The 56228-nt window shown below is 51.8% G+C and carries 62 protein-coding genes (1 of these 62 running past the window's edge); 52 read left to right on the top strand and 10 right to left on the bottom strand.

Annotated features, from left to right (window positions below; genetic code table 11):
- From CGZ75_RS08960 to CGZ75_RS08945, 4 genes are all read left to right on the top strand, one after another.
- Positions 1-464, top strand: the 3' portion of a protein-coding gene (locus CGZ75_RS08960; protein WP_089523853.1) for an Hsp20/alpha crystallin family protein. It extends 28 nt beyond the left edge of the window; only the last 464 of its 492 coding nucleotides appear in the window; the start codon falls outside the window, past its left edge; the stop codon is at positions 462-464.
- A 151-nt stretch (positions 465-615) separates the two neighbouring features.
- Positions 616-816 carry a hypothetical protein gene (locus CGZ75_RS08955; protein WP_089523852.1) on the top strand — a complete coding sequence of 67 codons (201 nt, stop codon included), beginning with the start codon at positions 616-618 and terminating at the stop codon, positions 814-816.
- Positions 817-946: 130 nt separating this feature from the next.
- Complete coding sequence (locus tag CGZ75_RS08950) at positions 947-1168, top strand: hypothetical protein (RefSeq protein ID WP_089523851.1); 222 nt, start codon at positions 947-949, stop codon at positions 1166-1168.
- Between the two features lie 125 nt (positions 1169-1293).
- Entirely contained in the window at positions 1294-3246 is a 1953-nt protein-coding gene (locus tag CGZ75_RS08945) for a stalk domain-containing protein (RefSeq protein ID WP_089523850.1), read from the top strand.
- 55 nt (positions 3247-3301) lie between these two features.
- On the opposite strand, the gene CGZ75_RS08940 is transcribed toward CGZ75_RS08945, so the two are convergent.
- Positions 3302-4417, bottom strand: a complete 1116-nt coding sequence (locus CGZ75_RS08940; RefSeq protein WP_089523849.1) for a Gfo/Idh/MocA family protein — start codon at positions 4415-4417, stop codon at positions 3302-3304.
- A gap of 24 nt (positions 4418-4441) precedes the next feature.
- A complete protein-coding gene (locus tag CGZ75_RS08935) occupies positions 4442-5437 on the bottom strand; it encodes a Gfo/Idh/MocA family protein (RefSeq protein WP_089523848.1) in 996 nt (331 codons plus the stop codon).
- A 235-nt stretch (positions 5438-5672) separates the two neighbouring features.
- Here CGZ75_RS08935 and yidD point away from each other — a divergent pair, with 235 nt between their 5' ends.
- From yidD to CGZ75_RS08915, 3 genes are all read left to right on the top strand, one after another.
- Positions 5673-5888, top strand: coding sequence for a membrane protein insertion efficiency factor YidD (yidD, locus tag CGZ75_RS08930; protein WP_090777460.1), 216 nt, complete (start codon positions 5673-5675; stop codon positions 5886-5888).
- A gap of 408 nt (positions 5889-6296) precedes the next feature.
- Positions 6297-8306 carry a methionine--tRNA ligase gene (gene metG / locus CGZ75_RS08920; protein WP_089523845.1) on the top strand — a complete coding sequence of 670 codons (2010 nt, stop codon included), beginning with the start codon at positions 6297-6299 and terminating at the stop codon, positions 8304-8306.
- Positions 8307-8349: 43 nt separating this feature from the next.
- Entirely contained in the window at positions 8350-9060 is a 711-nt protein-coding gene (locus tag CGZ75_RS08915; RefSeq protein WP_089523844.1) for a cytochrome c biogenesis CcdA family protein, read from the top strand.
- Positions 9061-9067: 7 nt separating this feature from the next.
- On the opposite strand, the gene splB is transcribed toward CGZ75_RS08915, so the two are convergent.
- The gene (splB, locus tag CGZ75_RS08910) at positions 9068-10126 is read right to left on the bottom strand and encodes a spore photoproduct lyase (RefSeq protein ID WP_089523843.1); all 1059 of its coding nucleotides are present in this window, start codon (positions 10124-10126) and stop codon (positions 9068-9070) included.
- Between the two features lie 192 nt (positions 10127-10318).
- Here splB and mntR point away from each other — a divergent pair, with 192 nt between their 5' ends.
- Positions 10319-10744 (top strand): transcriptional regulator MntR, encoded by a 426-nt coding sequence (gene mntR / locus CGZ75_RS08905; protein ID WP_089523842.1) that lies wholly within the window; start codon positions 10319-10321, stop codon positions 10742-10744.
- Positions 10745-10875: 131 nt separating this feature from the next.
- Here the strand turns inward: mntR and CGZ75_RS08900 are convergent, their stop codons facing one another.
- Both CGZ75_RS08900 and CGZ75_RS08895 read right to left on the bottom strand, forming a co-directional pair.
- Complete coding sequence (locus CGZ75_RS08900) at positions 10876-11184, bottom strand: hypothetical protein (RefSeq protein ID WP_089523841.1); 309 nt, start codon at positions 11182-11184, stop codon at positions 10876-10878.
- 39 nt (positions 11185-11223) lie between these two features.
- Positions 11224-12168 carry a DUF1385 domain-containing protein gene (locus CGZ75_RS08895; RefSeq protein ID WP_176444815.1) on the bottom strand — a complete coding sequence of 315 codons (945 nt, stop codon included), beginning with the start codon at positions 12166-12168 and terminating at the stop codon, positions 11224-11226.
- Positions 12169-12394: 226 nt separating this feature from the next.
- On the opposite strand from CGZ75_RS08895, the gene CGZ75_RS08890 reads away from it, so the two are divergent.
- From CGZ75_RS08890 to spoIVB, 30 genes are all read left to right on the top strand, one after another.
- Positions 12395-12922, top strand: coding sequence for a YqhR family membrane protein (locus CGZ75_RS08890; RefSeq protein ID WP_089523840.1), 528 nt, complete (start codon positions 12395-12397; stop codon positions 12920-12922).
- Positions 12923-13090: 168 nt separating this feature from the next.
- A complete protein-coding gene (aroQ, locus tag CGZ75_RS08885) occupies positions 13091-13540 on the top strand; it encodes a type II 3-dehydroquinate dehydratase (protein WP_089523839.1) in 450 nt (149 codons plus the stop codon).
- Positions 13541-13592: 52 nt separating this feature from the next.
- On the top strand, positions 13593-14663 hold the full coding sequence (locus CGZ75_RS08880; RefSeq protein ID WP_089523838.1) for a M24 family metallopeptidase: 1071 nt from the start codon (positions 13593-13595) through the stop codon (positions 14661-14663).
- A gap of 24 nt (positions 14664-14687) precedes the next feature.
- On the top strand, positions 14688-15245 hold the full coding sequence (gene efp / locus CGZ75_RS08875; protein ID WP_089523837.1) for an elongation factor P: 558 nt from the start codon (positions 14688-14690) through the stop codon (positions 15243-15245).
- Between the two features lie 182 nt (positions 15246-15427).
- The gene (locus tag CGZ75_RS08870) at positions 15428-16681 is read left to right on the top strand and encodes an aspartate kinase (protein ID WP_089523836.1); all 1254 of its coding nucleotides are present in this window, start codon (positions 15428-15430) and stop codon (positions 16679-16681) included.
- 328 nt (positions 16682-17009) lie between these two features.
- Positions 17010-17276: a YqhV family protein gene (locus CGZ75_RS08865; protein ID WP_089523835.1), complete on the top strand. Its 267-nt coding sequence runs from the start codon at positions 17010-17012 to the stop codon at positions 17274-17276.
- Between the two features lie 99 nt (positions 17277-17375).
- A complete protein-coding gene (spoIIIAA, locus tag CGZ75_RS08860; protein ID WP_089523834.1) occupies positions 17376-18383 on the top strand; it encodes a stage III sporulation protein AA in 1008 nt (335 codons plus the stop codon).
- Complete coding sequence (spoIIIAB, locus tag CGZ75_RS08855) at positions 18380-18898, top strand: stage III sporulation protein SpoIIIAB (protein WP_089523833.1); 519 nt, start codon at positions 18380-18382, stop codon at positions 18896-18898. The genes spoIIIAA and spoIIIAB overlap by 4 nt, the downstream gene beginning before the upstream one ends.
- Positions 18899-18911: 13 nt before the next feature.
- Positions 18912-19115: a stage III sporulation protein AC gene (gene spoIIIAC / locus CGZ75_RS08850; protein WP_028599864.1), complete on the top strand. Its 204-nt coding sequence runs from the start codon at positions 18912-18914 to the stop codon at positions 19113-19115.
- Positions 19116-19139: 24 nt separating this feature from the next.
- Positions 19140-19535 carry a stage III sporulation protein AD gene (spoIIIAD, locus tag CGZ75_RS08845; protein ID WP_089523832.1) on the top strand — a complete coding sequence of 132 codons (396 nt, stop codon included), beginning with the start codon at positions 19140-19142 and terminating at the stop codon, positions 19533-19535.
- Positions 19536-19587: 52 nt separating this feature from the next.
- Entirely contained in the window at positions 19588-20778 is a 1191-nt protein-coding gene (spoIIIAE, locus tag CGZ75_RS08840; protein WP_176444814.1) for a stage III sporulation protein AE, read from the top strand.
- A gap of 43 nt (positions 20779-20821) precedes the next feature.
- A complete protein-coding gene (gene spoIIIAF, locus CGZ75_RS08835) occupies positions 20822-21601 on the top strand; it encodes a stage III sporulation protein AF (protein ID WP_176444735.1) in 780 nt (259 codons plus the stop codon).
- A gap of 16 nt (positions 21602-21617) precedes the next feature.
- A complete protein-coding gene (spoIIIAG, locus tag CGZ75_RS08830; protein ID WP_089523830.1) occupies positions 21618-22256 on the top strand; it encodes a stage III sporulation protein AG in 639 nt (212 codons plus the stop codon).
- A 78-nt stretch (positions 22257-22334) separates the two neighbouring features.
- Positions 22335-23105, top strand: coding sequence for a SpoIIIAH-like family protein (locus CGZ75_RS08825; RefSeq protein ID WP_089523829.1), 771 nt, complete (start codon positions 22335-22337; stop codon positions 23103-23105).
- 262 nt (positions 23106-23367) lie between these two features.
- On the top strand, positions 23368-23859 hold the full coding sequence (gene accB / locus CGZ75_RS08820; RefSeq protein ID WP_089524624.1) for an acetyl-CoA carboxylase biotin carboxyl carrier protein: 492 nt from the start codon (positions 23368-23370) through the stop codon (positions 23857-23859).
- A 31-nt stretch (positions 23860-23890) separates the two neighbouring features.
- Positions 23891-25267, top strand: a complete 1377-nt coding sequence (gene accC / locus CGZ75_RS08815) for an acetyl-CoA carboxylase biotin carboxylase subunit (protein WP_089523828.1) — start codon at positions 23891-23893, stop codon at positions 25265-25267.
- A gap of 111 nt (positions 25268-25378) precedes the next feature.
- The gene (locus tag CGZ75_RS08810; RefSeq protein ID WP_089523827.1) at positions 25379-25786 is read left to right on the top strand and encodes an Asp23/Gls24 family envelope stress response protein; all 408 of its coding nucleotides are present in this window, start codon (positions 25379-25381) and stop codon (positions 25784-25786) included.
- An 84-nt stretch (positions 25787-25870) separates the two neighbouring features.
- The gene (gene amaP / locus CGZ75_RS08805; protein ID WP_089523826.1) at positions 25871-26431 is read left to right on the top strand and encodes an alkaline shock response membrane anchor protein AmaP; all 561 of its coding nucleotides are present in this window, start codon (positions 25871-25873) and stop codon (positions 26429-26431) included.
- Positions 26432-26444: 13 nt separating this feature from the next.
- Complete coding sequence (locus CGZ75_RS08800; protein ID WP_089523825.1) at positions 26445-26675, top strand: DUF2273 domain-containing protein; 231 nt, start codon at positions 26445-26447, stop codon at positions 26673-26675.
- A gap of 136 nt (positions 26676-26811) precedes the next feature.
- Positions 26812-27258, top strand: coding sequence for a transcription antitermination factor NusB (nusB, locus tag CGZ75_RS08795; protein WP_089523824.1), 447 nt, complete (start codon positions 26812-26814; stop codon positions 27256-27258).
- Positions 27259-27299: 41 nt separating this feature from the next.
- Positions 27300-28154 carry a bifunctional methylenetetrahydrofolate dehydrogenase/methenyltetrahydrofolate cyclohydrolase FolD gene (folD, locus tag CGZ75_RS08790; RefSeq protein WP_089523823.1) on the top strand — a complete coding sequence of 285 codons (855 nt, stop codon included), beginning with the start codon at positions 27300-27302 and terminating at the stop codon, positions 28152-28154.
- 4 nt (positions 28155-28158) lie between these two features.
- Positions 28159-29517, top strand: coding sequence for an exodeoxyribonuclease VII large subunit (gene xseA / locus CGZ75_RS08785; RefSeq protein WP_089523822.1), 1359 nt, complete (start codon positions 28159-28161; stop codon positions 29515-29517).
- Positions 29514-29777: an exodeoxyribonuclease VII small subunit gene (gene xseB / locus CGZ75_RS08780; RefSeq protein WP_089523821.1), complete on the top strand. Its 264-nt coding sequence runs from the start codon at positions 29514-29516 to the stop codon at positions 29775-29777. Before xseA ends, xseB begins: the two co-directional genes overlap by 4 nt.
- An 11-nt stretch (positions 29778-29788) precedes the next feature.
- Entirely contained in the window at positions 29789-30685 is an 897-nt protein-coding gene (locus CGZ75_RS08775; RefSeq protein ID WP_089524623.1) for a polyprenyl synthetase family protein, read from the top strand.
- Between the two features lie 102 nt (positions 30686-30787).
- Positions 30788-32683, top strand: a complete 1896-nt coding sequence (dxs, locus tag CGZ75_RS08770) for a 1-deoxy-D-xylulose-5-phosphate synthase (protein WP_089523820.1) — start codon at positions 30788-30790, stop codon at positions 32681-32683.
- A 67-nt stretch (positions 32684-32750) separates the two neighbouring features.
- On the top strand, positions 32751-33578 hold the full coding sequence (locus CGZ75_RS08765) for a TlyA family RNA methyltransferase (protein WP_089523819.1): 828 nt from the start codon (positions 32751-32753) through the stop codon (positions 33576-33578).
- Between the two features lie 147 nt (positions 33579-33725).
- Positions 33726-34193, top strand: coding sequence for a hypothetical protein (locus CGZ75_RS08760; RefSeq protein WP_245850747.1), 468 nt, complete (start codon positions 33726-33728; stop codon positions 34191-34193).
- Between the two features lie 3 nt (positions 34194-34196).
- Complete coding sequence (gene ahrC, locus CGZ75_RS08755; RefSeq protein WP_089523818.1) at positions 34197-34646, top strand: transcriptional regulator AhrC/ArgR; 450 nt, start codon at positions 34197-34199, stop codon at positions 34644-34646.
- A gap of 34 nt (positions 34647-34680) precedes the next feature.
- Positions 34681-36381 (top strand): DNA repair protein RecN, encoded by a 1701-nt coding sequence (gene recN, locus CGZ75_RS08750; protein ID WP_089523817.1) that lies wholly within the window; start codon positions 34681-34683, stop codon positions 36379-36381.
- Between the two features lie 117 nt (positions 36382-36498).
- A complete protein-coding gene (gene spoIVB, locus CGZ75_RS08745) occupies positions 36499-37824 on the top strand; it encodes a SpoIVB peptidase (RefSeq protein WP_089523816.1) in 1326 nt (441 codons plus the stop codon).
- A gap of 321 nt (positions 37825-38145) precedes the next feature.
- Here the strand turns inward: spoIVB and CGZ75_RS08740 are convergent, their stop codons facing one another.
- Positions 38146-39297 carry an IS4 family transposase gene (locus tag CGZ75_RS08740; protein ID WP_089523815.1) on the bottom strand — a complete coding sequence of 384 codons (1152 nt, stop codon included), beginning with the start codon at positions 39295-39297 and terminating at the stop codon, positions 38146-38148.
- A gap of 178 nt (positions 39298-39475) precedes the next feature.
- On the opposite strand from CGZ75_RS08740, the gene spo0A reads away from it, so the two are divergent.
- The 4 genes from spo0A to CGZ75_RS08715 all read left to right on the top strand — a co-directional run bounded on the left by spo0A (position 39476) and on the right by CGZ75_RS08715 (position 43514).
- A complete protein-coding gene (spo0A, locus tag CGZ75_RS08735) occupies positions 39476-40297 on the top strand; it encodes a sporulation transcription factor Spo0A (RefSeq protein ID WP_089523814.1) in 822 nt (273 codons plus the stop codon).
- 640 nt (positions 40298-40937) lie between these two features.
- Positions 40938-41798 carry a cache domain-containing protein gene (locus tag CGZ75_RS08725; protein ID WP_281255109.1) on the top strand — a complete coding sequence of 287 codons (861 nt, stop codon included), beginning with the start codon at positions 40938-40940 and terminating at the stop codon, positions 41796-41798.
- Positions 41758-42942 carry a hypothetical protein gene (locus CGZ75_RS08720; protein ID WP_089523811.1) on the top strand — a complete coding sequence of 395 codons (1185 nt, stop codon included), beginning with the start codon at positions 41758-41760 and terminating at the stop codon, positions 42940-42942. Before CGZ75_RS08725 ends, CGZ75_RS08720 begins: the two co-directional genes overlap by 41 nt.
- 146 nt (positions 42943-43088) lie before the next feature.
- Positions 43089-43514: a hypothetical protein gene (locus CGZ75_RS08715; protein ID WP_089523810.1), complete on the top strand. Its 426-nt coding sequence runs from the start codon at positions 43089-43091 to the stop codon at positions 43512-43514.
- A gap of 629 nt (positions 43515-44143) precedes the next feature.
- Here the strand turns inward: CGZ75_RS08715 and CGZ75_RS08710 are convergent.
- Positions 44144-44428, bottom strand: coding sequence for a DUF2627 family protein (locus CGZ75_RS08710; RefSeq protein ID WP_089523809.1), 285 nt, complete (start codon positions 44426-44428; stop codon positions 44144-44146).
- A 216-nt stretch (positions 44429-44644) separates the two neighbouring features.
- On the opposite strand from CGZ75_RS08710, the gene lpdA reads away from it, so the two are divergent.
- The 5 genes from lpdA (at position 44645) to lipB (ending at position 50399) form a co-directional block, all read left to right on the top strand.
- Entirely contained in the window at positions 44645-46072 is a 1428-nt protein-coding gene (lpdA, locus tag CGZ75_RS08705) for a dihydrolipoyl dehydrogenase (RefSeq protein WP_089523808.1), read from the top strand.
- 101 nt (positions 46073-46173) lie between these two features.
- Positions 46174-47196, top strand: coding sequence for a thiamine pyrophosphate-dependent dehydrogenase E1 component subunit alpha (locus tag CGZ75_RS08700; RefSeq protein WP_089523807.1), 1023 nt, complete (start codon positions 46174-46176; stop codon positions 47194-47196).
- A 2-nt stretch (positions 47197-47198) separates the two neighbouring features.
- Positions 47199-48182, top strand: a complete 984-nt coding sequence (locus CGZ75_RS08695) for an alpha-ketoacid dehydrogenase subunit beta (protein ID WP_089523806.1) — start codon at positions 47199-47201, stop codon at positions 48180-48182.
- 83 nt (positions 48183-48265) lie between these two features.
- Positions 48266-49684, top strand: coding sequence for a dihydrolipoamide acetyltransferase family protein (locus tag CGZ75_RS08690; protein ID WP_089523805.1), 1419 nt, complete (start codon positions 48266-48268; stop codon positions 49682-49684).
- Between the two features lie 28 nt (positions 49685-49712).
- Positions 49713-50399: a lipoyl(octanoyl) transferase LipB gene (gene lipB, locus CGZ75_RS08685; protein WP_089523804.1), complete on the top strand. Its 687-nt coding sequence runs from the start codon at positions 49713-49715 to the stop codon at positions 50397-50399.
- Positions 50400-50464: 65 nt separating this feature from the next.
- Here lipB and prli42 read toward each other — a convergent pair whose 3' ends face one another.
- Complete coding sequence (prli42, locus tag CGZ75_RS25150) at positions 50465-50560, bottom strand: stressosome-associated protein Prli42 (RefSeq protein ID WP_157694225.1); 96 nt, start codon at positions 50558-50560, stop codon at positions 50465-50467.
- Positions 50561-50734: 174 nt separating this feature from the next.
- Here prli42 and CGZ75_RS08680 point away from each other — a divergent pair, with 174 nt between their 5' ends.
- Complete coding sequence (locus CGZ75_RS08680; protein ID WP_089523803.1) at positions 50735-51874, top strand: M20/M25/M40 family metallo-hydrolase; 1140 nt, start codon at positions 50735-50737, stop codon at positions 51872-51874.
- Here CGZ75_RS08680 and mciZ read toward each other — a convergent pair.
- Positions 51856-52050, bottom strand: a complete 195-nt coding sequence (gene mciZ, locus CGZ75_RS08675) for a Z-ring formation inhibitor MciZ (RefSeq protein WP_176444734.1) — start codon at positions 52048-52050, stop codon at positions 51856-51858. The two genes, CGZ75_RS08680 and mciZ, sit on opposite strands and share 19 nt — an antisense overlap.
- A 79-nt stretch (positions 52051-52129) precedes the next feature.
- Between mciZ and CGZ75_RS08670 the strand changes: the two genes are divergently transcribed.
- The 3 genes from CGZ75_RS08670 to fur all read left to right on the top strand — a co-directional run bounded on the left by CGZ75_RS08670 (position 52130) and on the right by fur (position 54120).
- The gene (locus tag CGZ75_RS08670; protein WP_089523801.1) at positions 52130-52711 is read left to right on the top strand and encodes an NUDIX hydrolase; all 582 of its coding nucleotides are present in this window, start codon (positions 52130-52132) and stop codon (positions 52709-52711) included.
- Positions 52712-52944: 233 nt separating this feature from the next.
- Positions 52945-53574: a stage II sporulation protein M gene (gene spoIIM / locus CGZ75_RS08665; RefSeq protein ID WP_089523800.1), complete on the top strand. Its 630-nt coding sequence runs from the start codon at positions 52945-52947 to the stop codon at positions 53572-53574.
- 87 nt (positions 53575-53661) lie between these two features.
- A complete protein-coding gene (fur, locus tag CGZ75_RS08660; protein WP_089523799.1) occupies positions 53662-54120 on the top strand; it encodes a ferric iron uptake transcriptional regulator in 459 nt (152 codons plus the stop codon).
- A 130-nt stretch (positions 54121-54250) separates the two neighbouring features.
- Here the strand turns inward: fur and CGZ75_RS08655 are convergent, their stop codons facing one another.
- Complete coding sequence (locus CGZ75_RS08655) at positions 54251-55597, bottom strand: S8 family peptidase (RefSeq protein WP_089523798.1); 1347 nt, start codon at positions 55595-55597, stop codon at positions 54251-54253.
- A gap of 143 nt (positions 55598-55740) precedes the next feature.
- On the opposite strand from CGZ75_RS08655, the gene CGZ75_RS08650 reads away from it, so the two are divergent.
- Positions 55741-55974, top strand: coding sequence for a DUF4227 family protein (locus CGZ75_RS08650; RefSeq protein ID WP_089523797.1), 234 nt, complete (start codon positions 55741-55743; stop codon positions 55972-55974).
- Positions 55975-56228: the final 254 nt, after the last annotated feature.

Genomic DNA, 56228 nt, shown 5'->3' with positions numbered 1-56228 from the left:
ATTGGCTGTCCAAACAGCAGCTTCCGCGAGGGTTCGATATGATGAAGGATCCGGAATGGGTTGCCAGCTTCGTCAAAGGCATGATGGAAAGCGCAATGAGCGGCAATCCTTCGGCGGGACTGTCTGGCTTACAGGAAACCGCTGAGCAGGAAGGCAAGGATAGGGAGTTCCAAGCAGCGATTTCTTCTGTTGAAGCCAAATGGAGCGAAAGCCGAGAGTATTTAGTACTCAAACTGCCGATGAACGGAGATCCGGATTGGGATACGCTGCGCGTTATGGCCAAAGAAGATAAACTTAAGCTCGAAGGGCTGCCCGGTCGCAAGCCACAGGTTCTTAAGCTTCCAAGCCCGATTCTGCCCAGGTCTACCCGTGCTGTCCTGCGGGGAGGCGTTCTGAGAATTCGCATGAAAAAGAAACAGGCGAGCCGTTTTATTGAGATTTCCGTTGAAGAAGGTACGGACTGAGCGAGGGTAAGTTAACTCTCGCTTTTTTAAGTTTGCAGACTCGACAAATTTGAGCGAGCAGCTTTACTCAAGACAGGCCAATCAGGTTGCGTTTGGCAAACGCTTCCTTTATGATGCAAGAAGACTAATCATACATAAGGGAGTGGCGAAGGTGTCAGCCGTTGATGTAAGCAGTGTTCCCGCTGGTTTATTCGTTCTAGGAGTCATCTTTATTCTGCTTATTTTTTCTTTGCTCAGCCTCGGTGTACTGAGAATGTTCCAGGAGCGTTTCCGCGCCGGATGGTTCTACTTTGCAGGAAGTGTTGTCAGCGCCGTCGTGTTCTATTTGTTACTTGATCTTTGGTATATTTAGCTCTTATATTGGGACAAATTCTATGAATCCGGAGCCTATCTTTTCGGATGGACCGCTGGCGCTGCCGCGGTTTTTTGTGTTTAAAGTGGAAGCCAGTATATTATTTTTGGAACGGAAAAGAGGTTGCCTTATGTGGAAAGTCATTTGGTTTTTCAGCAATATCGCCTTTGTCGCGACACTGATTTGGTATATGTTTTTGCATCGGGCTTACGCCGACGCGCTGTTTCGCAAGGACTCAGCCGAGAAGCTTGTGCGGCATCGGCGCCGTAGAAAAGTAGCGGCCCTTGTCTCCGTCATATTGTTCGTTGTTATGGCCACCGCATTCCTCACAGATGTGAAGATGAACGGCTGATTTCATGTGGACGTTTTATGACGATTCCTTGACTAAACGCAACTTTCCTGTGTTCGAAGCGTTTATGCTAACGACATAGGGAAAGTACGGCATCCGGTGCAGTCCGACAAAAAAGGAGTCGAAGCATGAAATTATTCAAGTTGTTGTTGGCTTTTTCCGTCTTTTTATCTCTACTGGGGAGCATAGCTGCGAGTCCCGCTACGGCGCTCGGTGCGTCCAATTTACTCGTCCTCACTAAGAACAGCAAGTCGATGGTGCTCAATGGCACCGCCTTTATCGGCGCACAACCGCTCACAATTCGTAATGGCGTGTCCTACGCGTCATTCAGCTCGATGGCTGCCCGTTACGGCTATGCTGTTTCCTACGACGCTAAGACCAAGGAATCCGTCGCGCGCAGCGCTTCCGGCGAGATCCGTTTCCGCATGAATACAAAGGTTGTACTTGTAAATGGCAGTAAAATTACGGGCCAGGCGGCTTCCTTTTCGCTGAATGGTTCCATGATGGTTCCTATCCGCACCTGGGCTCAGGCGACGAACAGCCGCGTGTCTGCTTCAGGCGTTAAGGTCAATCTGGCCTGGGACACCAAGCCTAGCGCCGCTTTCAGCGTACAGCCTACCAAAATCTACACGGGAGATCCTGTAACCTACGTGGATAAATACAGCTCTCCATCCGGTGAGCCGATGGTTAACGAGGAGTGGCAAGGTCGCCAGGAGGTGTTCCTTGATCCTGGAACGTATACGGTTACTCGTTCTGTGCAGGACGCCTCGGGCGCATGGAGTGATCCGTTCACAGTCACGATCGAGGTACTCGCACCGAACCAGCCTCCTGTCGCGGATTTCCGCACCGACAAAGAGGTTTACCGTCAGGGGGAGCGCATCACCTTTACAAGCTTGAGCTCGGATGATGCAACGACCAATCTGAAGGAATATTGGATCGGCAAACAAGATGTATTTTTCGAGGCAGGGGAGAAGTCGATTACTCTGGAAGTAACCGATGAAGAAGGCTATGCCTCCAGCATTACAAAGACGATCCGAATCTCGGATGAGGTCCTGTACACTCGTGAAGAATACGGCAAGTTGTTCACTGCCATCGGCGAGATGTTCCCAGTGGATGGCAAGTCGGTGCTGAGCATCCCGACTCTGTCCTATGAATTCCACTCTGAGCCATCCAAGTTGGTTCGAAGCAACAGTCCGGAGTTATGGACATCGGAAGGAATCGCTTATGATGATCAGTTCCAAGGCGAAATCCGGCTGCTGTTCCATAACAAAAACACTTCTAATATCCCGCTTCGCATGTACCTCGTTGCTACCAATGAGGGCTGGCGTACGGCAAACTTTGGAGTGAAACATTTTGGAGCTGGTGGTCCGGCTCAATATGAGGACACAACAGGCAAAATGTCCACGGTACGCTACATGGATTCCTTGCTCACCAACCCGCAAATCAAATCCACAAGCATCAAGCCGGGACAATCCAAAGTGGTGCTGTCGGAAATTTCTTCGTCTGCGATCAAGACGGGAATGGTCTACTCCGCTTATGCGGATGTCACTTCCGATGAGACGCTTCGCTTCCGCGTTGTTGTCGTCGCTGACGGCAAGGACCCGCTGAAGGAAGTGAACCGGATGGAGCTGATGCCGGCAGACGGCAAGCACACCCGCGGCTCGTTCAACAACGCGACACGAGCGATCGACGTGCCGGGCGTGCTCGGCAGCAAGCCGGAACGCATCGTGCTTGGCGACAACAAGCTTGACCCTTATCTGGACGGATACGACAACACAGACGGCTCGCTGCAGCTGAACAAAGGCAACTTCGGCGTCCTGTACAAAATGAACATCCAGCTCTCCCCGCGCACACTCGTTGCGCTTAACCCGCGCGGCGGCCTGTATACCGGCGCATTTATCGTAAACGGAAGCCTCATTCCGGTGCCGACAAGCGGCTGGCTGCGCTCGCAAAATGAAGCGATGGTGATCTATCGCTCCGGTAACTCGCGCGAAACGCTTAATCTGACCTACCTTATCGCATCTGGCAGCAATCTGCCGGTTACGATGATCTTCCAGCCGCTTCCCGCTGAGAAGAACTAATCAACGAACAGCCCCCCGATATGATTGATATCGGGGGGCTGTTTTGGTTTTAAGCCTAGTTTGGCTCGTCTGCAGAGCCGCCGGCGTAGTCAGGCACAACGACGCTTACTTCAGCACGCTGCTCCGCGGAGCGGAGCACGCCGTCAATGATCGCTTGTTGGATCAAAATTTGCTCGCCGGGAATCGGCGCGCCGCGTCCTTCGCGAATCGCGTCCACGAAGTCACGCACCTTCTCGCGGAACAGGTCCAGCTGATGCTCGATAAGCGGGACCTGCGTCATCGTTTGGCCGCCCATGAAGTCATGGAACATCTGAATGCTGCCGACTTTGCCGTCCCATACACCGGACCAGTTGCCTTGGCCAAACGGAGTGATTTTCAGGCCAGCATCTGTACCGAGGAAATTGGTCGTACCGAGCGAGTCCAGATGCATCGCCCAGCTGATTTTGAAATGCAGCGTCAGATCACCCTCAAAACGGATCATTGCCGCTCCAAAGTCCTCAACGTCAAACTTATCGGCTTCAGGATGATGAATTGGATTGCGGCCGAAATGGTTGAATGTGCTCGCAGAAACCGTGAGCGGCTTCGGATAATCAAGAGCGTTCAGCGCCATGTCGAGCGAGTAACAGCCAATATCGGCCATTGCACCGGCGCCAGCCAGCTCTTTGCGAATAAATGTGCCTCCTGGCATGCCGCGGCGACGTCCGCCTCCAGTTTCCACATAATACACTTTGCCGAGCTTACCGGAGCGCACGATGTCTTGGATCAGCTTCATGTTAGGGTCGTAGCGTGGCTGGAAGCCGATGGTAAGGATGCGTCCGCTGCGGCGGGAAGCGCGCACCATATCGAGACCTTCATCCAGCGTTACGGACATTGGTTTCTCAAGCAGTACATGTTTGCCGGCCTCAAGTGAGTCCACCGTTGGCTGGCGATGCGCCGAGTTAGGAGTGCAGACGCTGATTCCGTCCAGGTCGAGCTTCAGCAGCTCGCGGTAATCGTCGAACGCTTGAGCCCCTTGAAGGCCATGTCTTTCGATGAATTCAGCTGCTTTTCCTGGAATGGCATCGGCTATAGCTACAATTTCCACGCCAAGAATCGTTTTGTAGGCTGCAGCATGCATGCCCGCAATTCCGCCGCTGCCGATGATACCGACTCGAATGTTCTGGATGCTCATATTGTCACTCCTTGAGTTCCTCGTTTAGTTTTCGGATAGCTCAGATAGAAGAATACGGCGGCCTTGAGCGGCGGACAGATTGGCCGCCTCCATGAGCCGGGTGAGGTTGCTTGCCAGCTCAATATTTTCATCGGCATTGGTTCCATTTTGAATATGACCGACCCACTGGTTGAATGCATTCGGTGAGCGCTCCGCAAGCGGCAGCTCGCTCCATCCTTCAGTCTTGTCAGTGCGAATGAGCAGCCGATCTTCCGGCATGCCGTAGAGCAAGGAGCCAGCAGTGCCGCTAATCTCGATTTGGAACGGGGAGTGCTTGGCCGCGAAGCCAGCCTCTACTACAGCAACGGCGCCGTTCGGATACGAGAGGACGGCAATGGCATTGTCCTCAACGTCGCGGTTTGTTACATAACCGTAGGTCGCTGTTAGGCTCTCTGGCAATCCGCCGAGGAACAGGCTGCTCAAATACATAGGGTGGCAGCCAAGGTCGATCAGTGCACCGCCAGCCGTCTGCTCAAGGTTATAAAAATGCTGAGGAAGCCAATTGGAAATGGAGCCGTCATGCGCAAGGCGTACCCTAACCTGAGTCAGCTGGCCCAGTGATTCCTGCTGCAGCACTTCGCGAATCGCAACCGTGTAGGCATCGTACAGACGAGGCAGCGAAACGATCAGCTTAACGCCGGATTCCTGGACAGCGGCTAAAATGTCATTCAGTTCGGCTGTTGTCGGCGCAACGACCTTTTCTGTGAAAATATGTTTGCCAGCGCGGGCGGCTTTGACCATCACATCACGGTGCATCGTCGTCGGAGCATCTACAATAACGGCATCAATATCGTCGCGGACGAGCAGCTCGTCCAGGTCTGCGACGAAGGGTACGCCAAGCTTCTCGGCAGCTTTCCGACCGCGTTCCGGCAGCTCGTCCCAGACGGCGGCAATTTCCGTGTCGGGATGTTGGAGGGCAAAATCGGTATACTCCCAAGCATGAACATGCCAGTAGCTAAGTTTTGCAATACGAATTTTCATAAGTGTAGTCAAGCTCCTTCCGAATATGAACTGCATCAGAGCGGGGGAAATGCGTGAGAGCGCTTCCTCGTTCGCTTGGCTTAAAGGTAGCACAGCTAACGCAGAAGTGACAGAGGCAAAGTAGGGCAATCTTTATGCTATCTTGCGCTCATCGGCAGTTGATTCCAGATTCGGATTGGTTCAAAATAGAAGGAGTTACTTACAGCGTGGACAAGAGGAAAGGAGGAGTATGGAAGTGAGTGTGAGGTTTGTGGTCAAAATCCCGATACATGTATACCGCAAGGTCATTTCCCCGCTGAAACCGCCGACCTGCCGCTTTTATCCCACCTGCTCCGCCTATGCGCTGGAAGCGATCGAGAAACATGGCGTAGCCAAGGGCTCCTGGCTCTCGGCGAGACGTATTCTGCGCTGCCATCCGTTTCATCCCGGGGGAATAGATCCGGTGCCATGACCTTCCTTGACATGTCGTGTCGGCATTCGGTATTATTACCATTAAATATGAGTTCCGATGAAGGGAAGAGTAGTTTCTTCGCCGCCGATTCAGAGAGCCGGGCATTTTGGTGCAAGCCGGACGGGGGAGAGAGACGAAGATGGTCCTGGAGGATTTCGCCTCGAACGCTATTCTAATTAGAATGGCGCAAGACGTGGACGCGGCTGCCGGCGTTAAAGGCTACTGTCGCTCCCCACGGAGCGGCGACACGAAGCCTTCCTTATTTTCTCCATTATGGAGAGAGGGAAGGGAATTTGGGTGGTACCACGAAGCGCTCCCGCTCTCGTCCCATAGCGGACGGGGGCTTTTTGTTTTTCACGGGCTTTAGGCTCGCTGCATCCCCATGCCATGTTGAAGGAGAAGATTGTCATGCCAGAAAACGCCAAAACTTTTTACATTACAACGCCAATCTACTATCCTAGCGGCAAGCTGCATATAGGTCATGCATACTGTACGCTGGCAGGCGACGCTATGGCTCGCTACAAGCGCGCGAGGGGTTACCAGGTCACGTTCTTGACGGGAACCGACGAGCACGGCCAAAAGATCGAACGCACCGCAGCCGAAAGAGGGCAAACGCCGATTCAGTTTCTGGACGAAACCGTAACGGAGATTAAGAAGTTATGGAGCAAGCTGGAAATCAGCAACGACGACTTCATCCGCACGACCGAAGAGCGGCATAAGCTATCCGTCGAAAAAATCTTTAAGCAGCTACTCGACCAAGGAGACATCTACAAAGGAACGTATGAAGGCTGGTACTGTACGCCGTGTGAATCGTTCTTCACGGAACGTCAGCTGGAGAACGGCAAGTGTCCGGATTGCGGACGTCCGGTAGAGCTGGTCAAGGAGCAAAGTTACTTCTTCCGCATGAGCCAATACTCGGATCGTCTATTGCAGTATTACGAGGAGCATCCTGACTTTATCCAGCCCGAATCCCGCAAAAACGAGATGATCAACAACTTCATCAAGCCGGGTCTAGAGGACCTGGCCGTATCGCGGACGACGTTCGACTGGGGCATCAAGGTGCCGAACGATCCTGATCATGTTATCTACGTGTGGATCGATGCGCTGTCTAACTATATTACGGCGCTTGGTTACGGCTCGGATGACGAGGGCAAGTACCGCCAATTCTGGCCGGCGGATGTGCATCTGGTCGGTAAGGAAATCGTGCGTTTCCATACGATCTACTGGCCTATTATGCTGATGGCGCTTGGACTGCCGCTTCCTAAGAAGGTATTCGGGCATGGCTGGTGGCTCGTCAAGGAAGGCAAAATGTCCAAGTCCAAAGGCAATGTCATCGATCCGGTGGTGCTTCTTGACCGCTATGGACTGGACGCCCTGCGCTACTTCCTGCTGCGTGAAGTTCCATTCGGCTCTGACGGTACGTTCACACCTGAAGGTTTCGTTGAGCGACTCAACTTCGATCTGGCCAACGATCTCGGCAATCTATTGAACCGCACGGTGGCGATGATCGACAAGTACTTCGGCGGCGAAATTCCTGCTTACGCGGGCCTGGTGACGGACTTCGACGAGTCGTTGCAACAGCTGGCGCTAAGTACGGTTGGATCGGTTGAGGCTGCTATGGAAAAAATGGAGTTCTCCGTCGCCCTGTCGGCCATTTGGCAGCTCGTCAGCCGCACGAACAAATACATTGATGAGACGCAGCCATGGGCGCTCGCCAAGGATGAGGCGCGCCGTCCGGAGCTGGCATCGGCGATGTACCATCTAGCCGAGTCACTGCGAATTGTATCCGTGCTGCTGACGCCGTTCATGACCAACGCTCCAAAAGAAATCCGGACCCAGCTCGGCGTAAGCGAGGGCGCTCTGGCAACATGGGACAGCGCCCGCGAATTCGGTTCTCTGCCAAGCGGCGTACGCGTCGCCAAGGGCAGTCCGCTGTTCCCGCGTCTCGATGCCGAGGAAGAGATCGCTTATATAACTAGCGCTATCTCTGGGGGGACAACGTCGGCTGCTGATGCCGCAACGACGGGCGGTCAAGCTTCCGCTGCTGCGCTCCCGGTTTCTGCCCCCGCTGTAACGGAAGTGCCGGAGCTCAAAGAAGAGATCGGCATTGATGACTTTGCCAAGGTAGAGCTTCGTGTGGCACAGGTAATTGCCGCAGAGCCAATTCCAAAGGCCGATAAATTGCTAAAGCTGCAGCTCGATCTAGGTTTTGAGCAGCGTCAAGTTGTTTCGGGTATCGCGAAGTTTTACAAGCCGGAGGAACTGGTTGGACGCAAGGTCATTTGTGTCACGAACCTGAAGCCGGTGAAGCTGCGCGGTGAACTATCCCGCGGCATGGTCCTGGCCGCTTCTCAGGGGGATCAGTTAACGCTGGCGATGGTGCCGGATTCCATGCCGAATGGCGCTTTGGTGAAGTAGGAACGCATCTCTCAAGATACGTGAAAGGGGGAACCCCCCGCTTATGTCTACGCTGAATCTCGGCTTGGCCTTCGTCGGCGGATTTGCATCGTTTATATCGCCGTGCTGCCTGCCACTTTATCCTTCTTATCTTTCTTATGTAACCGGCATATCTGTTGCTGATCTCAAGAGCAACAAACCGAGTGCCGAGATCCGCAAGCGGACGATGAGCCATACGTTGTTTTTCATCCTTGGCTTCTCGGTCGTTTATTACACGCTCGGTTACAGCACGAATAAACTAGCCGAGGTGTTCTCTGATTATCAGGATTTGATCCGTATGCTGTCGGCCATTCTGATCATGCTGATGGGGCTGTTCCTGCTCGGGATATTTCAGCCCCGGGCGCTGATGAGAGACTTCAAGTTGCCGGTGAAGTTTAAGTCGGGGTATATAGGTTCCTTCATATTCGGAATAGGCTTCTCGGCCGGCTGGTCGCCGTGCATTGGGCCGATTCTGGCCGGTATTCTGGCGCTTGCCGCATCTGATCCGGGAACATGGTTCGGACTTACTACTGCTTATGCGCTTGGCTTCGCAATTCCATTTTTCATTATGGCGTTTTTCATTGGATCGGCTCGTTGGATTCAGAAATATTCGTCCATAATGATGAAAGTCGGAGGCGGACTCATGTTAGTAATGGGCGTTCTGCTGTTCACTGACCGCATGTTCATGATCACGGTCTATCTGAACAGCATCACGCCGGATTGGCTGAAATTCTAATCGAGGATTAAGTGAAGTAGTCGATCGTTGCCTGTGGAAAATGGTCAAAGATGCGCTCCGAGATAAACAAGCGGAGCGCATTTGCTTGTTCATCGGGGTAAACATATTTGCCCTGTCCCCAGCGGCCCCATTTGTACTTGCGTTTTTCGATATCCATTTCAAGCTTTGTTTTTGGATATCGTTTTTCAATGGTGTTTTTAGCTGTTTTCGTGAAGCGATGCTGAATCAGTTCAAAGGTTAAGTCATTAATGCCGGGAGGCAGAGTTTTCGCCAAGTTTTCCAGCAGCTCGGCATAACCTTCCTCCCAGCCATCATGCCAAATGATCGGCGCGATAATGAAGCCGATGGGATAACCCGCATGAGCAACCTTGCCAGCGGCTTCAATGCGCTGCTCGAAGCGAGAGGTGGCAGGTTCGAAGTTTTTGATGACGTACCGTGAATTAACGCTGAAGCGGATGCGAGTATGCCCGTTATGCTTTAGCCCAAGCAGAGAATCGACATGGTGGAATTTGGTCACAAAGCGCAGCCGTCCGAATTCCTGTTCTGCCATGAATTCTATCAGCTCCGCTAGCGAGCCGCTGATCGGCTCAAGTCCAACTGGATCAGAGGTACAAGCCGCTTCAAAGCGGGTGATTTGCGGCACTCTTTCCTGGATGTAGCCATTGGCCGCCTCCATGATCTCGTCTGTGTTGACATAGATACGGATATAAGGCTTTGCTCCGAGTGTCGTTTGCAGGTAACAATAATGGCAATGAGCCATGCAGCCAGTTGCAATAGGAATGGCATACTCCGCTGAAGGTTTGGACTGATCAAACTTCAGTGTTTTGCGAATGCCGACGACGAGTGTGCGCTTGGCGATTTTGTATTGCTCTAGCTCGGATTCGCCGGGCAAGTTTGTGATGCGGTTATGGGAGGTAGTCATGCGGATCGGCAAGCCTTGCTTGACGGCCCATTCATGGATGCGTTTGCCCTTAGGATAATTCATCGCATCAGGCTCAAAATAGACGAGCTCCGGAACGAACACATCCGGTCGGCCTGTGCGGGGCCGCTCTAATGTTGTGCTCAGAAGTCATTCCTCCTTTGGGATGATCAAAGATCATTGATTCGTAACGCCTTGTTTAGTCTGACCTGACTTCCAGCCTAACAATCCGGTAAATTAGGGGCAGCAGCAAGTTGCAGTCGCAATTCTTTACGTTGTATGATACATAAGAGCATGGCAGTCACCAGTGCAGGTGTACAGCCGGTTAGGAGGGTTTACATGCCTACACCGAGCATGGAAGATTATTTGGAACGGATCTACAAGCTGATTGAGGAGAAGGGTTATGCCCGCGTCTCGGATATAGCAGAAGGTCTTGAAGTACATCCTTCATCGGTAACCAAGATGATACAGAAGCTGGACAAGGATCAGTACCTCATTTATGAGAAGTATCGCGGACTTGTATTAACCAGCAAAGGCAAAAAAATGGGCAAACGTCTCGTTGAGCGGCATCATTTGCTTGAAGAGTTTCTGCAGCTGATAGGCGTTCAAGAGGAGAATATCTATCAGGATGTGGAAGGAATCGAGCATCATCTGAGCTGGGATTCCATCACTTGCATCGAGACGCTGATCGAATATTTCCGGCGTGATGGCGGGCGCGTGGAGTCGCTTCGGAATCTTCGCAGCGAGCTGGACTCGGAAGCTTAAGTTCAAAAGAGCTAAAGAGCTTTCCAAGGGCCGATTTGCTTTTTTAAAGCCTTTTGTTGGTCTGAAATTATCAAAAAAAGAACCTCTTTCTCCACTGCTTAGGTGGAGAAAGAGGTTCTTTGCGATGCGACTCAATGATACTTCGGCATGCTATCGTCATCCTTACCGCCATCGATAACCCTAAAAGGGGATGTCTTACGGACGCGGTTTTTGGCAGCGGTGGAAGCAGAGCGTGGTTTGCCGGCAGCTGGTCCCCTCGGCTTGATACGTGGCTGAGCATTGCGCCGTCCGGGATTCCATTTGTAAAGCGCGAATATAATGGCCAGCACCGCCAGAGGCAGCAGCATGACGTAATTACGGTCGAGCAGCATGTCAAACAAGCCGATCACCGCCAGAACAGACAGAACAACCATCCAAATCGATGCCGTCTTACGCTTCATGGAAAATCCCGCCTTTCGCTGTATGACTCCCATCTACACCTACACCGCTGAGCTTGCCGACTGCGGAGCGTTGACCTTTTTCTCAAGTTCTCTCATCCGATTAAAGGAAGCGATGGAGACGGCTACTTGATCATTCGTCGGCTCCTTAGTCGTCAACATCTGTAGCCACAGTCCCGGATATCCCAGGAAGCGCAGCACAGGAACGTCGCGGAGAGAGTTTGTTAAGCGAAGTACCTCATAGGAGATGCCGAGTACGACCGGCAACAACAGAATCCGGATGTAAACCCGCTCCCATAGAGTATCCCAAGTGAAGAAGGAATAGACAATGACGCCGACAATGACAGAAAAAATAATAAAACTGCTGCCGCAGCGATAATGCAGCCGAGTAAACTTCTGCACTTTATCTACAGTCAACTCGGAACCGTTCTCGTAAGCGGTAATAACCTTATGCTCCGCTCCGTGATACTGGAATAGCCGCTTGATCATCGGTGTTAAGGAAAGTAGATACAAATAAGCCAGCAGGAAGATGATCTTAATTGCGCCTTCGAGCAGATTGTGCACGACAATATTGTCAAATCTCCCGTCGAATAAAAACTCCTCGACGATCGCCGGAACTGCCGTAAACACAACCTTTCCGACTACAAAGCTGATAACGCCAGCCACAGCGACGCCGAAAACCATGGCGAGACTCCAGCCTTCCTTTTTCTCAGACTTGGGCTCTGCCTTCTCGACTTTCTCGGTCTTATCGACCTCGGTCTTGCCGTCGTCTTCCTCGCTGTCCTCCGCATAGGCTTCCATGGAGAAGTTAAGATGCTGAGACCCTCTCGCGCTGGATTCAAGAATGCCGATGACACCACGAATGAACGGAATTTTCTTGAGCGGTTGATACCAAGGTTTTTTCTGGCTTGCAGGAACCTCAAAATATTGGATTTCATCATTTTTGCGCCGAACAGCTGTAACATTGACGTTGCGTCCTCCGAACATGACGCCTTCAATGACCGCTTGTCCGCCGTATATGGATGTTATCGGCTCTGGCAACGAAGCTCCACCTTTCTGTGTGTCCGCAGCGGCATGAATCCGCTGAATCTGTATGCTTCTATTGTACTTGATGAGCCAGTTCAATGCCAGCGCGCCTTACAGGCAGCTTACCGGTATTGGGACGCTTTATTGGTGCCATACTACCCCCATGACATTGGAGGAGGTTGTGAGTATGAGTGCATCCGCAGCAGCGGCTTCAGGGGGTAGAAGCAGAGATCGGGGACCCTATCACAGAAAGGTAACGAATCCATGGAAATTCTGCCTTATGATCGGCTTCTGGGCAGGGCTGATCTGGGGCGGTATTCACTGGTTGATGTATACATTCCGGTTCACACCGATATTGCCTGGTTTTATGGCCGAGCCATTTTATAGACGTTCCTTTCTCGTCACAGGTTGGGGGCATGTCGCAGGCTTGGTCTATTTTATCCTCTTTTCGATCCTGGCCGCATTACTGTACAAGTTGCTGCTCGGTCGCTTTCAAGGACCGTGGCCGGGGCTGATTTATGGTTTGTTATGGTGGACGATGATTTTCCTTGCTTTCGGCCCGCTGCTCGGAATGATGAATCCGGTCAATCAACTCGGATGGGGCGGTGTACTTTCGGAGCTGAGCTTATTTGCGGTGTGGGGGATCTTTATCGGATATTCTATTGCCTTTGAGTTCAATGATGAGGCTTCGCGCGAGCCCCAGAAGGCGGAATAGCCCTTCTCAACGGCTCCTTTTTTGTGTTAGAATGGCAAGTAGCCTTTTTTCAACCTGCTGGAATTTATATCCTTAGCGATATAGTTCTCGTATTCCCATTGCATACGGACACCGCCCATTAGGAAGGTGCTGCCGTAATGCTTGAAGACTTGGCATTGGAGGCGCGGGATGATCCGAATTCTCGTAGTGAATGGCCCGAATCTCAACATGCTGGGAGTTCGGGAGCCGGGTGTTTACGGCACGGTCACCTTGGAAGGGATTGAAGCGATGCTTCACGAGCAGGCTGTTGCTGCTGGAGCTGAGCTAGAATGTTTTCAATCCAACCATGAGGGAGCCTTGATCGATCGGATTCATGCTGCCTTTGGTGGAGTGGACGGGCTGATCTTGAATCCGGGGGCGCTGACGCATTACAGCTATGCGCTGAGGGATGCAATCAGCTCTGTTTCCATCCCAACGGTTGAGGTCCATTTATCGAATATCCACAAAAGAGAGGCGTTCCGTCATGTCTCGGTTACTGCCGCGGTGGCAATCGGACAGATAGCTGGGTTCGGAGCAGCCAGCTACACGCTGGGCTTGCAAGCGCTTTTGGATCATTTGAAGGCTAATCAATCGGCGTGAAGAGACAGCCCGCTGGAAGGACATATCAGCTTTGAAGGAGGTGGCCGGCAGCATGAAGCACCGGTTAAACAAGCTTCGTGAGAAGTTGGCTAGTCAAGGATTGGAGTCGCTGCTTATCGGCAGTACTTACAATCGCCAATACATAAGCGGATTCACAGGATCGGCTGGATGGGTCCTCGTAACTGCGGCCAAGAGCTGGTTCCTTACCGATTTCCGTTATACCGTTCAGGCAGCCGAGCAGGTGCATGGTTTTGAGATCGTGCAGCATGGATCGGATCCGCTCGTTACGGTAGGAGAACTGCTTCGCAGCGAAGGTATCACCTCACTCGGCTTCGAGCAGGAGCATACGGTGTATGCTCAGTATGTCAAATGGAGCAAGACGCTCCAGGGCATCAAGTTAGTGCCTGCCCCGGCGCTTGTGGAGCAGCTGCGCATAATCAAGGACGAGACTGAGCTTGCCATCATGCAAGAGGCAGCTGATCTCGCGGATCGTGCCTTCCAGTACATCCAAGGGCTTATCAAGCCCGGCATGAAGGAATCCGATGTCGCTCTGGAGCTAGAAGTGTTCCTGCGCTCCGGCGGGGCAACCTCATCCTGCTTCGATACGATCGTAGCTTCCGGTGAGCGCTCTGCACTTCCGCACGGTGTAGCCAGCGATCGGATCATCGGCATAGGCGAGTTCGTGAAGCTCGACTTCGGCGCTCTTTATCATGGATACTGCTCCGACATTACCCGTACGGTGGCGGTTGGAGAGGTGTCGGACAAGCATCGTGAAATTTATGACATTGTGCTTGAGGCGCAGCTTCATGCGCTTAACAACATTCGCCCCGGGATGACCGGCAAAGAAGCCGATGCGCTGGCTCGCGACATCATCACGAAGTATGGCTACGGCGATAACTTCGGCCATAGCCTAGGTCATGGCCTTGGCATGGAGGTGCATGAGCAGCCTACGCTGAACATGCGCAGCGACATGGTGCTTGCTCCCGGCATGGTCGTCACCGTGGAGCCAGGCATCTATGTCCCAGGCTTCGGCGGCGTTCGTATCGAGGATGACGTTGTCATTACGGACAGCGGCATTCGCATTTTGACCTCTTCACCTAAGCAACAACTGATCGTGCTTTAAAACCCATCTTAGGAGGAATCACCTGTGATTTCAGTGAACGATTTTAAAACCGGCATTACGATTGAAGTAGAAACCGATATTTTCGCCGTTATTGAGTTCCAACACGTTAAACCGGGCAAAGGCGCTGCATTCGTCCGCACCAAGCTCAAAAACCTCCGCAACGGCAACATCGTGGAAAAAACTTTCCGTGCCGGCGAAACGCTTGGCCGCGCTCATGTTGAGAACCGCGAAGTACAGTACCTGTACAATAGCGGCGCTGAATACAGCTTCATGGACAATGAGTCCTTTGACCAGTTCAACCTGGACAAAAAACAGCTGGAGTGGGAAATCAACTTCCTTAAAGAAAACATGAACGTTAACATCGCCAGCTACAAAGGCGAAATCATCGGAATCACGATGCCTAACAGCGTTGAGCTGAAGGTAACGGAAACCGAGCCAGGCGTTAAAGGAAACACAGCTCAAGGCGCTACGAAAAATGCTACGTTGGAAACGGGCTTTACGGTCCAAGTTCCACTGTTCATCAACGAAGGCGACGTGCTTCTGATCGATACTCGCGAAGGTCGTTACATTTCCCGCGCCTAGCGAATAGTAGCCGTTCCTTTATTTGGAAAGGCAATCATATTGGGAATTGGCCGCCTGGCTTGCCGGGCGGCTTATTCCATTTTGGAGCGGGCAAAAGGTCGGGAATTTCATCTACTCTGTAATGCGGGAATGTGCTATAATCGGTACTTGATTGTATCAGCTTAGGTAGGGAGTGAACAGCGGTGTCGTTGATCGTAATGAAGTTCGGCGGCAGTTCGGTCGGCACGACAGAACGGATGCAAAGAGTTGCGCGACGGATTGTTGAGAACAGGGATGCGGGGCATAAAGTTGTTGTCGTGGTGTCTGCAATGGGAGATACGACGGATGACTTGATCGACAAAACCAGAGAGCTGAACCCGAACCCTCCGGCTCGTGAAATGGATATGCTGCTGACGACAGGCGAGCAGATCTCGGTCGCCTTGCTGTCGATGACCATACATGCTTTGGGACGCGAAGCCGTCTCGATGACAGGCTGGCAGGCAGGCATCCTGACGGAAGCTCTGCATGGCAAGGCAAGGATTACGGATATTCAGCCGGAGCGTATTCATGCGGCACTCAATGACGGCGGGGTCGTCATCGTAGCTGGATTCCAGGGTATGACGGACACTGGAGAGATTACAACGCTTGGACGAGGCGGCTCTGACACGACGGCTGTGGCGCTTGCTGCGGCGATCGAAGCGGATGTTTGCGAGATTTTCACCGATGTGGACGGCATCTATTCCACCGATCCACGCGTCGTCAAAAATGCACGCAAGCTGGATGAGATCTCCTATGATGAAATGCTGGAGCTCGCGAACCTGGGGGCGGCTGTGCTGCACCCAAGGGCGGTTGAATATGCGAAGCAATACAATGTGAAGCTGGTCGTCCGGTCGAGCTTCAACCATAATGAGGGAACGACGGTCAAGGAGGAAGCGGTCATGGAACAAGGAATCGTGGTAAGCGGAATTGCGTTCGACAAAGATGTTGTCCGCATCAGCATTCTGGGCGTGGAGGATGTACCTGGCGTGCTCGCGGGCGTATTCGGCGCACTGGCAGACGGCGGTATTAATGTCGACATCATCGTGCAGAGCGGAGTCATGGAAGGCAAAGCCGATTTCAGCTTCACGATCGGCAGCGGCGACCGCGATAAGGCTATGGCCATTATTGAAGGCAACCGTGACCACGTTCCTTACCGTGAAACGACCTCTGAAGACGGCCTTGTGAAGGTTTCGATCGTTGGCGCCGGCATGGTGAGCAATCCGGGTGTTGCCGCCAAAATGTTCCGCGTCATGGCAGAGACTGGCGTCAGCATCAAGATGGTCAGCACCTCGGAGATCAAAACCTCCTGTGTCATCGAGGCTGGTCCGCTGCAGGAAGTAGTTCGCGCTCTCCATACCGCATACGGCTTGGATACAGCGGGGCAGGTATTTGTTGGCGGTCCTTCGGAACGCCGCTAAGGATTGATTCGATTCATCCCTCAAGCGGGCGCTTGAGGGATTTTTTTGCTTGGGACAACAAAAGGCGGCCCAGGACGGTAACTCGTCCTGGGCCGCCTTTTTATTTATAGGATATTTTTAAACCCACGATGCTCGGCTAACAGTTCCTGGATTCTCTCAGAAGGGCGATCGGTGTACAGGCCTCCGTGATAGCAGACAATGGCGTTGATAGAGTAGGAGGTTAGAGCTTCATCTGCGGTCCCAAAAGAAGATGGACAGGTGTCTGCCATAATCGCAGACAAGCCGGCATAGGCTTGGATTACGACGTTTACGGAAAGTTGGGAGTGGAATGTTGAACAAAGTTGTCGTCACGATGGCCTCGCTGCGACTTGTGTCGGGCTCCATTGAAATATTGGCTGCTCTGCTGATGCTGCGCTTGAACCAAATTGACAAGGCATTGCTTGTCAATTCCTCGCTTGCCTTTGTCGGGCCGATCGTTTTGCTGACGACAACTACGGTTGGCCTGATCGGATTGTCGGATAAACTATCGCCTTCCAAGCTGCTTTGGGTCGGGGCCGGAATCGTTTGCCTACTAATCGGTATTTTCAAAAAATAGAATGCGAGTCTATGAAACTTCTTTATAGCAGGCGTCATAATGCGGCTAGACAAGCATACAAATAATTCTAAGGACTAGCCAGGGAAGGGGTGAACGCCAATGTTGAAAGTTATCGCGCATCTGCTGCCGCCAGAGCTCTATGAACGAATCAGCCTGCTGCCGCATCCTCTGCAAACCGGGCTTGAAGAGGTAAGGGTGCGTGAAGACCGGCCGCTGGAGCTCGTTAGCCTGGGCAAGTCGGGGTTTCTGACGGACAGGGGAGGTTGGAGCGACACTCCACAACAAGCGTTCAAGCCTTCCGCCGAATTGTGTCGCAAGCTGCTCGGCAGGCTGACCGGACATTCCCTTTATGCGATGGAAGAAGAGTTGAAAAAAGGTTATATCACGGTGACTGGCGGCCATCGGGTTGGACTGGCCGGTCGTACCGTGCTTGAGCACGGCGAAGTAAAAGCAATCCGTGACATTGGCGGCTTCAACATTCGGATCGCTAGGGAGGCGGTTGGCGCGGCGGACAGGTTGGCACCCCAACTCGCAGATTCATCACGACGAACGATCCTTTCCACATTGATTATCGGGCCGCCGAGAATGGGCAAAACCACGATGCTTCGTGATCTGGCCCGCATCGTCAGCTCCGGTGCCTGGAAGGATCCTGCACAGGCAGGTTGGCCGGGAAGAAGGGTCGCCATCGTAGATGAGCGCTCGGAAATCGCGGCATCCGTCAAAGGGGTTCCTTCCTTTGATGTCGGCCCTAGGACCGATGTGATGGATGCATGCCCGAAAGCGGAAGGAATGATGATGATGCTCAGGTCGATGTCGCCCGAGGTGATCATGGCCGATGAGATCGGCCGGGCGGAAGATGCGGCGGCGGTACGGGAAGCTGCTCATGCCGGAGTTGCGGTTGTAGCAACCGCCCATGCGTCCAGCCTAGAGGAAGCTAAGGGCAGGCCGATCCTGAGAGAGCTGCTGCTTGAAGGAACGTTCTCCCGCTGTGTCATCCTCAGCCGCGGACACAGTGGGTTTATGGCACAAGCCATCGCGCTCCGACATTCGCAGCCGACGGCGAGAGAGCCGACTGCAGATTTCGTAGTAGGAGGTGGAGGTCCATGATCAAAGGGGCTGGAGCGGTTTTAATTCTGCTCGCAGGCACGCTGATCGGATTTCTGCAAGCCGCCCGCTTTGCGAAAAGACCTCAGCAGTTGCGGGAGCTGATCCACGGGCTGCAGCGCCTCGAAACGGAGATTGGATACGGCTACACACTACTCCCTGAGGCGTTGCGCCGGACAGGCGCCCCGATGACTCAGCCTGCCGCATCGATTTTCAGCGGTGCCGCGGACAGGCTTGAGCTGGCGGATGCCAACTCCTTCGAGGAGTGCTGGGAGGAATCGCTCCAGCAATGCTGGCCTTTAACGGCGATGCGTAAGACGGAGCTGGCGACGATGAAGCGGCTTGGCTCCACGCTTGGCATGAGCGACCGCGAGGATCAGCTGAAGCACCTCAGGCTTGCGCAGCAGCAGATGCAGGCAGAAGAAACCGGCGCCCGGGACGACCAGGCGCGTTACGAGAAGCTGTCCCGCTCGCTAGGCATTCTCATTGCCGCGCTGGTCGTCATTTTGATGATTTAGGGGTGCCGATGACATGACAATGGATATAAGCGCCATCTTCCAGATTGCTGGCATCGGAATTATTGTTGCGATGATCCACACTGTGCTGAAGCAGATGGGCAAGGAAGATATGGCGCATTGGGTGACGCTGATCGGATTCGTCGTTGTGCTGTTCATGGTCGTGCGTATGCTGAACGACCTGTTCCAGGAGATCAAGACGATCTTCTTGTTCCAGTAGCGGACGACGGGGCGGGAGAAGCTTATGGAAATGGTTCAAATTGCAGGGATTGGCCTGTTGGCAGCAATTCTGGTGCTTGTGCTCAAGGAACAGAAACCGATTTTCGCCTTCTTGCTGGCTATGTTCGCGGGAATATTCATCTTTCTGATGATGATCGGACGAATCGAGGCTGTCATCGGCACGATGCAGGGGCTAGCGGAGCGATCGGGTATTCCGTCGGTATACCTGAAGACGATTTTGAAAATGATCGGCATCGCCTATATTGCGGAATTCGCTGCGCAAATTATCCGGGATGCAGGCGCCGAAGGAGTAGCGGCCAAGGTAGAGTTCGCCGGCAAGGTGCTGATCCTCGTACTGGCAGTGCCGATCATCAATGTGATCGTCGAAACGGTAGTCGGCCTGCTGCCGGCCGGGGGGTGAAGGCTTGCGGGGAACTTGGACGAGATTGCTGCTGATGCTGTTCGCCTCGCTTATGCTACTAGCTCTGCCGAATATAGCTTCGGCCACCGCGCCGCCTCAGGCAAGCGAGATTGCACCGGGAGATGCGGGCGGCCAGGCAGCGGCCGATATGACGGAGAAATTGGCAAGGGAGCAGGCAAACAACTATGGAACGGACGCCGTGGAAACGTACTGGGATGATCTCGTGAAACAGTATGGCGGTTATTTTCCAGAGGGAAAGATGCCGAGCTTTATGGAGATGATCACGCCGGGCGGCGAAGGGCTGAAACCTGCATCCGTGTTGAAAGCACTATTCGCCATGCTGGCGCATGAAGTGCTGTATAATGGCAAACTGCTCGTCTCGATCGTACTGCTCGCTGTATTCAGCTCCATCCTGCAGACGCTGCAGTCCGCTTTCGAGCGGCAGGCGGTCAGCCAGGTCGCCTACGCAGTCGCTTATATGGTGCTTATCGTGCTAGCCGTCAACAGCTTCCATGTGGCGATCGGTTATGCCAGAGATGCAATCGAGGCGATGATCCAGTTCATGATGGCCATGGTGCCGCTGCTCATGACGCTTATCGCCAGCACGGGCAGCATCGCCACAGTGACGCTGCTGCATCCGGTCATTATCTTCATGGTTCATCTGGTCGGCACGCTCATCTACACCGTTGTGTTCCCGCTGCTGTTCTTCTCGGCGGTGCTGCATATCGCGAGTGCGATGTCAGACCGTTTCCGGGTCACACAGCTGGCGAATCTGTTGCGGACAGTGGGCGCAGGGCTGCTCGGAGTGATGCTCAGCGTGTTCCTGGGAGTAATCTCCATTCAAGGTGCAACGGGGTCGATGACGGACGGGGTGACGATGAGAACGGCCAAGTTCATTAGCGGCAGCTTCGTACCCGTCGTCGGCAAATCCTTCTCGGATGCAGCGGATACGGTCATCTCAGCGTCCATGCTGGCCAAAAACGCCGTCGGGCTGGCAGGAGTTATCATCCTAATATTCCTAAGTGCATTCCCGGCCATCAAAATTCTCGTACTGGCAGCCATCTACAACGTATGCGGAGCGGTGCTGCAGCCACTTGGGTCGAGCCCGATTACAGTCTGCCTAAGCACGATAGGCAAAACGATGCTCTACGTGTTTGGTGCGCTGGCGGCGGTCAGCCTGATGTTTTTCCTGGCTGTAACGATTATTCTGACTGCCGGCAATGCGGCCATCATGATGAGATGAGCTTTGAGCAAGGCTCCTGCAGGAGCCCGGGGAGGCGTTAGTTGTGTTGGATTGGCTGAGCTCCTGGCTGCGTGACGTCGTTGCTGTCGTTTTGCTGGCGGCAGTGGTCGACCTGCTGCTGCCGAATGAAAGGATGCAGCGGTATGCGAGACTGATTACGGGCCTGATCGTACTGCTGGTCATTCTGACGCCTTTACTGAGGCTGGTGCAGGGAGATTTCCAGATGAAGCTGGAAACCGGCTATCAGGAGTGGAACCGGGAGCTAGAGAATTCACAGGTGAAAATGCCATCTCTGGACGAAATTATGCGCCGCGCCGAGATCGCCGCTGGAAGCTCGCAAGAGCAGGTTGTCTCGCTGGCTCGGACCCAGCTGGAAGCTGGCATCGAGACAGCAATCGAGCAGGAAACAGGTGCTGGTGTCAGCGCGGTGGACGCTGCGGTTAAATGGGACGGCCAGGGAAGCGGTACGATCTCTTCCGTCGTAGTGACGCTCGCATTGGATTCGAACGGAGCACCGGCTGGTGCTGAAGAAGGTACGGGCACGCCGGAGACGGTTAAGGAATCGGCTATTCAGCCGGTGCAGGCAGTCGAAATCGAGGTGTCGCCTAATGACGGCGGCGGCCAAGGACAGACGGGATTAGATGAGGGAGCCAAAGGCGGCGAGGACTCTGTTCCGGTGATGGGCGGCTCGATCGAGCCTGCTGATGAAGGAGCAAGCGTACCGCCGGAGCTGGAGCGCCGGATTCGGGCTTTGGTCAGCAACGGCTGGCAGATCGGGAACGGCAGCATCCGTGTAGAGCTGGAGCCGTCCCGAAGCGGCTAGGGAGGGGGAGGCTGTTGTGGCCAAATGGTGGGAAAAGCTGGAGCAGGCGGCCGGAAGCGGTTCCGGTGGTCCGGGCAGAATTAAATCGCTGCGCTGGTTGTTAGTGCTCGGAGGCATTGGAATTGCTCTGATCATTGCCGGCAACGTACTGAACTTTCGGGAAGTCGGCACAGGCCCAGGGGCCAACCCTCCACTTCCGGCGCCAGAGGATCAGAGCGTGCTTGGATCTCGGGTCCAGTCGTCCGGGGCGGATTTTACTTCAATCGAGACACCGCTGGAGAACAGGCTGAAGGAGATTCTGGAGCAGATTGTCGGAGTCGGTACGGTCAGCGTGTTAGTAACGGTGGACTCGACAGAGGAAATGATTTGGGGGAAAGACGACAACACCTCGCAGCAGACAACGGAGGAAACGGATAAAGCTGGCGGCAAGCGGCATGTGACGCAGATGACCAGCAGTGGACAGATTGTCATGTACGAGGTGTCAGGGGAGCAAAAGCCGGTCGTCACAAAAATCATCAAACCGGAAATTCGGGGGGTACTGGTCGTAGCAAAAGGGGCGGAAAACGCCACCGTGCGACGGATTATTACGGAAGCAGTTGAACGGGGAATGGATGTGCCGCTATCCGCCATTTCGATCGTTCCTCGCAAGACATGATGAGTCGAAGAAGTCATCTACTAGACGGAAAACACGGAATGGAATATGAGGATACTAATCCAAGGAGGGTTAAAAACAATGAATTCCAAACGTCAAACAATATGGCTAGTTTCGATGCTGAGCTTGATGGTTGTTTTGTCCGCTTATTATCTGTTCACTGAAGACACCGGTACGAAGGGGCTTAAAGATACGGCTCAAACTCAGGCGGGAGCTGCTGAGGTATCAAGCTCGGAAGGCATTGATGTACAGCAAGTTACTGGTAATGGAGCTCTTGAAGAGGAAGCTGCCGTTGAAGCTGCTGAGCAACAAGGTACAATGGAAGGCCAAGATCCAAAGGATAACCAAGGAGCTCAGCAGGAGCCGGCAAAGGGCACCGATGCTGCAGGGGGCAAGGATAGCGGAACGACCAAGGAAGGTACCGATGCCACTAAAGAAACTTCTGCGGAAACGGGCTTGACGCCAGATGATCTGGCTGTGCTCCAGCAATACGAAGCTGGCGGGGCTTCCAGCCAGTTCCAGGAGATGGGGGTTCGCTCCCAAGAGCGCGTCAACCAGCAGTATGAGGAGTTAATGAACAAAATTTCCGACGTTAAACAGGACGCAGAGGGATCGACTAAAGCGGTAGCTGAGCTCGACACCTTCGAGGCGCGTCAGGATAAGCTGACTGAGCTTCGCGATCAGCTTGGCAAGGACTTCAAAAATGTCGTGATCGACGAAAACGGCGAGTCCGTCAAAGTCGTCGTGCAAAGCGAGAAGCTGCAGCGCAGCCAAGCGGCTGCTATCATTACGAAAGTGAGCACGACGCTGAACATCAATGCAGGCGATGTGCTCGTGCAGTACTTACCATAAGGCAACTTTAGAGCTTAATTAAAGGCTTTCCGGCCTCCCCGGAAAGCCTTTTTTCGTCCGGCGGAGCTTGCGAGTCAGGCATCTTAGTTTAGTAGAGTGAAATAGAACAGATCTCCTTTGGCATTCCTACTCGTGCTGAAGGAGGGCTTGTGCTATAATACACTACGTCTGGCCGCTAGGAGCCAGTGGCTCAGGCTAGCAGCGCGGCTGGAGTAGCATGAATGCTGCTATCTATGCTGCAACCGTCGAAGGAGTGAATCGCATGTTCAAACTTAACGAAATCAAAGAGCTGATCAAGCTGATTGACCAGACTTCCGTGCAAGAATTCGAGATTGAGAACGAAGGTACCCGCCTGCTGATCCGTAAGCCGGGCAAGACGGAGGCGATCATCTATCAAAATGCGCCTGCTGTCCATACATATATGCCTGCTCCGGACCAAGCCGCAGCCCCTACGTCAGCTGCAGCAGTTGCCCAGACGCCTGCAGCGGCAGCGCCGAGTGTGCCGCAGGAAAACCTGCATCAGATCGTTTCGCCGATGGTCGGCACTTTTTATTCCGCCGCTTCTCCGGACAACCCTCCCTTTATAACGCCGGGTAGTAAGGTAACCGAGAAAAGCGTCGTCTGCATTCTTGAGGCGATGAAGCTGATGAACGAGCTGGAAGCCGAGGTGCGCGGCGAAATCGTCGAGGTGCTCGTGCAGAACGGCCAATTGGTCGAATACGGCCAGCCGCTGTTCCTGGTCCGTCCGGAATAAGATGACGTTGCGCAGGGAGGAGACTAGCATTTTGAAATTCCAAAAAATCCTTATCGCCAACCGCGGCGAGATTGCCGTGAGGATCATCCGGGCATGCCGTGAGCTTGGCATCGCAACAGTCGCCGTCTATTCTGAGGCTGACCGCGAATCGCTGCATGTACGATTGGCAGACGAGGCTTATTGCATCGGACCAACGTTGTCGAAGGATAGCTACCTGAACTTGACCAACATCATGAGTGTCGCCACGTTGACCGAATGCGACGCTATTCATCCAGGTTATGGCTTCCTCGCTGAAAACGCTGACTTCGCGGAAATTTGCGAGTCCTGCAATATTTCGTTCATCGGACCGTCGCCTTCAGCGATTACTCGTATGGGCGACAAGGCGATGGCCAAGCAGACGATGAAGAATGCACGCGTACCGATCATTCCTGGTTCGGACGGAATCATCGAGGATCTCGATGAAGCCGTTCGTATCGCACGGGACATTGGCTATCCTATTATCATCAAGGCGACGGCTGGAGGCGGAGGCAAGGGTATTCGCATCGCCGACAACGAAGAGGCGCTTATTCAACAGATTACGACTGCTCAGCAGGAAGCCCAAAAGGCGTTCGGCAATGCTGGCGTATATTTGGAGAAATACCTGACCGGCATGAAGCATGTCGAAATTCAGATCATGGCCGACCGTCATGGTAATGCTGTACATTTGTTCGAGCGGGACTGCTCCGTGCAGCGCCGCAGGCAGAAGCTCGTTGAGGAGGCGCCATGCCCAGTTCTCAGCGAAGATCTGCGGCAACGGATGGGCCTCGCGGCTGTACGCGCGGCCCTGGCCGTGGAATATTCCGGCGCAGGCACGCTGGAATTTCTGCTTGGAGCGGACGGACAGTTCTATTTCATGGAGATGAACACCCGCATCCAGGTCGAGCATCCAGTTACCGAGATGATTACCGGAATCGATCTAATCAAGGAAATGATCTCCGTAACCGAAGGTAATCCGCTATCATTCACGCAGGACGATCTCAAGATCAACGGCGTTTCGATGGAATGCCGCATCAATGCGGAGGATTCCGATCGCGGCTTCATGCCTTCTCCAGGCAAGATCGGCTTCTACTTGCCACCGGGTGGCATCGGCGTTCGTGTGGATAGCTCGGCTTATCCTGGCTATACCATTTCACCGCATTATGATTCCATGATTGCTAAGCTGATTGTTTGGGCTCCTACCCGCACCGAGGCGATAGCGCGGATGAAACGTGCGCTTGCTGAATTTGCGATCGAGGGCATCAAGACGACGATCCCGTTCCACTTGAAACTGCTAGAGCATCCGATCTTCCTCGGCGGCAGCTTCGACATCAAATTCTTGGAAGAACATGATGTGAACAAGCCCTATGGCGATGAAGCTGGGGACGCTTGAATCCGTTTGTCATAAAACCCATGGAATGTTATAGTATAGGAATATGAAAACGGATGAGCCCTCGGTACTAGGACCGGGGGAAGCCTATCAAGCGGGAGGTGCGCTTAGCAGATGAGCATCATGGCAGCGGACTACGAGAAAACAGACATCGGCACCATCCAGATTGCGCCTGAAGTAATCGAGGTTATTGCAGGACTCGCAACAATCGAGATCGAAGGCGTGGCAGGGATGAGCGGCGGTCTAGGAGGCGGCATCGCGGAGCTTCTGGGACGCAAGAATTTGTCCAAAGGCGTGAAGGTGGAAGTTGGTCATCGCGAGGCCGCGGTTGATGTGTCCATTATCGTGGAATACGGCAATCCCATTCCTGACATCGCAGCCGAGATTCAGCGCAACGTCAAGAAATCCATCGAGATGATGACGGGCCTGATCGTAGTTGAGGTGAACGTACATATTCATGACGTTTACTTCAAGTCAGGGGAGCGTCCCGAAGAGGAAGACGCTGCTCTGAGAGTAAAATAAGTTTTGATCCATCACCCCCTTGTGATTGGGCAGCCGCTCGGCGCAAGGGGGTTTATTCCGCTTTATAGAGGAGGTCTACCTCGCGTGAGTCGAATTGTGGACAGACTGCTCTTGTTTCTGTACAGTCTTGTGGCAGGTATCATAGCGGTAATTGCGATTATTTTCAGCGCCGGAGGCTTCAAGGAAAATGACGCGGCAAGTTTCATATCCGAGTGGTACGAGACCGGTAGTATGGTTAATCTGACCATTCTGATCGGTGCGATTGTCATGCTGTTAATCAGTGTGCGGTTGTTCTATGTGTCGATCCGGGTTGCGGGAACTGCTTCTTCTTCCATCGATCAACGCAACGACTTTGGTGACATTCGCATTTCAATGGATACGGTAGAGAGCCTTGTGCTTAAGGCAGCTGGCCGCCAGCGTGGTGTGAAGGACCTCAAAACTCGTATTACAGCAGCTGAAGCCGGACTTGAGATCGCGATTCGCGCTGTTGTGGACGGTGAAACTTCCATTCCTCTTCTGACCGAGGACATTCAGAAGTCTGTCAAGGATCATGTGGAGGAAATAACGGGGATTCCGGTTGCGGCCGTGTCGGTGTATGTAGCCAATGTTGTTCCTTCTCCTTCCTTCAAGAGCCGTGTAGAATAGGAGGCGGGCAACGATGTGGAAAGAATGGTGGGAAGTTTACGGCGGCAGAATAGCCGGAGTAGGTACCGCCTTGTTTTTGGCGCTTATATTTCTGGTCTCCGGCTTCTGGGACATGCTTTTTGTGGCCTTGCTCCTGTGGATAGGCTATACGGTCGGCTTCCGCAAGGATACCGGCGGCGAGCCGCTAGTGCCCTGGAGAAGGATCGCGGCATGGCTTGAAGATCGGTTTCAACGGTATCGCTGATCCTGTGATCTCCTCCGTACTTCGGACCTTTGCTGCGCGAACGCGTGGTTGTTCGGAGCAGGGAGGAGATCATAGGTTTTTTAAGGGTTAGCACGAAAATCCCTATACAATTATATAGCTTAGGCTAGGAGGCACTATGAAACGTAGGTTGGCGCGTGAAATTGCGGTACAGAGCCTGTACCATATGGAAATGAACGAGGTAACAGTGGAGGAAGCGGTAGCAATGCTGCTTGCAGAAGCCCGGGATGAGAATGAGATCGGCGCAGATAAGGTGGAAGAAGGCGAGACGGGAGAGTTCGCGAAGCAACTCGTGCTTGGCGTTATCGAACGCAAAGTAGCCATTGACGCTATGCTGCAGCAATATTTGACGGGCTGGCAGGTCGATCGTCTGTCCAAGGTTGATCACCAGGTGCTGCGACTTGCCTGTTATGAGCTTGTCTTCGGCGTCGATGTACCGCCCAAGGCGGTTGTCAATGAAGCCATCGAGCTGTCCAAACATTTCGGCACGAACGAATCGGGCAAGTTTGTCAACGGTGTACTGGGCAGACTTATTGCGGAACTGGACAAGCTCAAATCCCAATAAACCGTTCACAAGAGGTCAACGTTCCGAGGGGAGAGATTCTCATGAGTGCAAAGGTTATTGACGGCAAACGTATCGCACAGGAAATCAAGGATGAGATACGACTGGAAACAGAGAACTTGAAGGGGCAAGGAATTGTACCTGGTCTGGCGGTCGTTTTGGTCGGCGGGGATCCGGCTTCGGCTGTTTATGTCGGCAATAAGGAGAAAACCTGCCGCGAAATGGGCTTTTACTCCGAGGTTCATCGACTGCCGGAGGAAACGACGGAAGCTGAGCTTGTTCAGCTTGTTGGAAGTCTGAACCGCAGCGATTCCGTGCATGGAATCCTCGTCCAGCTTCCGCTGCCGAAGCACATCAACGAGAAGTTGGTAATCGATGCGATTGCGGTCCACAAGGACGTAGATAGCTTCAGTCCTCAAAACACTGGCAATCTGGTTATCGGTGATGAGAGCCTTCTGCCATGCACTCCTGCAGGCATCATTGAGTTGATCAAACGTACCGGCATGGACATCTCAGGCAAACATGCGGTTGTCATTGGACGTAGCAATATTGTAGGCAAACCTGTTGCGATGTTGCTGCTCCGCGAAAATGCCACCGTTACCATCTGCCACTCTCGTACGGAAAACATGGAGCGAATCGCTGCGGAGGCTGATATTCTCGTCGTTGCCATTGGTAAACCCAAGGCGATCGACAGCCGCTTCATCAAGCCTGGCGCCGTTGTAATCGACGTTGGCGTCAACCGGCTTAACAATGGCAAGCTTGCCGGCGATGTCGACTATGACGATTGCCTTGACAAGGCGTCCGCAATTACGCCGGTTCCAGGCGGAGTCGGTCCGATGACGATCGCCATGTTGATGAAGAATACCCTGAAGGCAGCCCAGCTTCAGGCAGGGGTTTGATCCAGTGGCCGATACACCTCGTATTTATTCCATCAAAGAACTGACCAAATATATTCGCATGAAGCTGGAAGGCGATCGTCTGCTTGGCGACGTATGGATTCGTGGAGAAATCTCCAACTTTACCCATCATTCCAGCGGCCATATGTACTATACTCTCAAGGATAAGGATAGCCGACTCAAATGCATCATGTTTGCGACTCACAATCAGCGGCTTCCCTTTATTCCGCGTGAAGGCACCAAGGTCATTGCCAGAGGCAACATATCCGTATATGAGCGTGATGGCAATTACCAGTTCTACTGCACGAGTATGCAGCCGGACGGACTTGGCAGTCTTTATCTGGCGTATGAGCAGCTCAAAGCTCGATTGGAAGAGGAAGGTTTGTTCCATGAGTCGCGTAAGCGGCCGCTGCCGCGCTATCCTGCCGTAATTGGCGTAATAACCTCGCCGACAGGCGCTGCAATTCGGGATATCATTACAACACTGCAGCGGCGATATCCGGCGGCAGCGATTTTGATCTATCCCGCAGTTGTACAGGGTAAAAGCGCTGCTCCTTCCATTGTGCGAGGCATTGAGGCCATGAATCGTCATGGCAAGGCCGATGTGTTGATCGTTGGCCGTGGAGGCGGCTCGCTGGAGGAGTTATGGGCATTTAATGAGGAAGCAGTGGCCCGAGCCATTGCTTCCTCGCTTATCCCTATCATTTCCGCCGTTGGCCATGAGACGGACTTTACGATCGCTGATTTTGCAGCTGATCAGCGTGCTGCGACACCTACAGCGGCAGCAGAGATTGCTGCGCCGCATATGGCGGAGCTCCGGGAATCACTGGCCAGGCTGGACCAGCGTTTGGAAGCGGCCGTTCTTAATAAGGTTCGCATCCGCAAGGAGCGACTGCTGCGCGCGCGTCGCTCCCCTTACTTTGTCCATCCGCGCCGTTATATGTTGGATCAAGCTCAGCGGCTTGACCGACTTCGCCAGCGGCTGGAGGAGCGTGCTGGGCGGCATCCCGAACGGGCCGCACATAAGCTGGAGAGATTGCAAAGAAGACTCGACACTCAATCACCGCATAGCAGAGCTGGCGAGTCCCGCCGCGAACTGGGGCGCTTGATGGAGAGACTTGAAAAGTCTATCCGTTCGAATGTGAAAGACGCGCGGCAACGAACACTGTCTTCTGTGCGACAGCTGGATGCTCTTAGTCCACTTAAAGTAATGTCTCGTGGGTACAGTCTTGTATACGAAGAAAGCAACGATAAGCTGGTCCGTTCCGTAAAGGATCTGGAGCTCGGCGATGTGGTTCATGTCCGCCTGCCTGACGGCAGCGCGCAGTGTCACGTATGGTCGATCAAGGAGGATGAGCAGGAATGAGCGATGAGACGCTAGAGCAGGCGCTCAGCTTTGAGCAGGCAATGGAGAAGCTGGAAGAGATTGTAGAGCGGCTTGAAAGCAGCGATGTGCCGCTGGAGACTGCTATCGAGCTGTTCCAAGAAGGCATGAAGCTTTCCCATCTGTGTGGCGGTAAGCTCGAACAGGTCGAAAGAAAAATCGAAGCGCTGCTTGATGGAGGGCCTGAGCTTAGGACAGAGCCTTTTGCCTCTGCGGGTGAAGATCGGGGGGAGACTCTGTGAGTGAGCAAGCTATGCTTGGCGATTATTTAGCTACCTCTGTTTCCCTCGTTGAGGAGGAGCTGGGAAGGTCGCTGCCTACCGAATGGGACATCCCAATTAAACTCCGGGAATCAATGAACTATTCGTTGTCTGCTGGCGGCAAAAGACTGCGGCCAGTACTCGTGTTAGCCTCAGCCGAGGCAGCACGAGGCGATGAGCGCGACAGCAAAGCAGCTCTTCGTGTCGCTTGTGCTGTGGAGCTGATCCATACTTACTCACTTATCCATGATGATCTGCCTGCGATGGACAATGATGATTTCCGTCGTGGAAAGCCGACGAATCATCGCGTTTTTGGCGAAGCGATGGCGATTCTCTCTGGGGACGCATTACTTACTCATGCCTTTCAGCTGGCAGCATCCGCTCGTCACTATGGAGCGAGCCCGGTAGATGTGCTGGATATTGTCGAGGATCTTGCCCGCTTGTCCGGAGCTGCAGGCATGGTTGGCGGCCAAGCCGCAGACATGCAAGGAGAGCAGGGAATAACGACACTTGCCGAGCTGGAATATATTCATGAACACAAAACGAGTGACTTAATCGTCTTCTCTGTAAGGGCCGGTGCAAGGCTCGGCGGAGCCGACGCTGAAACGTTGGCAAAGCTGACGACGTTCGGCCGCAAAATCGGTCTGGCTTTTCAGATTCAGGATGACATTCTGGATTTGATTGGGGATGAGAAAAAGCTTGGCAAAAAGACGAACAGCGATACTGTCGCGGGAAAAGTGACTTATCCGTATCTGATCGGCATGGAAGAGAGTCGCCGGTTGATGGAGAAGCTGACTGAGGAAGCGAAACAAGCGTTGTATGAAGCAAAGCTGAAGCGACCTGACCGGCTGCTTCAACTGTCCGATTACCTAATGAACCGAGATCGGTGACAAGGAAAGAGGATTCATGTCGTCTTGTATGGTATAATGGAGAATAATGTGTATTGACTGGACGGCAACTTTCTTGCCGCTCACGAAAGCGAGGAACCTAATGTGCTGCTCGATAAACTTAACGGACCTCAAGATCTGAAAGGCCTCTCCGTCCTGGAGCTTGAACAGCTCGCGGGCGAAATCCGAGATTTTCTCGTGACGAAGCTTTCGGCCACGGGAGGACATTTGGCGCCAAATCTTGGTGTTGTGGAGCTGACTCTTGCGCTGCACTTTCTGTTTGACAGTCCAAATGATAAATTTATTTTTGACGTCGGCCACCAATCCTACGTGCATAAGATCCTGACCGGGCGCATGGATCGCTTTGATTCACTGCGCAAGCAAGGTGGACTTTGCGGCTTCATCAAGCGAGCTGAGAGCGAGCATGATGTGTGGGAAGCTGGGCATAGCAGCACTTCGCTGTCCGCAGCTATGGGCATGGCGATGGCTCGCGACTTCAAAGGTGAGTCGAACAAGGTTGTTGCGATTATCGGCGACGGTGCGCTTACCGGCGGGATGGCGCTTGAAGCACTGAACCATATCGGCCATGAGAAGCGGAATATGATCGTCGTACTCAATGATAATGAGATGTCGATTGCTCCGAACGTTGGTGCGATGCATCAGTACTTGGGCCGAATTCGTGCGGATCGCCATTATCAAAAGGCCAAAGAGGATCTTCAATCGCTTCTTCAAAAGGTACCAGCAATCGGCGGCAAGTTAGCCAAAACGGCCGAGCGATTCAAGGATAGTCTCAAGTATTTGCTAGTCAGCGGTATTCTGTTTGAGCAGTTCGGATTGCATTATCTTGGACCTGTAGACGGCCATGACATGGAGCAATTGCTGGAGACGCTTCAGCAAGCAAGCCATATGCCGGGGCCAGTTCTGGTGCATGTTGTAACGCTAAAGGGTAAGGGTTATAAGCCGGCAGAAGCTGATTCCTTGAAATGGCATGGCATTAGCCCCTATAAAATCGAATCCGGTCAAGTACTGAAAGCCGCCGGCCTGCCTATGTATACGGAGGTGTTCGGCAATGCTCTTATCGAGTTGGCTGAACGCGATGAGCGGATCGTCGCAGTGACTCCGGCCATGCCGGCCGGTTCTGGCTTGATGAAGTTTGCGGCGCGATTCCCGGGTCGGATGATCGATGTGGGAATAGCCGAGCAGCATGCGGCTACGATGTCCGCTGCTTTGGCAATGGAAGGAATGAAGCCCGTTTACGCGGTTTACTCTACGTTCCTTCAGCGGGCTTACGATCAGGTCGTGCACGATATATGCCGCCATAACGCTAACGTTATATTTGCAATTGACCGAGCTGGGTTCGTAGGACCTGACGGCGAAACGCATCACGGCGTATTCGACATCTCATTCATGCGGCATATCCCAAATATGGTCATGATGATGCCTAAGGACGAAAATGAGCTGCGGAATATGCTCAAAACGGCCGTAGACTATAATGAAGGACCGATAGCGGTTCGCTATCCGCGTGTAAGCGGCAGGGGCGTGGAGCTGGACCCCGTCATGACGCCGATTCCAATTGGAACTTGGGAAGTTGTGCGTCAAGGCGACTCCGCTGCTGTGATGGCGATCGGCCCAATGGTGGAGGTGGCTGAGAGGGCTGCAGAACTGCTTCGCCGCGAAGGACTTTCGCTGAGAGTGATCAATGCCCGCTTCATCAAGCCGCTGGATACGGCGATGCTGGATAGTTTGGCGGAAGAGGGGCTACCGCTTCTTGTCATGGAAGAAGGTGCTGTTCAAGGCGGTCTCGGCAGCGCCATCCTCGAGCATTATTCGCTCACGGGACGAGCGGGAACTCCTGTCAGCCTGATCGGCATTCCCGATGAATTTATCGAGCATGCCTCCATTGAGGAGCAGCAGGTAGTCGCGGGTCTTACTCCGGAGCGCCTCGCAGCAGAGGTGCTTGCTTTGCAGCCTAAGCGCAAGCGGGCGACCAATCAGCATTAAATAAGCCTTTGTATGGCCTGCGGCGATTCCGGCTGCAGGCCATTCTATGGTTATAAGGAGAGCTGGAATGACAACGACCAAAGAACGAATCGATATTCTGCTCGTGGAGCTTGGCTATTTTCCAAGTCGAGAAAAAGCGAAGGCTGCTCTGATGGCTGGACTCGTGCTCGTTGATAATGAGCCGATTGATAAAAGTGGAACAAAAATAAAACGTGAATCCGTCATCAAGGTGAAGGGGAACGTCCATCCTTATGTGAGCCGAGGCGGCTTGAAGCTGGAAAAGGCGATCCGGGAATTCGGGATTGATATGTCGGGCCGAGTCATGCTTGATATCGGAGCATCTACGGGAGGTTTTACCGATTGTGCGCTCCAAAATGGGGCCGACTATGTGTATGCCATTGATGTTGGCTACAATCAGCTGGACTGGTCGCTCCGCCAGCATCCCAAAGTCAATGTAATGGAGCGGGTCAACTTTCGCTATATCAAGCCTGAGGATCTGACGGGGCCAGTCCCGAACTGCGCATCCATCGATGTATCGTTTATCTCGCTCAAGCTGATTCTTCCTGCCCTTGCGCCTCTAATTGCCGAAGGCTCGGATGTAGTCGGCCTGATTAAACCTCAGTTTGAGGCGGGACGGGACAAGGTGGGCAAGTCCGGAGTTGTCAGGGAGCAAGCGGTGCATCTTGAAGTTCTGCAAAACGTAGTTGCCGCAGCAGCGACGGCCGGCTTAAGTCTTAGGCATTTGACCTTTTCACCCATTACAGGCGGTGAAGGCAATATCGAATTCCTTGCGCATTGGGTACGGGATGCTGATCCGGAGCCTCTTGATGCATGGGCCGAAAAGCTGGAACAGCTCGTGCGCCAAGCGGCCGAACATTTTCATTCCGGCAAATAATTCCGTTTTCCCTCTTTACAGACAAACGCATGTTCTGGTATTCTGATTGCAGCAAACAAATGTTCGGGGACTCTCTCCCCTAGCCTGGAAGGATAATCCTATGTCCGAATAGAAGTCTACCCTCATCACGAACCAGGAGGAGATATCTTGGACGGGATCGTTATGATCGCGGCTGCGCTGTTGATCGGCTTTTGGGTTTATCGGGCTTTTTACAACTGGCTTCATGAGCCGAGGGGTATAAAGCGACTTGTGTTAGGACGGGGAGAGATATTAGCGCCGGATGACCCTCATGTGTTATTTCTTGAATCACAAGGATATGAGGTCGTCTCGGGGAAACACCGCGTTCCGCTCGTCGTAGATTTGGACGGGCAGGAGATGTACAGCCGGCTGTACGTGGACTATATAGTGGTCCGTGATGACAGCATGTATGCGGTGAAGCTTGTGCGGGACCGCCAGCCGATGGAATGGACAGGCAGCGGATTAAGAGACCGTCTACTCGTATTTACACTTCTGCTTCCGGAGCTGGAGGGTATACTGATCGTGGACAATGAGTACAACACCATAAGAACGGTTAAGTTCGATATTAATGTAGAACCTAAACTAAAGGAGGCCTGAAGTATGAAGGGATTGCGACATGTAAAAATTCGCGAAATTATCGGACGCAATGTAATTGAGACCCAGGACGAGCTTGTGGACGCGCTTCGCACGGCTGGCCTACAGGTAACGCAGGCAACGGTCTCAAGAGACATCAAGGAATTGCAGCTCATCAAGATTCCTTCCGAGGATGGCCGTTACAAATATTCACTTCCTCAGGAACAGCGTTTTATTCCTGTTAATAAGCTTAAGCGTTCCATGCTGGACAACTTTCTTCATGTTGACCAAGCAGACAATCTGGTTGTCATGAAGTGCCTTCCAGGCACGGCCAATGCTATTGCTTCCTTGGTTGACGGCATGGAATGGCCCGAAATTATGGGAACGATCAGTGGTGACGACACGCTTTTGTTAATATGCCGCAAAAAAGAGCATGGCAATAAAATTGTCGAGCAACTACTTGGAATGATGAGCTAACTAGAACTCTAATTGGATCGAAGGAGTGTTATCTATGCTTCGTGAATTGTCCATCCGCAACCTTGCCGTAATTGAAGAAGTTACAGTGGGGTTTCATGACGGTTTTCATGTCCTCACAGGAGAGACTGGGGCCGGCAAGTCCATTCTGATTGACGCGCTTATTCTGCTTATTGGTGGAAGAGGATCTTCGGATATGGTTCGTTACGGATGTGACAAGGCGGAGATGGAGGCCTCCTTTGACCTTCCCTCTTCCCATCCGGTTTGGCATGTACTGGACAGGCTTGGCTTGAAGGGATCTTCGGAAGATTTGCTTACCATTCGCAGGGAACTTTCGGCTCAAGGCAAGAGCTCTTGCCGTTTAAATGGTTCCATAGCCAACCTGACCATGCTTCGCGAAGTCGGAGAGTGTCTCGTTAATATCCACGGCCAGCATGAGCATCAATCGTTGCTGCGCAGTGAGCAGCATTTGGAATGGCTTGATCTTTTCGCCGGCGAAGAGGTAGCAGCATTGAAGAAGCAATATCAAGCGGCCTTTTTTAAGTATGGTGAGCTTCGCAGTTCGCTTAAGAGCACGATGGATACGAGCCGCCAGAATATGCAGATGCTCGACTTGTATAAATTCCAGATGGAAGAGATCCGTTCGGCCAGCCTTCGCGTAGAGGAATGGGATCAACTGCAGGAGGAAAAGGACGTTCTTGGTCATGCCGATAAGATCATGACCCACACTTCTGAAGCATACGAGTTACTGAATGACAGCGGTGCATTAGACGCGTTCAGCACGGCCATCGAGAAGCTGGAAGAAATTTCGGGTTATAACCCAGCCTTACTCGGTCCACTGATGGAGCAGCTTAAGAGCGCTTATTACCAGGCAGAGGATGCTGCACATCAGCTTCGCGGATATCGGGAGAATATTCAGAGCGATCCGGTACGGCTTGCTGCAATCGGAGATCGGATCAATCTGATCAACAGTCTTCGTCGCAAATACGGAGACAGCATACCGGATATTATGGCTTATTACAAAAAAATCAAACATGAAGCTGATTTAATCGAGAACCGGGATGAGCATATCCAATTTCTGAAGAAATCCCTTAAGGAAGCTCATGCTGTTTGTTCACAATATGCGCTTGACCTTTCTCTTAAACGGCAGTCCGCTGCTGAGTTGCTGTCCGCATCGGTGGAAGCACAGCTCAAGGACCTCGGAATGAGCCGGACTCAATTCAGAGCCAATGTGGAGACGCATTCAGCGGATGAGCCCCTTAAGCTTACTCTTCATGGAATTGATGAAGCAGCCTTTTTGCTTGCACCTAACCCAGGGGAACCGCTTAAACCGCTCAGCAAAATTGCTTCCGGCGGCGAGATGTCGCGTATTATGCTGGCACTTAAGAGCATCTTTGCCGAGATTGACCAAGTACCGGTTCTGGTGTTTGATGAGGTCGATACCGGTGTCAGTGGACGAGCCGCTCAAGCAATCGCGGAGAAAATGTCGCAATTATCTGGCAAATGCCAAGTGTTTTCAATTACCCATCTGCCTCAAGTGGCTTGCATGGCGGATTTCCATTATGAGATCAGCAAGGATGTCGTTCGAGATCGGACTGTCACTTCCGTAAAGGAGCTGAGCGATCGGGGACGGATTGAAGAGCTGGCGCGGATGCTCGGCGGTGTAGAAGTTACGGACAAAACAAGGCATCATGCACAAGAAATGCTTGTACTGGCAGATCGACAAAAAGGAGCCTAATGTCAGCCTTTCAGGGAATGTTTTATCGGACATAAATCAGGGGGGGCGGGGTACCTTATAGGTACGCAATTGGCGAGACCAATCGTCAAGCGATGGAACTACAGGGAGCGTGAGATCATGAACGCCAACCAGCGGAAGCGGTGGTTCGGACTAGTTCTCGTATTCTTCGTTTGCATGATCGGCATCTCCAGTCCGTTCCTGAATTATGCCTCGTTTCCGAATGAACTGCGTTTGTTCTCCGGGCAATTGAAACGGCTGGAATACAACATGCCTGTCCATGCGGACATGACGGTGGATTCAAACATCCTTCATGTAAATGGGAAAGCTGAGCATCGCCAAGTGCTTGATTTGCAAAAGCCGATTTCGATCGAACCGCGTCAAAGCGGTCGAGCTACAATGTCCCTGAAGCTGTTTGGCAAAATTCCTTTTAAAACGGTACATGTCGATGTCGTCCCTGATCTTAAGGTGATACCAGGTGGACAAACCATTGGTGTCAAAGTGAAGTCCTCCGGTGTCCTTGTTGTTGGCCATCATCTTGTACATGAAAACGCCGATACTAAAGTTTCTCCGGGAGAGATAGCTGGCATCCGTTTAGGTGATCTAATTATGGAAATTGACGGTCACAGAGTCCGTGAAGTCAAGCAAATTGCAAAGTTCACCGAACAAGCGGGAAGCAACCAGCATCCGATGAAGCTTACGATCAAACGTTCAGGAAAACTCATGTCCGTTAAGCTTAAGCCTGCTTACGACTATGAGGATAGTGCGTGGCGGATTGGACTGTATATTCGCGATTCAGCTGCAGGTGTTGGTACGTTGACCTTCTTTGCCCCTGATCAAGGCGTCTATGGCGCATTAGGCCATGTAATCACCGATCTCGACACAGGTACGGCAATTGAGGTGGGCGAGGGTCAAATATTAGAATCCAATGTTACGTCGATCAACAAAAGTCAAAACGGTGAGCCAGGAGAAAAACGAGCTACATTTGTAAATGAAGCGAATATTTTGGGCAATATCGAGCGTAATACGCCATTTGGCATCTTTGGCAAGATGGGGCAGCTTCCAGGTCACAGCTATCAGTCCGAAGCAGTACCGGTCGCTTTTTCTGAAGAGGTTCAGGAAGGTCCAGCTGAAATTCTGACCGTCCTCAATGGACAGAAGGTTGAACGGTTCAAAGTTCAAATCAGTCATGTGAGTAAGCAGAAGCAGCCTGCAACAAAAGGGATGGTTATCAAAGTTACCGATCCTAAATTGCTGGAGCTGACTGGAGGTATTGTACAAGGAATGTCGGGCAGTCCAATCATTCAAAATGGAAAACTGATTGGAGCTGTAACCCATGTATTTGTCAATGATCCTTCATCGGGTTATGGTTGTTTTATTGAATGGATGCTTCAAGATGCTGGCATCATGTTGCGTACAGCTAACAAAAATCTCAAGGCTGCTTAGCCCTGAGATTTTTGTTGTTTGTATGTCGAAAAATATCTCATAAGGTCAATAAATGTAGTAAATTATTTATTATACATAATCAAGTTGGAAAAAGAAAGAAAAATAATATTCGACAGAAGGAAATCAATCTGAGCTGTCGAATCGATATAATAAGCCACTAGCGTTGCATAAACCTTCACAATAAAATAAATTGAATATTCAAACACACTATCGATGTCAACAAAACCAAAAGGTCGAACTCCTCTCAAAGGTAGTCCTGTCCATTTGGTAGTTTATGTATATTCTGCTACGTGAATACCAACAGGCCTCAGGCCCTTTTGCTCAGGTTGAATTCAACCTTCGGCGTCCTGCCGACTTGCGGCTCGGTGGCCGATGAATCCGCCTTAACCATTGCTCTGCCGGCTTCCACAACAGTACCCGGAGCCAGCGGCTTAGCATCAGCAGCGAATGCGGCGTCTGCGTCTTTTTTTTCACCAGCACGAGCAGGCAGTAGGCAATGAGCGCCATCCAGACCTGGTTTTGCACGGCCCGTTCGCTGGTGCCGTAAAACCGTTTGATTCGAAGATGCTGCTTCATCCACTTGAAGAACGTTTCAATTGCCCAGCGGCTCCGGTACATATCCGAAATCTCGTCGCACGTCAGTTCGAAGCGGTTGGTCACTAGGATGAGCAGATTTCCTTCCGAATCCGCCGTTTCAATCATGCGGTACTCCCGCTTAGCCCGCTTGGACGCCGATCCGATCCGTACGCGTTCATCCATCGTCACCCTGCTTTCCATCGGGATGGGGAAGGATTCTAGGGGTTCAATGACAGCGTTGTTTTTCAGCCGGGTGACGAAGTGGATGCCGCGCTCCGTGTAATCATCGAACGCCTTGTAATCCACATAACCGCGATCGAATAGATACGTGGCGCCTTCCTCGTCGATAAGGGCGTCCATCTGTGTACGGTCGTTTTTCTTCGCCGTCGTAATTGTCGCACGCTCAGGCAGAACGCTCTCTTTCCCCATAAACGCCAGACGTAGATGAATCTTAATGCCCGCTTTGGTTTGACGGAATTCGGCCCATTTGTATCTCTGCAGGCACAGGGAAATGGTGGTCGAGTCGATCACCTGGACGGTTTTACGATCTGCAGCCGTGGCGCCTTCGCTACGTAGGACCTTCCTGGCTAGCTGCTCAAACAGATTTTCGAGCAAGGCAGGATTCACCTGGTTGTTCTTGCGGCATAGCTGGCTAAACGAGATGGACTCAAAACCCAGTTCTTGCTGAAAGTCTTTGCTCAGGACATCATCTGCAATGCTCCGGAGTCCTTCGCGCTGTTGAAGCTGGGCATGCAAGAATAGTTTCAAATAGGCCGGAACCGTAAGCTTCTTGACGTAGGCATCTGCGTGATTCTGAGCAAGTTGATCTAAAAACGTTGTTGAAAAAATGGGTGCAACCCATTTACCAAATGAAGAAAATAGGGTATCCTTATCCATGCGCTGATCCTTTCAGTGGATTATGGACAGGAACTACCTCCCATACCCATTGTAAAGGATCTTTTTTTGTGTCGAAATAGGGAAACTGAAGATTTTGAACATTCGGAAATTATTTATGCAACGCTAGTGATAATAAGCAAATAACAGACTATCTCAACGTGATGAAGGAGGATCAACCTTGTCTAAGATTGAAGTATTACTGGCCGATGATAACCGTGAATTCACCAATTTATTGTCCGAATATATCTCCGAACAGGATGATATGGAAGTAACTGGTATTGCCTACAACGGTGAAGAAGTGCTGCGTCTGCTCAAGGAAACAGATCGTATTCCGGATGTACTGATTCTGGATATCATTATGCCTCATCTTGACGGTCTTGGCGTTTTGGAACGTTTACGCGAAAGCAGTATTCAACCGATGCCCAAAATCATTATGCTTACGGCATTCGGCCAAGAAAATATTACGCAAAAAGCGGTTCAGCTTGGTGCTTCATATTACATTCTGAAACCGTTTGATATGGAAATGCTTGCCAACCGAGTTCGTCAATTGGTCGGCAATCAAAATGTAATGTCGACATCGTCATCTAGTGCCTTCTCCAGCGCTTCTTCTTTGATCAAGTCCAATGTGGTACCGATTGCCAAGGGCAAAAATTTGGACGCCAATATTACGAGCATAATTCATGAAATTGGTGTTCCTGCACATATTAAAGGTTACCAGTATCTCCGTGAAGCGATCACGATGGTGTACAACAATATTGAGATTCTGGGTGCAATTACGAAAACGTTGTATCCAGCCATTGCGGAGAAGTTCAAAACGACTCCTTCTCGTGTAGAGCGCGCTATACGGCATGCGATTGAAGTCGCTTGGACGCGCGGTAACATTGACAGCATCAGCCATCTGTTCGGCTATACGATCAACATCAGCAAGTCAAAACCTACCAACTCGGAATTTATTGCGATGGTTGCTGACAAGCTTCGGATTGAGCATAAGGTTAGCTGAACTTAGACAGGGTAAGGGTTTTGAAGGATTGAGTCTAGATCAATTTGACCAACCTCATCAATATAAATTTGATCTAGGTCAGGCTCTATAAATCTTCCGTCATGATATGTATAAAAACACTCCTTTATTGGTTGCTTCAAAAACCAATAAAGGAGTGTTTTTATTTTGACCGAATGGCACTCCCAACAACTTAATAGGAGTAAGTCCGATGAGCATGTGTGGTAAGATCTTGCACTCCCTGTCTCGGCTTGATTCCACTTATTCAGGAAATAATTGAAGACGAAACGGGCGTAGCCAATCGTTTTTATGGATGCGCTAAAAAACGCCGATTCAGCTCCACCTTGTAGAAGAGGGAGTCTTCTCTGTTATTTTAAGATAAATAGAAGAACTGCATGCCTTATAATCGGATATAATATTGCATAATAAGCTTCCGCAATTATCTTTTACAATATGAGCATTAATGAGGAGATATTTTTATGCTGTGGAAACGCAATAAAGTTATGTTATTTCGCAATCAGCTGCTCTTGTTGTTCTTTCCCATTATCTTCATTCCAATTATATTAGTCGGTTATCTGTCGTATGAAATTTCCTTATCCGTCCTTCAAAAGAAATCGATATTCGACGTTAGTCGAATTTCCAGATTAACGAGTATATGAACAAGACGTTAGGGGACATTAACCGAATAAGCCGGATGCCTTTATATTCCGATGATATCCGTAAAATTGTCATGAAATACGCCATGGATCAAATTGACTTCCCGGATCCTAAAGATCAGACTTACATGAATCGATACCTCGTCAATTTGCAGTATCAACATAGCGACATTCGCCGTATCACGATTTTTACCGAGGGCAATGTCTACTTCACCAAATCCTTCATTTCATCCCATGAACCTTTCATCGAGCCTTGGAAGGATCAGGCATGGTTCCAAACGGTTAAATCCAAAAAAGACCCTTATGTGTTTGCAGCAGAAAGATTTGTACCAGAGAAAGAGCAATTTTTCACGTTTGCCCGCCAAATTAAAAATACGGAAAACTTCGATGTGATCGGTGTGATCCGAATTGATGTTGACTCGTCCGTCATTAAGAAAATGATTGATATATCCCAAGTGGATAATGAGACGGAATTTATGGTTTTTGATGAAGAAGGAAATTTGATTTATCCAAACGCATCTCATCGGTTAAGGCAAACGATCGGATCTTTACATGATTTTAATCAAATTCCGAATATGGAGAAAAGCAGTATTTCCATAAATCAAGAAAAATTTTTCTTGTCCAGAGCGGTCTCCAAAACATCGGGTTGGACAGTTGTTGCGATGGTCCCGCAAAAAAGTCTCTTGGTGGAAGTCGACTCCATTCGCAAGACAACAATAATTGTGGTCATAGTTACACTGCTTATCGCCCTGATTTCGCTTGCGATATTGGTGATGCAAGTTACCAAAGTCGGTCGGATCCTGGATTATGGACGCCCATCTCCTCGCTTATTTAACAGATCGTTATGAAATCGTTGCTTCATGCAATTGCAAAGATCAATGGGGAACGGATGGCTATACGCTGTGGGGCGGCTATTACAACCAAGCTTTTTACCCGAGCCGGTTAAATAGCTTCATGCCTGCGCAGACAAAAGCACAGCAAATTCCGGTACCTGTATTCCGTATGTTAGGAAGTGATCCGATCTATCAATATGATTTGGACATGCTTGATGAGAATGCGATCCAAGAGGTAGTCACACTTGAACCAGTCTATGCAGGAGCGGGGGAGGGGAGCGGCGGACGAGGCGGAGGAGGGAATCCCTATTGGGTGCAGTGGTTTTTCGATTTAAATTTTCGCGCACCAGCACTTTCGTTCGGGTACACGCAAGTTGGGCAGGAGAATTCCTTCGGCTGGCCACGGATCAAAGACGGCTTGATCGACCAAATCGGCCTTTTGCAAACCTGGCAGGAACGCGGCGAACTTATCGTAGAGACGCTTGCGGATTCAGGCACCTGGTTTAAGGCGGAGCATGAGGTCACACCAGCCTCTGCGATTACGGCGCTTCACTATTGGAAGGAAGAAGGCCGCAAATCCATCTGGTATTGCAGTCGATTTTATCGCTTGAATTTGTTTTGGGAGGATCAGCAGGCGTATATTCGCGATTTTCATATTTTTGATGAGCGTTATGCTGAACGTTATTTGCATGAACCATGCCGCACCGCGGACAGCATCTATGATACACTCCCCGTGATGGACGGTGCGAGGTGGAGCAACTCGCTTATCAAGGCGGGGATCTGGCCCATGGTCCGTTCGTCCGATGGTGAGCTTGTGCCGCTTCGATGTCAGGAAGATTCGCTCGAAGTGACGGAAGTTTCGCAGGATGAGCTGTTGATGGTCGCCGAGATCATAGAAGGCGGCACACTGAGAATTAACTGTTCGCAGAATTCGGTAACAATCATGGCGGACCAATGCGACTGGGGGCTGCAGATGATCTGGAGCGACCGAAAACAGGAGCCGCATATGATAGCAGCCAGCGATGAGATCGGCTACGAATATAACGGATATCACTATACGGTACACTGCAAAAAAGGAGATGTCGGCGAGTTATCAAAAGGGGCGGGTTCAATTTGGATTCAGCCTGAGTCGGGCGTAATTCAATTTTGTCTTATCTAAAATTTGATGTTCAAATTCCGAGCCGTAAAATGGCTCTTTTTTTATGTGTGTAAAGCCTAGCCACAGTATATATATATCCATCATATACCAATTATCTGCTATATGATAGGACAAATGGGTTCATATACCTAAAATGGAGGTTTGACATGGGAAAAAGAAGAGTCGGAATTATGTTAAGTTTGATCGTTGCCGTCACTCTCGCCGTTCAGCCGCTGTCAGCAGCTTCCAAAACAACAAAAGTAAAAATCACGTTTGTCAGTGCGGAGCTTGTTGAAAATAATCATGTTGGAAATGAGTGGTGGTCGGGCGGCTACGTCAATGGTAAGGAGCTCAAAGAAGGAGGCTCCGTTACTCTTACTTTGAAAGGCTCGGATACGATCAAGCTTAAAGCTGAAGCTCAAGAGCAGGATAAAATTCCTGAAGATGGAGAGGCAAGTAAGTCCATTAAAGTTTCAACTATAAAAAAAGGCACCGTAACAAAAACTTTGGATGTAACCGTCGTAGAAAATCGGGGACGTTATTCTGGCGAGCAAGCAAATTGGGAATTCACCTTTAAAATTCAAAAAGTATGATTTAAATAATTAGTCTCAGACAGTGTTCGTTGAGAGAAGTATTGACTTATTAATCGATATCATTAGACTAAATCCGACAAAACACGTTCATTGACAAGGATGAGTATCAAAGTATACTAGTAATTGGTAAATAAAAAAGACCGTTGGGCTGAGGCCCAACGGTTTCTGTTTCCAAGTGAAATTGAACTATTTTTTGGAACGCGATTTTGAAGATTTTTTGGCTTTGGATTTTTTGCGGGAAATTGTAGGGCCATTCTCATAGTTGAGTTGTTCGGCATTAAAAACGCCTTGTTCGTAGACATTGTCTTGTTGACCATAAACAAATGGTGTTGGAATTGGTTCCGGAAGTGGTACAACCGGTTCTACTCTTTCATCGCGAAAGAAGTACCTATTCTCATAACAGCGAACTGGAACAGCGTGGTAACGTGTTACGACCTCAATAGGTCTAATGACTCTAATCTTTTGGCGACAATAAACATCACGGTAAACAGTTTCAACCGGCTCTTCCACTGTCTCTGTAGGGAAAAATCTGTTACAACGGCAGCACATTTAAAGCAGCTCCTTTCCTTCTCGGATAATTGTATAGTACGAGGAGGAGCAGGAATTTGCCTGTGCCATAGCCTTATAAATCAAACGTTGGGTCTTGGACGTTTCTTTTTGAAGCGTGGAGCAACATAATTATGCTTGCGATCACGGAAGAAGATCCAACCGCCAATGAAACCGATTCCGATAACGAACAGAATAAAGCCAATGATGAACGGAATCCAATTGAAGTCCGGTATGACGGAGTCGTTGCCGAATTCCGCCAAATAATCAAAGGTGGCAGTTTTCATCTGTAAAAAACCGTAACAGGCGATTATGCCAGGTATGACAAGAATAAGAATAGCAACAAACCTGGAAATGACAACTTTCATGGTGTTCTCTCCTTAATTCAGCCTGTATGCGTCTTAAGATACACAACTCAAGATGCAGGTTTAGCTCGTTTAATAATACTTCAACATAAGCTTGCTTGTCCATGTAGTGTTATTCAGCCGTTAAAAAAGGTACAATACTCTCTAGCTTTATCAAATGAGTTGTAACATTTATAGAAACTGCGCGGCCCGGCCGTGCTTGGGAAAGGGAAAGATGCAATGCCAATTCAAGTGGATGTTGCTGTGCTCGGAGGCGGTCCTGGCGGTTACACGGCTGCAATTAGGGCTGCTCAGGAAGGCAAAAAGGTTGCGATCGTTGAACGGAGCCAATTGGGAGGAACCTGTCTTCATAAGGGCTGTATTCCAAGCAAAGCTTTGCTGCGAAGCGCAGAAGTTTATGCCTCCCTGCTGCATGCCGATACATATGGAATCAAAATTGATCGAGAAGCGTTCAAACTGGATTTTGGTGCTGTCCAGGCCCGCAAAGAAAAGACGGTTGAACAGTTGCATCGCGGGCTCATTCAGCTAATAAAAAAACATGGAATTGAAGTCATTTACGGCAAAGGAAGAATTGTCGGTCCTTCGATTTTTTCTCCGAAGAGTGGTTCACTTGCTGTTGAGCTTGATAATGGTGAGATGGAATCGGTCGTCTCCCGACATCTGATCGTTGCAACGGGCTCCAGACCTCGTCAATTACCAGGACTTGAGGCAGATGGTGTTCATGTGCTTACTAGCGATGACGCTCTCAAGTTGGAAGCCTTACCGGAAACGCTGCTTATTGCAGGTGGTGGGGTTATCGGCGTTGAATGGGCCAGCATGCTGAGCGATTTCGGAACGAAAGTCACATTAGTTGAAGCTGCTTCTCGTCTGCTGCCGGCAGAGGATCCGGATGTATCGGCTGCTATAGCCAAGGCGCTGGGCTCCCGCGGCGTGCGCATCCTGACTGGGGCAACAATTCAGGCCGACTCGCTCGTCAGTGGCGATGCTGGTGTAACCATTACCGCGAAGATTGGTGAAACCCAAGAAACTCTCACTGCGGACAAGCTGCTCGTCTCAGTGGGCAGGCAGGCGAATGTTGAAAGCATCGGTTTGGAAAACACAGATATTGCGGTTAAAAATGGATGGATCAAAGTAAAATCAACGCTTCAGACTGGCGAGCCGCATATTTATGCGATCGGCGATGTAACGGGTGGCGTTCAGCTTGCGCATGCCGCTGCTCATGAAGGCATTTTTGCAGTGGAGCATTTGCTTGGTCTTGATCCACAGCCGCTTGCTGATCATCGTATTCCGCGATGCGTATACAGCCGTCCAGAAACAGCCAGTGTCGGTTATACGGAGGAGCAAGCCCGTGTTAAAGGGCATGATCCTGTTGTGGCCAAAATTCCATTCGCTGCTATAGCCAAAGCGATCGTGCAAGGCGACACCGAGGGTTTCGTAAAGGTGATTGCCGATAGAAACAGCCAGGATCTACTTGGGGTCCATATGGTTGGAGCGCATGTGACCGAGCTGATTGCCGAAGCGTCGCTGGCGCAGTATTTGGATGCAGTTCCTTGGGAAGTTGGATCGAGCTTCCATCCACATCCGAGTCTGTCAGAAGCGATGGGCGAAGCGATGCTCGCGATTAACGGCAAAGCGTTGAACTTTTAGGCCCCGCGGCAAAGGTTTCCTTTTATCGCTTTCAGCGTTATAATACTACTATCAAGTATTAGTACCAGGTATTAAACCTGGAATGAAGAGGAGGTTCTTCCATGAGCCGACCACAAGTTGAATCACGGCATCGCGAGTTAGGCCTGTCTGATCAGGATGCCATCGATATGTATTCGATGATGAGGAGCGCCCGGATGTTTGATGAGCGAGTGCTACTGCTGCAGCGCGCGGGCAAAATCAATTTCCATGTCTCCGGCATCGGCCAGGAGGCTGCTCAGGTAGCGGCTGCTTGGGCGCTGAACCGAGAAGAGGATTATTTTCTGCCGTATTACCGAGATTATGGATTCGTCCTTTCCGTCGGGATGACGCTGCGTGAACTGATGCTTTCGGTATTCGCCAAAGCGGAAGATCCGGCAAGCGGCGGCCGGCAAATGCCGGGCCATTTCGGCCATAAAAAGCTAAGAATTGTGACTGGTTCTTCACCGGTTACGACCCAGGTCCCTCATGCTGTCGGCATCGCTTTAGCTGCCAAAATGAAGGGCGAGAAGCTTGTCAGCTTTGTTACTTTCGGGGAAGGATCGAGCAATCAGGGCGACTTCCATGAAGGCTGCAACTTTGCTGGTGTGCATAAGCTACCGGTCATTCTGATGTGCGAAAACAACCAATACGCCATTTCTGTCCCGGTGCACAAGCAGCTTGGCGGCAAAGTGGCGGATCGCGCGCTTGGTTATGGCTTTACGGGACTGCGAGTGGACGGCAACGATGCACTGGCCGTTTTCCAAACGGTCAAGGAAGCCAGAGAACGCGCCTTGTCTGGTGAGGGCCCAACGCTGATCGAAGCGATGATGTATCGTTTGTCGCCTCATTCGACGTCGGACAATGATTTGGCTTACCGCACGAAGGAGGAAGTGGAGGAGAACCGCGCCCGCGACGGCGTGATTGCCTTCAAAAAATACCTGATCCAGTCTGGCATATGGAGCGAGCAGCAAGAAGAAGAACTGGCTGCGGTTATCCGGCAAGAGATGGATGAGGCGACTCGTTATGCGGATGAAGCCCCGTTCCCGACCCCGGAGAGCACCCTCTGGCATGTATACGCGGGCGATGCGCCACAGGAGGGATATTAATCATGCCGGTTATGGACTATATAGAAGCGATTCGTGTTGCCATGAAAGAAGAGATGGAGCGCGATCCGGATGTGTTCGTACTAGGTGAGGATGTCGGCGTTAAAGGCGGCGTCTTTACGACGACCAAAGGGCTGCAGGAGCAGTTCGGCGAGGCCCGCGTTATGGATACGCCGCTGTCGGAGTCAGCTATCGCAGGCGTGGCTATCGGTGCGGCTATGTACGGGATGAAGCCGATTGCCGAGATGCAGTATTCCGATTTTATGTTTCCTGCGACGAATCAGATCATCAGCGAAGCGGCCAAAATCCGTTACCGGTCCAACAATGATTGGAGCTGTCCAGTTGTCATTCGCGCTCCGATTGGTGGTGGTATTTTTGGAGGGCTGTACCATTCTCAATGTCCGGAATCGGTCTTTTTCGGCACTCCGGGATTGAAGATCGTGGCGCCATTCACGCCTGCTGATGCGAAGGGGCTGCTGTTAGCTGCTATTCGCGATCCCGATCCAGTCCTCTTTTTTGAAAATAAAAAATGCTACCGCCTGATAACCGGACCTGTTCCCGATGGGGATTATACGGTCGAGATCGGAAAATCCAATGTGCTGCGCGAAGGAGATGACATTACTGTCATTAGCTATAGCCTACCACTTCACTTCGCTATGCAGGCCGCAGAAGAGCTCGCCGAAGAGGGCATAAACGCCCATATTCTTGATTTGCGCACGCTTCAGCCACTGGACAAGCAAGGTATCCTCGAGGCGGTGCGTCGTACCGGCAAGGTCCTAATTATTCATGAGGATAACAAAACGGGCGGCATTGGAGCGGAAGTGTCGGCCATCATCGCCGAAGAGATGCTGTATGAGCTCGACGCGCCGATCCGGCGGTTATGCGGGCCAGACGTGCCAGCGATGCCGATCAACCCTCCTGGTGAGAAATTTTTCATGTTGAACAAAGATAAAGTGCTTGAGGCGATGAGGGAGCTGGCTCTCTACTAATTCGCTGCAAGTTCTACGCATAATGCATCCGTGGGCAGCACTGTCGCTTAGACTTAAAGCTGCTCACGGAAAGGAGCGATACGATGAAATCAGGAACTGTGCAAGAGATCGTCATGCCCCAGCTGGCGGAATCGGTCGTGAACGCCACTATCGAGCGTTGGCTGAAGCAGCCCGGCGATTCGGTAGGCATGTATGAGCCGTTATGTGAAATCATAACGGAGAAAGTCGGAGCCGAGATTCCTTCGACAATTAAGGGTACGCTCGTCAAGCTGCTCGTAGGCGCTGGCGAAACGGTCAATGTTGGCACGCCGATCTGCTTAATTGAGGTTGAAGCGGATCAAGCTGCAACTTCAGCTCCAGCTGCGGCTCAAGCGGCATCTGCAACTTCAGTGGGAGCAGAACAATCGTCCGGCGAAGCGACGAACCGCGCAGGTTTGTCAGCCAGCGCGGCGCGGCCGGAGCTTGGCGATGTCAGCATGCGGGGGCGCTACTCCCCAGCTGTATTGCAATTATCAGCTCAGCATAACATCAACCCCGCCGATGTACCGGGTACAGGTGCGGGCGGTCGCGTGACGCGCAAAGATATTCTGGCCTTTGTCGCAGGGGGCGACAAGGCGACGCAGAGCCAAGCTACTGGCCGTGAGGCGTCCGTAGCGGCAGCTTCAGCAACCTCAGCACAGTCGGCGATGCAGCCTGGTGATTGTATTGTTGAACCTCAAGGGCCGGTGCGCAGCACAGGTTTGCATCTTACCGAGCCGCCGCGTATTCCTAAGGTCGAGGTAGAAGCGCAGCAAGTTCCGGGTCGTGGTGAATATTTCATCGACGTGACGCCGGTGCGCAATACGATTGCCTCACGGATGCGCCAGAGCGTAAACGAGATCCCGCATGGCTGGATGATGATCGAAGTGGATGTGACCAATCTGGTCGTTCTGCGCAGCAAGCTCAAAGATGAGTTTATGAAGCGTGAGGGAACGAATCTGACGTATTTGTCCTTTTTCATCAAGGCGGTCGTCAATGCAATCAAGGATTTCCCGATCATCAACTCGGTCTGGGCTGTTGATAAAATTATCGTCAAACGCGATATCAATATCTCGCTGTCGGTAGGTACGGAGGATTCCGTTGTAACCCCGGTTATCAGAAACGCTGACCAGAAAAATATCGCTGGCCTCGCCCATGAGATCGAGACGCTTGCTCGTAAAACACGAGAGGGCAAGCTGAGGCTGGACGATGTGCAGGGCGGTACGTTTACGGTGAATAATACCGGATCGTTCGGGGCCATTTTGACTCAGCCGATCATCAACTACCCTCAGGCTGCGATCATTACTTTTGAGTCGATCGTCAAACGGCCGGTCGTCATCAATGACATGCTGGCTGTGCGTTCAATGGCGAACATCTGTCTGTCGCTGGATCACCGCATTCTTGACGGGGTTATTTGCGGACGTTTCCTGCAGCGGGTGAAGGAGAATCTCGAGGGCTTCAATTCAGAAACACAACTATACTGAAGCAGACATCCAGAGCAGGAGGACCCCAATGGACACAAAAAGCGAAGTGCGGCCGCTGGCTGCGCGCTATATAGATATTATCGACTATGGCGAGGCTTGGGACCTGCAAAAGGAGTACGTCAGCGAAATTGACAAGGGGGAGCGCGTGGAGACGCTGCTCCTTCTTCAACATCCACCGACGTACACGTTAGGGACGGATCGCCATCCCGAGCATCTGCTGCTTGCACCAGAAGTGCTGAGTGAGCGGGGGATCTCAGTATATGAGATCGATCGGGGCGGAGATATTACCTACCACGGTCCGGGCCAGCTCGTCGGTTATCCATTGATTTATTTGGATGCCAAGGGGCTCAACCTGCACGGTTTCCTACGTGATCTTGAACAAGTCATCCTAGATTGGTTAGCTGATTACGGCATCGTAGGCGATCGCAAGCCGGAGTATACCGGCGTGTGGGTCGGCGATGAGAAAATTGCTGCGATCGGCATCAAGTTCAATAAGTCGCGTCTGCGCAGAGGTTTCGTGACGAGCCATGGTTTTGCGCTGAATATTAAGGCTGGTATCGGGCAGGAAGGATTCTCAGGTATTGTTCCTTGCGGAATTCAGGAGTACGGAGTAACTTCTTTTGAGGATTTGACCGGAATTGAAATGGATCTGGAACGGGCTGCGCGAGAAATTCTGCCTCATTTCATGAAGCGCTTCGACTTCTCTCCGGGTTGAAACAACACCAGGTTACAACGAAAAACGGGACCCTCGCGCTGGCGTGCGAGCAGTCCCGTTCTTGCTTAAAGCAACAAGCCGATGCTGGATAAAATGGTGGTCACCAGGAGGGTGATCAGCACCACGTATACGACGATTTTGATTAAGCGTCCTTGGTTCAACTTGATCTTCTCCTTCCGGGATCGTCTTCCGCTCCGGAGGGGCGTGGGACAACCCATATATGGTCTATTGTAACGAATTTCACTGTGAAAAGCCACGGTTTAGCATGCTGAAGCTTAACATGATCTTGAGGCGTCAACAATTAAAATCCAATTTTATGAAAGGGTGGGAAAGGAATGATTAATCGCAACAGGCTGATTGAGGAATTCATGGAGCTTGTCCAAGTGGACAGTGAGACGGGTTATGAGGGAGCAATCAGCGAGCTGCTGAAGACCAAATTCTCGGGGCTCGGACTGAAGCTGGAAGAGGATGAGGCTGCAGTGGTTACAGGACATGGAGCGAACAATTTGTTTGTTACGTTGGAAGCCGTCGGGAAGGGGGACGCTCCGGTTGTTTTTTTCACCTCTCATATGGATACGGTTAGCCCGGGAAAAGGCATTAAGCCGCGCCTCGATGAGGACGGCTATCTCCGCAGCGACGGCACGACGATTCTTGGCAGCGACGACAAAGCTGGCCTCGCAGCGATGCTGGAGGCAATTCGCGTGCTGAAAGAAACCGGAGCCGAGCATGGCGAAGTACAATTTGTCATTACGGTAGGAGAGGAATCCGGCCTGGCCGGAGCCCGAGCGCTGGACCGCTCCAAGCTGCGTGCGGAATTCGGCTACGCCCTTGATTCCAATGGCGAAGTTGGTTCCATCGCGACTGCTGCGCCGTCACAGTCCAGAATCCAAATTCATGTGACGGGCCGCTCCGCTCATGCGGGGGTCAATCCGGAAGATGGTATCAGCGCTATCCAGGTGGCCTCCAAGGCAATCTCGCGCATGCCACTCGGACGAATCGACCGTGAAACAACAGCGAATATTGGACGGTTTGAAGGCGGCGGAGCAACAAATGTCGTTTGCGAATACGTTAAGCTACTTGCCGAGGCAAGAAGTCTTGACAAAGCCAAGCTGGAGCGTCAAATTCAAGCGATGAGGGAAGCTGTTGAGAAAACGGCAGCGGAGTTCGGTGCAACGGCAAAGCTGGAGGATGAGCTCATATATCCATCCTACAATTTTGTGCCCGATGCACCTGTCGTCCAAACGGTTACCGATGCGATTCGCTCTTTAGGTTTAACGCCGCGTACGTTCCAGTCCGGCGGAGGCAGCGATGCCAATGTATTTAACGGTCTTGGTGTGCCGACTGTCAATCTGGGTATCGGATACGAGCATATCCATACGACCAAAGAGCAGATTAAGGCGGATGATCTGGTTCTCACAGCGGAACTGGTTACGGCGATTATCGGCACTACCGCGGCTCAGCGCCGCTCCAAATAGGTTTGCAGCTTGCCGGAAGCACCGGAACCGGCATGGCGATTGCGGGACTTGGCGCCGGATTCGGGAGCGAGCAGGCGCTGCTCCCCCGTTTCTCGGCTTAGCTTACGCAACGTATGGCGGATTTCCCATGCTTTACCGACAAGCCGCAGTTCTTTTTCGCCCAGGTACATTTTCATTATCCATTCCGCCCCCCGCATCTAATTAATTCAACGTTATGCGGCAATAGGACAAGTTATGCTCAAGGAGGATAAGCAGATGAGTGATTCCCAGCAAACGGGCGGCCTGCCCGGTCCAGAAATTACGCTGTCCAGCGAAACAAAATTTGAAGGGCGTATCATTACGCTTCAGGTCCATCAGGTGCAGCTGCCGAGCGGCGCTACATCGACAAGGGAAATCATTCGGCATCCTGGTGCGGCGGCGGTCATTGCCATCGTGGACGGCAAGCTGCTGACCGTTGGCCAATACCGCAAACCAATGGAAAAATATCAAGTTGAGATTCCTGCTGGAAAGCTTGATCTAGGTGAGGATCCGGCGGTTTGTGCAGCACGTGAGCTGAAGGAGGAGACAGGCGTCTCCGCATCGTCTATGCGTTTGGTGGATGCTTTTTATACATCGCCGGGCTTTGCGGATGAGAAGGTGTATCTATATGTTGCCGAAGGGCTCGTCCAAGGCGACAGCCAGCCGGATGAGGACGAAGAGCTGCATGTAGAGGCGCTAACGATGGAACAGGCTCAGGATTATATCGAGCGGGGCATTATCGGCGACGCCAAGACGCTGATGGCCGTTTATCTGTGGAGATTATCGCAGCACACGGGCATGATTGGTTTGCGTGGGTGAACCTCTGGAAGCTTGATGTAGTGTGCTTCTGAGTTGTTATGCCGCTGCATGTTGCCTTAGAGCTGAGCCGGTAGGGTTGATTGCCGCTGCATGCTGCAGCGTATTGCAGCGTATTGCAGCGTATTGCTGAAAGCCTGAATACGGTTGCCTGCCGCAGCTGACCGTCATACTATGATTCGTACGAGCATAAGCTTTACCGTGACGGGACTGGCTTTAGGCAGGGAGGGGCGAATATGCTCGCAGCGGCGGGAGAGAAGTTCAAGGAGGAGCGGCTGCTGCTCCTTTTTTTGACGATATTGTTCGGAGCGGGAGTTGTGTTCGGGACGTTGCTGGCAAGCGGTCTGGATGAAGAGCAGCGTCGTATGTTGAATGAGGAGCTAAGTCGCTTTCTGATGCAACTTTCCCAAGGGCAATCCGTGGAGCGGGAAAGTGCGTTCTGGCAAAGCTTCTGGCAGCATGGCCGCTGGTTGTTGCTCATCGCGTTGATGGGGCTTGCGGTTATTGGCTTGCCAGTCATACTTGCGCTCAATTTTCTGAAGGGCGTATTAGTCGGCTTTGCCGTCGGAACGCTTGCTATTCAGCATGGAGGGAAAGGATTGGTGTTTGCCCTTTTATCCGTACTTCCGACCAATCTACTCAGCGTACCGGCATATTTGGCTGCAAGTGCAGCGGCTATTTCCTTTTCTTTGTTCATAATCCGCTGTAGGCTCATTCGCCGATCAGGCTCGCTGCTACCTGCCGCAGCCGCTCTTGTCGGTACAACCGCAATCATGCTGATCGTGCTTGCTGCAGCTTCCATGCTTGACGCATGGTTGTCGCCAGCGCTCATGGCCTGGGCATCGGGCTGGCTGATAACAGGCTGAATCATTGACTTCGCGCTCCTTTTGCAACTATAATAGATTCATAAGTGCCGGCGGCTAAGCCGGTTTTCTTCTGGCAGGGGGGAAGTCATGGAAGCCCGGATTGATTCCATTAAGCAGCAGCTCCAGTCGCAGGGCTACAAGTTGACCCCGCAGCGTGAAGCAACCGTACGCGTTCTGCTCGAGAACGAAGAAGACCATTTGAGCGCCGAGGACGTGTTTATGCTCGTCAAGGACAAGGCTCCCGAGATCGGTCTAGCTACCGTTTATCGTACGCTGGAGTTGCTCAGTGAGCTTCACGTCGTGGAGAAGATGAACTTCGGCGACGGAGTAGCCCGTTATGACTTGAGAACAGATAATAGCAAGCATCATCACCATCATCTGATCTGTGTACAATGCGGATCGATGGAGGAGATCAAGGAAGACTGGCTCGGACCTCTGGAAGAACGGTTAGAGATCGAATTCGGATTCACCGTACTGGATCACCGCCTAGATTTCCAGGGCATCTGCAGACGTTGTCGAGAGGTTAATGACTCTAAGAAACCTTAACAGCTCCGTATTCATCGTCCCCCTAACCGGGGTTGACGATGGATGCCGGAGCTGTTTGATTTTTATGGCGATGGAAGCTCTGGGTTCAGCGGATTGGCAGTTTTGCTTGGCGATTACATTTACGCATCATTTATTTTACCGGGTTGAATGCTGTGGCTGTTTTGCTCAGTTGCAGCAAGCCTTGGCCTTGAGAGGAGCTATTATAGTTCGGCAGCTTGCGGGTCCAGCGCTTCAGCATCGGAGCAACTTGTGAGCCCTTCATGCCTGGGTTGGCTGCCAGCAGCAGAGCTGCCCCACCGGCAACATGAGGCGTGCTCATGCTAGTACCGGATTCCGTTTTGTACCCGTCATTCAGCCAGCATGAGCAGATGCTGTCACCTGGAGCAGTCAGTTCAATTCCTTTGCCACGGCTGCTGAATTCGGCAATTTGATTACTCCGACCCGAAGCGGCCACGGCGATCGTCTCCGGGTATACGGCGGGGATATCGATACCACCGCTATTTTTGCCCGAGTTGCCTGCGGCTGCGACAAGTACGATTCCGTTTTTATGCGCTCGTTTTACGACGCGTTGCAAGGCGGGACTTTTCGTTCCAGAATCAGTTCCAAGGCTCATATTGACGACTTTCATCCGGTTTTTGATGCACCATTCCAATCCATCCAGGATGCTTGATAAGCTGCCGAGGCCTTTGTTGTCCAGCGCTTTTACAGCATAGAGAGAAACACCTGGAGCGACACCTAACGGTCCGCCGGAGCGACCCCGGCCTGCTGCAATTCCAGAGACATGCGTTCCGTGGCCGTTGTCGTCACGGTATGAGCTTCCGCTGATGACGTTGGCGCCGCCAGCAACGGTCAGATTGGGATGCGGACCGATGCCGGTGTCGATGACTGCCAGGCGAATTCCGCGTCCGAGTGTTTTTTTCCAAGCGGCCGGTGCTCCGACTCGTTGGATGTTCCAGGGGATGCGGCTTCCGCAGCCTTTGCTCGACTGGACTCTGGCCGCGATCTGACGGGAGCGAGAGCGCTGTTGTCGGGCCAGTGGCTTGTGACAGGATCTGCAGGGCTTACGGAATTTGCAGGACTCACAGGAAACATGCGATTTGCGGGTTTTGCAGGAGCTGCGGGATCTTTCGGAGCTACGCGATTTGTTGGATTCGAAGGACTCACAGGACTCACAGGACACGAGGGATTTGCGGGAGCCTTTCGGAGAAGCTCCTAAAGCCCGCATGATCACATCCTTTTCCAAACTGCTCACATGGTGATGACGGTGAAGTTCCTTCAAGCTGATACGTTGATCAAGATGAAGACATATGATGCAGCTCCCTCTCCAGGCGTGCGCCGGCTTGATGCCGGCCAGCTTAAGCTCCTTGATCGCTTCATCATAAGCTTTGCGACTGCGCAGCGAGATAATGTGCTTCTTGGTATGTTTACCGGGGCTGTTCGCCGCGCACTCGCATAGACATTTTCCAATGGACTTCATACGCCTTATTCCTCCCCTGAGTCATTCCCTCTCAGTGTATGGGGGCGTGCGGCTGGCGGATCGGGCTCATGGTAAGGCCGGAAGTGGACATATCCTGCTTGTCCGGCGCATACCTTGTCTGTGTGAAAGGGGGAGTCTCACGAATGATCGTCTCGGTACGCAGATGGTTGTCAAGGCTCGTATTTGCCGCGTTGTTCGCTTGCCTGACCGTGCTGGTTTATGAAAGCTTTCAGCTAGGAGCAAGCTGGATCCGTCCATTCGATCCCTATGCTGTTCCACAGGGCCAGGCACTGAAGGTGTTCGAGCTCAATGAAGCTCCGCCAGAGGGCGGTTCCATCACAGACCGGCTGCGCTGGTTCTATTACAATGGAGAGTGACGACGGTGAGCTTGCAGGCTGTCGCTGTGGCAACAATGCCCGGGCCAATTGGCTGCGGGCTTTTCACATTGGATTGAACAAGGTGGTCGCCCTGGGTACAGCTTCTTCTTTTACTTGGTTGTCTCATCCGAGTCACATTTCCGCTTCTCAAGTAACTTCGACTACTTGGTTCGCTCGTCCGAGCCACGAATCCGCTATTCAAGTAACTTCGACTACTTGGTTAGTCCGTCCGAGCCACGAATCCGCTATTCAAG

The sequence above is a fragment of the Paenibacillus herberti genome (assembly GCF_002233675.1).
Lineage (GTDB): Bacteria > Bacillota > Bacilli > Paenibacillales > Paenibacillaceae > Paenibacillus_O > Paenibacillus_O herberti.
This window is presented reverse-complemented; position numbering and strand designations above follow the sequence as displayed.

Excerpts from the sequence above, each read along its gene's own strand:
- CGZ75_RS08950 (WP_089523851.1), top strand. The coding sequence starts at position 947 with ATGTGGAAAGTCATTTGGTTTTTCAGCAATATCGCCTTTGTCGCGACA.
- CGZ75_RS08945 (WP_089523850.1), top strand. The coding sequence starts at position 1,294 with ATGAAATTATTCAAGTTGTTGTTGGCTTTTTCCGTCTTTTTATCTCTA.
- CGZ75_RS08940 (WP_089523849.1), bottom strand. The coding sequence starts at position 4,417 with ATGAGCATCCAGAACATTCGAGTCGGTATCATCGGCAGCGGCGGAATT.
- CGZ75_RS08935 (WP_089523848.1), bottom strand. The coding sequence starts at position 5,437 with ATGAAAATTCGTATTGCAAAACTTAGCTACTGGCATGTTCATGCTTGG.
- metG (WP_089523845.1), top strand. The coding sequence starts at position 6,297 with ATGCCAGAAAACGCCAAAACTTTTTACATTACAACGCCAATCTACTAT.
- CGZ75_RS08915 (WP_089523844.1), top strand. The coding sequence starts at position 8,350 with ATGTCTACGCTGAATCTCGGCTTGGCCTTCGTCGGCGGATTTGCATCG.
- mntR (WP_089523842.1), top strand. The coding sequence starts at position 10,319 with ATGCCTACACCGAGCATGGAAGATTATTTGGAACGGATCTACAAGCTG.
- CGZ75_RS08900 (WP_089523841.1), bottom strand. The coding sequence starts at position 11,184 with ATGAAGCGTAAGACGGCATCGATTTGGATGGTTGTTCTGTCTGTTCTG.
- CGZ75_RS08895 (WP_176444815.1), bottom strand. The coding sequence starts at position 12,168 with ATGTTCGGAGGACGCAACGTCAATGTTACAGCTGTTCGGCGCAAAAAT.
- CGZ75_RS08890 (WP_089523840.1), top strand. The coding sequence starts at position 12,395 with ATGAGTGCATCCGCAGCAGCGGCTTCAGGGGGTAGAAGCAGAGATCGG.
- aroQ (WP_089523839.1), top strand. The coding sequence starts at position 13,091 with ATGATCCGAATTCTCGTAGTGAATGGCCCGAATCTCAACATGCTGGGA.
- CGZ75_RS08880 (WP_089523838.1), top strand. The coding sequence starts at position 13,593 with ATGAAGCACCGGTTAAACAAGCTTCGTGAGAAGTTGGCTAGTCAAGGA.
- CGZ75_RS08865 (WP_089523835.1), top strand. The coding sequence starts at position 17,010 with ATGTTGAACAAAGTTGTCGTCACGATGGCCTCGCTGCGACTTGTGTCG.
- spoIIIAA (WP_089523834.1), top strand. The coding sequence starts at position 17,376 with ATGTTGAAAGTTATCGCGCATCTGCTGCCGCCAGAGCTCTATGAACGA.
- spoIIIAB (WP_089523833.1), top strand. The coding sequence starts at position 18,380 with ATGATCAAAGGGGCTGGAGCGGTTTTAATTCTGCTCGCAGGCACGCTG.
- spoIIIAC (WP_028599864.1), top strand. The coding sequence starts at position 18,912 with ATGACAATGGATATAAGCGCCATCTTCCAGATTGCTGGCATCGGAATT.
- spoIIIAD (WP_089523832.1), top strand. The coding sequence starts at position 19,140 with ATGGAAATGGTTCAAATTGCAGGGATTGGCCTGTTGGCAGCAATTCTG.
- spoIIIAE (WP_176444814.1), top strand. The coding sequence starts at position 19,588 with ATGCTACTAGCTCTGCCGAATATAGCTTCGGCCACCGCGCCGCCTCAG.
- CGZ75_RS08825 (WP_089523829.1), top strand. The coding sequence starts at position 22,335 with ATGAATTCCAAACGTCAAACAATATGGCTAGTTTCGATGCTGAGCTTG.
- accB (WP_089524624.1), top strand. The coding sequence starts at position 23,368 with ATGTTCAAACTTAACGAAATCAAAGAGCTGATCAAGCTGATTGACCAG.
- CGZ75_RS08810 (WP_089523827.1), top strand. The coding sequence starts at position 25,379 with ATGAGCATCATGGCAGCGGACTACGAGAAAACAGACATCGGCACCATC.
- CGZ75_RS08800 (WP_089523825.1), top strand. The coding sequence starts at position 26,445 with ATGTGGAAAGAATGGTGGGAAGTTTACGGCGGCAGAATAGCCGGAGTA.
- nusB (WP_089523824.1), top strand. The coding sequence starts at position 26,812 with ATGAAACGTAGGTTGGCGCGTGAAATTGCGGTACAGAGCCTGTACCAT.
- folD (WP_089523823.1), top strand. The coding sequence starts at position 27,300 with ATGAGTGCAAAGGTTATTGACGGCAAACGTATCGCACAGGAAATCAAG.
- xseB (WP_089523821.1), top strand. The coding sequence starts at position 29,514 with ATGAGCGATGAGACGCTAGAGCAGGCGCTCAGCTTTGAGCAGGCAATG.
- CGZ75_RS08775 (WP_089524623.1), top strand. The coding sequence starts at position 29,789 with ATGCTTGGCGATTATTTAGCTACCTCTGTTTCCCTCGTTGAGGAGGAG.
- CGZ75_RS08765 (WP_089523819.1), top strand. The coding sequence starts at position 32,751 with ATGACAACGACCAAAGAACGAATCGATATTCTGCTCGTGGAGCTTGGC.
- ahrC (WP_089523818.1), top strand. The coding sequence starts at position 34,197 with ATGAAGGGATTGCGACATGTAAAAATTCGCGAAATTATCGGACGCAAT.
- recN (WP_089523817.1), top strand. The coding sequence starts at position 34,681 with ATGCTTCGTGAATTGTCCATCCGCAACCTTGCCGTAATTGAAGAAGTT.
- spoIVB (WP_089523816.1), top strand. The coding sequence starts at position 36,499 with ATGAACGCCAACCAGCGGAAGCGGTGGTTCGGACTAGTTCTCGTATTC.
- CGZ75_RS08740 (WP_089523815.1), bottom strand. The coding sequence starts at position 39,297 with ATGGATAAGGATACCCTATTTTCTTCATTTGGTAAATGGGTTGCACCC.
- CGZ75_RS08720 (WP_089523811.1), top strand. The coding sequence starts at position 41,758 with ATGGACGCCCATCTCCTCGCTTATTTAACAGATCGTTATGAAATCGTT.
- CGZ75_RS08715 (WP_089523810.1), top strand. The coding sequence starts at position 43,089 with ATGGGAAAAAGAAGAGTCGGAATTATGTTAAGTTTGATCGTTGCCGTC.
- CGZ75_RS08710 (WP_089523809.1), bottom strand. The coding sequence starts at position 44,428 with ATGAAAGTTGTCATTTCCAGGTTTGTTGCTATTCTTATTCTTGTCATA.
- lpdA (WP_089523808.1), top strand. The coding sequence starts at position 44,645 with ATGCCAATTCAAGTGGATGTTGCTGTGCTCGGAGGCGGTCCTGGCGGT.
- CGZ75_RS08700 (WP_089523807.1), top strand. The coding sequence starts at position 46,174 with ATGAGCCGACCACAAGTTGAATCACGGCATCGCGAGTTAGGCCTGTCT.
- CGZ75_RS08695 (WP_089523806.1), top strand. The coding sequence starts at position 47,199 with ATGCCGGTTATGGACTATATAGAAGCGATTCGTGTTGCCATGAAAGAA.
- CGZ75_RS08690 (WP_089523805.1), top strand. The coding sequence starts at position 48,266 with ATGAAATCAGGAACTGTGCAAGAGATCGTCATGCCCCAGCTGGCGGAA.
- lipB (WP_089523804.1), top strand. The coding sequence starts at position 49,713 with ATGGACACAAAAAGCGAAGTGCGGCCGCTGGCTGCGCGCTATATAGAT.
- CGZ75_RS08680 (WP_089523803.1), top strand. The coding sequence starts at position 50,735 with ATGATTAATCGCAACAGGCTGATTGAGGAATTCATGGAGCTTGTCCAA.
- mciZ (WP_176444734.1), bottom strand. The coding sequence starts at position 52,050 with ATGAAAATGTACCTGGGCGAAAAAGAACTGCGGCTTGTCGGTAAAGCA.
- CGZ75_RS08670 (WP_089523801.1), top strand. The coding sequence starts at position 52,130 with ATGAGTGATTCCCAGCAAACGGGCGGCCTGCCCGGTCCAGAAATTACG.
- spoIIM (WP_089523800.1), top strand. The coding sequence starts at position 52,945 with ATGCTCGCAGCGGCGGGAGAGAAGTTCAAGGAGGAGCGGCTGCTGCTC.
- fur (WP_089523799.1), top strand. The coding sequence starts at position 53,662 with ATGGAAGCCCGGATTGATTCCATTAAGCAGCAGCTCCAGTCGCAGGGC.
- CGZ75_RS08655 (WP_089523798.1), bottom strand. The coding sequence starts at position 55,597 with ATGAAGTCCATTGGAAAATGTCTATGCGAGTGCGCGGCGAACAGCCCC.
- CGZ75_RS08650 (WP_089523797.1), top strand. The coding sequence starts at position 55,741 with ATGATCGTCTCGGTACGCAGATGGTTGTCAAGGCTCGTATTTGCCGCG.